This is a genomic window from Amycolatopsis sp. NPDC004378, from assembly GCF_053602455.1.
Window position 1 is genome coordinate 112,409 of the sequence record NZ_JBSGDR010000008.1, and the last position, 55,003, is coordinate 167,411.

57 protein-coding genes, 1 tRNA gene and 1 pseudogene (1 of these 59 only partly in view) are annotated in these 55,003 nt (G+C 71.2%); 32 read left to right on the forward strand and 27 right to left on the reverse strand.

All coding sequences use genetic code 11. The features are described 5' to 3' along the window. Nucleotides 1-25 carry the 5' portion of an ATP-binding protein gene (locus ACWEN0_RS24000; protein WP_451977459.1) on the reverse strand. Its footprint begins 1,259 nt before the window's first position, so the window shows 25 of its 1,284 coding nt (coding positions 1-25); it begins with the start codon at nt 23-25; its stop codon lies beyond the left edge, outside the window. Between the two features lie 3 nt (nt 26-28). Next, nucleotides 29-724 carry a response regulator transcription factor gene (locus ACWEN0_RS24005; protein ID WP_451978149.1) on the reverse strand — a complete coding sequence of 232 codons (696 nt, stop codon included), beginning with the start codon at nt 722-724 and terminating at the stop codon, nt 29-31. A 42-nt stretch (nt 725-766) separates the two neighbouring features. Here ACWEN0_RS24005 and hisN point away from each other — a divergent pair, with 42 nt between their 5' ends. Both hisN and ACWEN0_RS24015 read left to right on the forward strand, forming a co-directional pair. Then, nucleotides 767-1,552: a histidinol-phosphatase gene (gene hisN / locus ACWEN0_RS24010; protein ID WP_451977462.1), complete on the forward strand. Its 786-nt coding sequence runs from the start codon at nt 767-769 to the stop codon at nt 1,550-1,552. A 135-nt stretch (nt 1,553-1,687) separates the two neighbouring features. After that, nucleotides 1,688-4,930 carry a GH92 family glycosyl hydrolase gene (locus ACWEN0_RS24015; RefSeq protein WP_451977465.1) on the forward strand — a complete coding sequence of 1,081 codons (3,243 nt, stop codon included), beginning with the start codon at nt 1,688-1,690 and terminating at the stop codon, nt 4,928-4,930. 23 nt (nt 4,931-4,953) lie between these two features. Here the strand turns inward: ACWEN0_RS24015 and ACWEN0_RS24020 are convergent, their stop codons facing one another. The 5 genes from ACWEN0_RS24020 to ACWEN0_RS24040 all read right to left on the reverse strand — a co-directional run bounded on the left by ACWEN0_RS24020 (nt 4,954) and on the right by ACWEN0_RS24040 (nt 8,640). Beyond that, nucleotides 4,954-5,214, reverse strand: coding sequence for a hypothetical protein (locus ACWEN0_RS24020; RefSeq protein WP_003105220.1), 261 nt, complete (start codon nt 5,212-5,214; stop codon nt 4,954-4,956). Beyond that, nucleotides 5,214-6,137 (reverse strand): TNT domain-containing protein, encoded by a 924-nt coding sequence (locus ACWEN0_RS24025; RefSeq protein WP_451977468.1) that lies wholly within the window; start codon nt 6,135-6,137, stop codon nt 5,214-5,216. Before ACWEN0_RS24025 ends, ACWEN0_RS24020 begins: the two co-directional genes overlap by 1 nt. Before the next feature lie 106 nt (nt 6,138-6,243). Beyond that, complete coding sequence (locus tag ACWEN0_RS24030) at nt 6,244-7,173, reverse strand: hydroxymethylglutaryl-CoA lyase (protein WP_451977471.1); 930 nt, start codon at nt 7,171-7,173, stop codon at nt 6,244-6,246. Beyond that, entirely contained in the window at nt 7,173-7,754 is a 582-nt protein-coding gene (locus tag ACWEN0_RS24035; RefSeq protein ID WP_451977474.1) for a PH domain-containing protein, read from the reverse strand. The genes ACWEN0_RS24030 and ACWEN0_RS24035 overlap by 1 nt, the downstream gene beginning before the upstream one ends. 85 nt (nt 7,755-7,839) lie before the next feature. Continuing rightward, on the reverse strand, nt 7,840-8,640 hold the full coding sequence (locus tag ACWEN0_RS24040) for a biotin--[acetyl-CoA-carboxylase] ligase (RefSeq protein ID WP_451977477.1): 801 nt from the start codon (nt 8,638-8,640) through the stop codon (nt 7,840-7,842). 81 nt (nt 8,641-8,721) lie between these two features. Between ACWEN0_RS24040 and ACWEN0_RS24045 the strand changes: the two genes are divergently transcribed. Beyond that, nucleotides 8,722-9,747 carry a C40 family peptidase gene (locus ACWEN0_RS24045; protein WP_451977480.1) on the forward strand — a complete coding sequence of 342 codons (1,026 nt, stop codon included), beginning with the start codon at nt 8,722-8,724 and terminating at the stop codon, nt 9,745-9,747. A 37-nt stretch (nt 9,748-9,784) separates the two neighbouring features. Further along, nucleotides 9,785-10,120, forward strand: a complete 336-nt coding sequence (locus ACWEN0_RS24050) for a VOC family protein (RefSeq protein ID WP_451977483.1) — start codon at nt 9,785-9,787, stop codon at nt 10,118-10,120. On the opposite strand, the gene ACWEN0_RS24055 is transcribed toward ACWEN0_RS24050, so the two are convergent. Further along, the gene (locus ACWEN0_RS24055; protein ID WP_451977486.1) at nt 10,121-11,149 is read right to left on the reverse strand and encodes an alkene reductase; all 1,029 of its coding nucleotides are present in this window, start codon (nt 11,147-11,149) and stop codon (nt 10,121-10,123) included. Nucleotides 11,150-11,213: 64 nt separating this feature from the next. On the opposite strand from ACWEN0_RS24055, the gene ACWEN0_RS24060 reads away from it, so the two are divergent. The 4 genes from ACWEN0_RS24060 (at nt 11,214) to ACWEN0_RS24075 (ending at nt 14,640) form a co-directional block, all read left to right on the forward strand. After that, the gene (locus ACWEN0_RS24060; RefSeq protein ID WP_451977489.1) at nt 11,214-12,065 is read left to right on the forward strand and encodes a sigma-70 family RNA polymerase sigma factor; all 852 of its coding nucleotides are present in this window, start codon (nt 11,214-11,216) and stop codon (nt 12,063-12,065) included. 96 nt (nt 12,066-12,161) lie between these two features. Next, the gene (locus ACWEN0_RS24065) at nt 12,162-12,980 is read left to right on the forward strand and encodes a class I SAM-dependent methyltransferase (RefSeq protein ID WP_451977492.1); all 819 of its coding nucleotides are present in this window, start codon (nt 12,162-12,164) and stop codon (nt 12,978-12,980) included. Between the two features lie 15 nt (nt 12,981-12,995). Next, nucleotides 12,996-13,616 (forward strand): TetR/AcrR family transcriptional regulator, encoded by a 621-nt coding sequence (locus ACWEN0_RS24070; RefSeq protein ID WP_451977495.1) that lies wholly within the window; start codon nt 12,996-12,998, stop codon nt 13,614-13,616. Nucleotides 13,617-13,740: 124 nt separating this feature from the next. Beyond that, entirely contained in the window at nt 13,741-14,640 is a 900-nt protein-coding gene (locus ACWEN0_RS24075) for a LysR family transcriptional regulator (RefSeq protein WP_451977498.1), read from the forward strand. Here ACWEN0_RS24075 and ACWEN0_RS24080 read toward each other — a convergent pair. Both ACWEN0_RS24080 and ACWEN0_RS24085 read right to left on the reverse strand, forming a co-directional pair. After that, nucleotides 14,597-15,463 (reverse strand): transglutaminase-like domain-containing protein, encoded by an 867-nt coding sequence (locus ACWEN0_RS24080; protein WP_451977501.1) that lies wholly within the window; start codon nt 15,461-15,463, stop codon nt 14,597-14,599. The two genes, ACWEN0_RS24075 and ACWEN0_RS24080, sit on opposite strands and share 44 nt — an antisense overlap. A 19-nt stretch (nt 15,464-15,482) precedes the next feature. Next, a complete protein-coding gene (locus ACWEN0_RS24085; protein WP_451977504.1) occupies nt 15,483-16,481 on the reverse strand; it encodes a GlxA family transcriptional regulator in 999 nt (332 codons plus the stop codon). 71 nt (nt 16,482-16,552) lie between these two features. Here ACWEN0_RS24085 and ACWEN0_RS24090 point away from each other — a divergent pair, with 71 nt between their 5' ends. Next, a complete protein-coding gene (locus ACWEN0_RS24090; protein WP_451977507.1) occupies nt 16,553-17,329 on the forward strand; it encodes an NAD(P)H-dependent oxidoreductase in 777 nt (258 codons plus the stop codon). Nucleotides 17,330-17,344: 15 nt separating this feature from the next. On the opposite strand, the gene ACWEN0_RS24095 is transcribed toward ACWEN0_RS24090, so the two are convergent. Together ACWEN0_RS24095 and ACWEN0_RS24100 are read right to left on the reverse strand one after the other, a co-directional pair. After that, entirely contained in the window at nt 17,345-18,085 is a 741-nt protein-coding gene (locus ACWEN0_RS24095; protein ID WP_451977510.1) for an SDR family oxidoreductase, read from the reverse strand. Then, nucleotides 18,082-18,933, reverse strand: a complete 852-nt coding sequence (locus tag ACWEN0_RS24100; RefSeq protein WP_451977513.1) for an NAD(P)-dependent oxidoreductase — start codon at nt 18,931-18,933, stop codon at nt 18,082-18,084. The genes ACWEN0_RS24095 and ACWEN0_RS24100 overlap by 4 nt, the downstream gene beginning before the upstream one ends. Nucleotides 18,934-19,015: 82 nt before the next feature. Here ACWEN0_RS24100 and ACWEN0_RS24105 point away from each other — a divergent pair, with 82 nt between their 5' ends. Further along, nucleotides 19,016-19,375, forward strand: coding sequence for a winged helix-turn-helix transcriptional regulator (locus ACWEN0_RS24105; RefSeq protein ID WP_451977515.1), 360 nt, complete (start codon nt 19,016-19,018; stop codon nt 19,373-19,375). Here the strand turns inward: ACWEN0_RS24105 and ACWEN0_RS24110 are convergent. Continuing rightward, a complete protein-coding gene (locus tag ACWEN0_RS24110; RefSeq protein ID WP_451977519.1) occupies nt 19,347-20,531 on the reverse strand; it encodes an FAD-dependent monooxygenase in 1,185 nt (394 codons plus the stop codon). The two genes, ACWEN0_RS24105 and ACWEN0_RS24110, sit on opposite strands and share 29 nt — an antisense overlap. Before the next feature lie 86 nt (nt 20,532-20,617). Between ACWEN0_RS24110 and ACWEN0_RS24115 the strand changes: the two genes are divergently transcribed. Continuing rightward, entirely contained in the window at nt 20,618-21,190 is a 573-nt protein-coding gene (locus ACWEN0_RS24115; protein WP_451977522.1) for a TetR/AcrR family transcriptional regulator, read from the forward strand. Here ACWEN0_RS24115 and ACWEN0_RS24120 read toward each other — a convergent pair. Continuing rightward, nucleotides 21,187-21,744 (reverse strand): NAD(P)H-dependent oxidoreductase, encoded by a 558-nt coding sequence (locus ACWEN0_RS24120; protein ID WP_451977525.1) that lies wholly within the window; start codon nt 21,742-21,744, stop codon nt 21,187-21,189. The two genes, ACWEN0_RS24115 and ACWEN0_RS24120, sit on opposite strands and share 4 nt — an antisense overlap. 79 nt (nt 21,745-21,823) lie before the next feature. On the opposite strand from ACWEN0_RS24120, the gene ACWEN0_RS24125 reads away from it, so the two are divergent. The 4 genes and pseudogenes from ACWEN0_RS24125 to ACWEN0_RS24140 all read left to right on the forward strand — a co-directional run. Then, nucleotides 21,824-22,240, forward strand: a complete 417-nt coding sequence (locus ACWEN0_RS24125) for a MarR family winged helix-turn-helix transcriptional regulator (protein WP_451977527.1) — start codon at nt 21,824-21,826, stop codon at nt 22,238-22,240. Between the two features lie 31 nt (nt 22,241-22,271). After that, nucleotides 22,272-23,063: an SRPBCC family protein gene (locus tag ACWEN0_RS24130; protein ID WP_451977530.1), complete on the forward strand. Its 792-nt coding sequence runs from the start codon at nt 22,272-22,274 to the stop codon at nt 23,061-23,063. A 34-nt stretch (nt 23,064-23,097) separates the two neighbouring features. Continuing rightward, complete coding sequence (locus ACWEN0_RS24135) at nt 23,098-24,201, forward strand: sensor histidine kinase (RefSeq protein WP_451977532.1); 1,104 nt, start codon at nt 23,098-23,100, stop codon at nt 24,199-24,201. Beyond that, a pseudogene (locus tag ACWEN0_RS24140) lies at nt 24,198-24,839 on the forward strand (response regulator); the annotation flags it as partial. The gene ACWEN0_RS24135 and the pseudogene ACWEN0_RS24140, both read left to right, overlap by 4 nt. A 784-nt stretch (nt 24,840-25,623) precedes the next feature. Here the strand turns inward: ACWEN0_RS24140 and ACWEN0_RS24145 are convergent. Beyond that, on the reverse strand, nt 25,624-26,409 hold the full coding sequence (locus ACWEN0_RS24145) for a GNAT family N-acetyltransferase (protein ID WP_451977535.1): 786 nt from the start codon (nt 26,407-26,409) through the stop codon (nt 25,624-25,626). Between the two features lie 53 nt (nt 26,410-26,462). Between ACWEN0_RS24145 and ACWEN0_RS24150 the strand changes: the two genes are divergently transcribed. Both ACWEN0_RS24150 and ACWEN0_RS24155 read left to right on the forward strand, forming a co-directional pair. Next, entirely contained in the window at nt 26,463-28,100 is a 1,638-nt protein-coding gene (locus tag ACWEN0_RS24150) for an acyl-CoA carboxylase subunit beta (RefSeq protein ID WP_451977538.1), read from the forward strand. Continuing rightward, nucleotides 28,097-28,315, forward strand: coding sequence for an acyl-CoA carboxylase subunit epsilon (locus tag ACWEN0_RS24155; RefSeq protein ID WP_451977540.1), 219 nt, complete (start codon nt 28,097-28,099; stop codon nt 28,313-28,315). The genes ACWEN0_RS24150 and ACWEN0_RS24155 overlap by 4 nt, the downstream gene beginning before the upstream one ends. Here ACWEN0_RS24155 and ACWEN0_RS24160 read toward each other — a convergent pair. The 3 genes from ACWEN0_RS24160 to ACWEN0_RS24170 form a co-directional block, all read right to left on the reverse strand. Then, entirely contained in the window at nt 28,312-29,700 is a 1,389-nt protein-coding gene (locus tag ACWEN0_RS24160; protein ID WP_451977543.1) for a hypothetical protein, read from the reverse strand. The two genes, ACWEN0_RS24155 and ACWEN0_RS24160, sit on opposite strands and share 4 nt — an antisense overlap. Before the next feature lie 67 nt (nt 29,701-29,767). Further along, nucleotides 29,768-30,220 (reverse strand): MarR family winged helix-turn-helix transcriptional regulator, encoded by a 453-nt coding sequence (locus ACWEN0_RS24165; RefSeq protein ID WP_451977545.1) that lies wholly within the window; start codon nt 30,218-30,220, stop codon nt 29,768-29,770. A gap of 9 nt (nt 30,221-30,229) precedes the next feature. Then, entirely contained in the window at nt 30,230-31,123 is an 894-nt protein-coding gene (locus ACWEN0_RS24170; protein ID WP_451977548.1) for an LLM class flavin-dependent oxidoreductase, read from the reverse strand. Between the two features lie 283 nt (nt 31,124-31,406). On the opposite strand from ACWEN0_RS24170, the gene ACWEN0_RS24175 reads away from it, so the two are divergent. From ACWEN0_RS24175 to ACWEN0_RS24190, 4 genes are all read left to right on the forward strand, one after another. After that, nucleotides 31,407-31,475: transfer RNA gene (locus tag ACWEN0_RS24175), tRNA-OTHER, on the forward strand. A 99-nt stretch (nt 31,476-31,574) separates the two neighbouring features. Beyond that, nucleotides 31,575-33,152: a TROVE domain-containing protein gene (locus ACWEN0_RS24180; protein WP_451977551.1), complete on the forward strand. Its 1,578-nt coding sequence runs from the start codon at nt 31,575-31,577 to the stop codon at nt 33,150-33,152. 151 nt (nt 33,153-33,303) lie between these two features. Continuing rightward, nucleotides 33,304-33,933 carry a PadR family transcriptional regulator gene (locus ACWEN0_RS24185; protein ID WP_451977554.1) on the forward strand — a complete coding sequence of 210 codons (630 nt, stop codon included), beginning with the start codon at nt 33,304-33,306 and terminating at the stop codon, nt 33,931-33,933. Further along, the gene (locus ACWEN0_RS24190) at nt 33,914-35,527 is read left to right on the forward strand and encodes a DHA2 family efflux MFS transporter permease subunit (protein WP_451977557.1); all 1,614 of its coding nucleotides are present in this window, start codon (nt 33,914-33,916) and stop codon (nt 35,525-35,527) included. Before ACWEN0_RS24185 ends, ACWEN0_RS24190 begins: the two co-directional genes overlap by 20 nt. A gap of 62 nt (nt 35,528-35,589) precedes the next feature. Here the strand turns inward: ACWEN0_RS24190 and ACWEN0_RS24195 are convergent, their stop codons facing one another. Further along, nucleotides 35,590-35,718 (reverse strand): hypothetical protein, encoded by a 129-nt coding sequence (locus ACWEN0_RS24195; protein WP_451977560.1) that lies wholly within the window; start codon nt 35,716-35,718, stop codon nt 35,590-35,592. 115 nt (nt 35,719-35,833) lie between these two features. On the opposite strand from ACWEN0_RS24195, the gene ACWEN0_RS24200 reads away from it, so the two are divergent. Continuing rightward, on the forward strand, nt 35,834-36,463 hold the full coding sequence (locus ACWEN0_RS24200; protein WP_451977563.1) for a Maf family protein: 630 nt from the start codon (nt 35,834-35,836) through the stop codon (nt 36,461-36,463). Between the two features lie 100 nt (nt 36,464-36,563). After that, nucleotides 36,564-37,916: a dicarboxylate/amino acid:cation symporter gene (locus ACWEN0_RS24205; protein ID WP_451977566.1), complete on the forward strand. Its 1,353-nt coding sequence runs from the start codon at nt 36,564-36,566 to the stop codon at nt 37,914-37,916. Between the two features lie 28 nt (nt 37,917-37,944). Here ACWEN0_RS24205 and ACWEN0_RS24210 read toward each other — a convergent pair whose 3' ends face one another. Further along, nucleotides 37,945-38,667, reverse strand: coding sequence for a hypothetical protein (locus ACWEN0_RS24210; protein WP_451977568.1), 723 nt, complete (start codon nt 38,665-38,667; stop codon nt 37,945-37,947). 130 nt (nt 38,668-38,797) lie between these two features. Here ACWEN0_RS24210 and ACWEN0_RS24215 point away from each other — a divergent pair, with 130 nt between their 5' ends. The 6 genes from ACWEN0_RS24215 to ACWEN0_RS24240 all read left to right on the forward strand — a co-directional run bounded on the left by ACWEN0_RS24215 (nt 38,798) and on the right by ACWEN0_RS24240 (nt 43,838). Next, a complete protein-coding gene (locus ACWEN0_RS24215) occupies nt 38,798-39,073 on the forward strand; it encodes an SAV_915 family protein (RefSeq protein ID WP_451977571.1) in 276 nt (91 codons plus the stop codon). A 106-nt stretch (nt 39,074-39,179) separates the two neighbouring features. Continuing rightward, the gene (locus tag ACWEN0_RS24220) at nt 39,180-40,973 is read left to right on the forward strand and encodes an acetyl/propionyl/methylcrotonyl-CoA carboxylase subunit alpha (protein ID WP_451977574.1); all 1,794 of its coding nucleotides are present in this window, start codon (nt 39,180-39,182) and stop codon (nt 40,971-40,973) included. Between the two features lie 58 nt (nt 40,974-41,031). Further along, nucleotides 41,032-41,562: a DUF1707 SHOCT-like domain-containing protein gene (locus tag ACWEN0_RS24225; RefSeq protein ID WP_451977577.1), complete on the forward strand. Its 531-nt coding sequence runs from the start codon at nt 41,032-41,034 to the stop codon at nt 41,560-41,562. 7 nt (nt 41,563-41,569) lie between these two features. After that, the gene (locus tag ACWEN0_RS24230) at nt 41,570-41,959 is read left to right on the forward strand and encodes a DUF1707 SHOCT-like domain-containing protein (protein ID WP_451977580.1); all 390 of its coding nucleotides are present in this window, start codon (nt 41,570-41,572) and stop codon (nt 41,957-41,959) included. Nucleotides 41,960-41,981: 22 nt separating this feature from the next. Continuing rightward, a complete protein-coding gene (locus tag ACWEN0_RS24235; protein ID WP_451978152.1) occupies nt 41,982-43,160 on the forward strand; it encodes a histidine kinase in 1,179 nt (392 codons plus the stop codon). A 147-nt stretch (nt 43,161-43,307) separates the two neighbouring features. Then, complete coding sequence (locus tag ACWEN0_RS24240; RefSeq protein WP_451977582.1) at nt 43,308-43,838, forward strand: GNAT family N-acetyltransferase; 531 nt, start codon at nt 43,308-43,310, stop codon at nt 43,836-43,838. A 73-nt stretch (nt 43,839-43,911) separates the two neighbouring features. Here the strand turns inward: ACWEN0_RS24240 and ACWEN0_RS24245 are convergent, their stop codons facing one another. After that, the gene (locus ACWEN0_RS24245; RefSeq protein ID WP_451977584.1) at nt 43,912-45,645 is read right to left on the reverse strand and encodes a glycerol-3-phosphate dehydrogenase/oxidase; all 1,734 of its coding nucleotides are present in this window, start codon (nt 45,643-45,645) and stop codon (nt 43,912-43,914) included. Between the two features lie 336 nt (nt 45,646-45,981). On the opposite strand from ACWEN0_RS24245, the gene ACWEN0_RS24250 reads away from it, so the two are divergent. Together ACWEN0_RS24250 and glpK are read left to right on the forward strand one after the other, a co-directional pair. Then, the gene (locus tag ACWEN0_RS24250) at nt 45,982-46,731 is read left to right on the forward strand and encodes an MIP/aquaporin family protein (RefSeq protein WP_451977587.1); all 750 of its coding nucleotides are present in this window, start codon (nt 45,982-45,984) and stop codon (nt 46,729-46,731) included. A gap of 31 nt (nt 46,732-46,762) precedes the next feature. Next, on the forward strand, nt 46,763-48,277 hold the full coding sequence (glpK, locus tag ACWEN0_RS24255; RefSeq protein ID WP_451977590.1) for a glycerol kinase GlpK: 1,515 nt from the start codon (nt 46,763-46,765) through the stop codon (nt 48,275-48,277). A 44-nt stretch (nt 48,278-48,321) separates the two neighbouring features. On the opposite strand, the gene ACWEN0_RS24260 is transcribed toward glpK, so the two are convergent. The 4 genes from ACWEN0_RS24260 to ACWEN0_RS24275 form a co-directional block, all read right to left on the reverse strand. Next, nucleotides 48,322-49,125, reverse strand: coding sequence for a VOC family protein (locus tag ACWEN0_RS24260; protein WP_451977593.1), 804 nt, complete (start codon nt 49,123-49,125; stop codon nt 48,322-48,324). A gap of 88 nt (nt 49,126-49,213) precedes the next feature. After that, a complete protein-coding gene (locus ACWEN0_RS24265) occupies nt 49,214-49,861 on the reverse strand; it encodes a class F sortase (protein WP_451977596.1) in 648 nt (215 codons plus the stop codon). A gap of 195 nt (nt 49,862-50,056) precedes the next feature. Beyond that, nucleotides 50,057-50,503 carry a hypothetical protein gene (locus ACWEN0_RS24270; RefSeq protein ID WP_451977599.1) on the reverse strand — a complete coding sequence of 149 codons (447 nt, stop codon included), beginning with the start codon at nt 50,501-50,503 and terminating at the stop codon, nt 50,057-50,059. A 72-nt stretch (nt 50,504-50,575) separates the two neighbouring features. Continuing rightward, on the reverse strand, nt 50,576-51,976 hold the full coding sequence (locus ACWEN0_RS24275; RefSeq protein ID WP_451977602.1) for an NAD(P)H-quinone dehydrogenase: 1,401 nt from the start codon (nt 51,974-51,976) through the stop codon (nt 50,576-50,578). 127 nt (nt 51,977-52,103) lie between these two features. Here ACWEN0_RS24275 and ACWEN0_RS24280 point away from each other — a divergent pair, with 127 nt between their 5' ends. After that, nucleotides 52,104-52,556 carry a gamma-glutamylcyclotransferase gene (locus ACWEN0_RS24280; protein ID WP_451977605.1) on the forward strand — a complete coding sequence of 151 codons (453 nt, stop codon included), beginning with the start codon at nt 52,104-52,106 and terminating at the stop codon, nt 52,554-52,556. A gap of 53 nt (nt 52,557-52,609) precedes the next feature. On the opposite strand, the gene ACWEN0_RS24285 is transcribed toward ACWEN0_RS24280, so the two are convergent. Both ACWEN0_RS24285 and ACWEN0_RS24290 read right to left on the reverse strand, forming a co-directional pair. Then, a complete protein-coding gene (locus ACWEN0_RS24285; RefSeq protein ID WP_451978155.1) occupies nt 52,610-53,452 on the reverse strand; it encodes an endonuclease domain-containing protein in 843 nt (280 codons plus the stop codon). Nucleotides 53,453-53,655: 203 nt separating this feature from the next. After that, the gene (locus ACWEN0_RS24290) at nt 53,656-54,957 is read right to left on the reverse strand and encodes an amidohydrolase (protein ID WP_451977608.1); all 1,302 of its coding nucleotides are present in this window, start codon (nt 54,955-54,957) and stop codon (nt 53,656-53,658) included. Nucleotides 54,958-55,003 lie beyond the last annotated feature (46 nt).

The window sequence follows — 55,003 nt, forward strand, 5'->3', positions numbered from 1 at the left end:
TGGCCAGCAGGATGCGGCGGCGCACGGCTTATTCGGCGTTGAACCGGAAGCCGACGCCGCGGACGGTCGCGATCCGCCGTTCGCCGTCGTGGGTCTTGCTGGTTCGCCCGGCGGCTTCGTCGGCGGCGATGGCGAGCTTCCGCCGCAGCCACGACATGTGCATGTCGAGCGTCTTGGACGTCTTCGACTCGAGGTCGTTCCAGACTTCGGCGAGGATCTCGTCCCGGCTCACGACCTGTCCGGCGCGGCTCATCAGCACGCGCAGCAGCTCGAACTCCTTGTTCGCCAGCTGCACCTCGTGCAGGTCGACGGTGACCAGCCGGGCACCGAGGTCCATCCGCACGCCGCCGGCCTCGAGCACCTCGGGCACCCGGCGCCGCAGCAGCGCCCGGATCCGGGCGAGGAGCTCGGCCAGCCGGAACGGCTTGGCGACGTAGTCGTCGGCGCCCGCGTCGAGGCCCACGACGAAGTCGACCTCGTCGGTTCGGGCGGTGAGCATCAGGACGGGCAGCTCGGTGCCCCCGGCTCGGAGGCGCCGGCAGACCTCCAGGCCGTCCATCCCGGGCAGGCCGAGATCCAGCACGAGCAGGTCGACGCGCTGGGCGGCGGTGGCGTCGAGCACCGAAGGGCCGTCGGTGACGACGTGGATCTCGTATCCCTCACGTTCGAGGGCGCGGGAGAGCGGTTCGGCGATGGCCGGATCGTCTTCGGCAAGTAGGACCATGCTCACCTGGTCAACTCTACGGCGAGGAGGCGTGAAACCATCGTGACCGTGCCTGGCTACGGAGATGATCTGGCCCTCGCCACCCGGCTGGCTGACGCCGCCGACGCGATCACGACGGCGCGGTTCCGCGCCCTGGACCTGGCGGTGGAGCGCAAACCCGACCGCACCCCGGTGACCGACGCGGACACCGCGGTCGAGGACGCGATCCGGGCCCTGCTGGCGGCCGAGCGGCCCGAAGACGCGGTGCTCGGCGAGGAGCGCGGCGGGTCCGCGGCGACCGGCCGGGCGTGGGTGCTCGACCCGATCGACGGCACCAAGAACTTCCTCCGCGGTGTACCCGTCTGGGCGACGCTGATCGCGTTGGTCGCGGACGGTGACCCGGTGGTCGGCATGATCAGCGCCCCGCTGCTGGGCCGCCGCTGGTGGGCGGCTTCGGGCTCCGGCGCGTTCTCGTCGGACTCCGCGGGCACGCGGCAGTTGTCGGTTTCCGGTGTTTCTTCCCTTTCGGACGCCTATCTGTCCACTACGGACCTGAACTCGTGGATCGAGTACCACTCGCGCGAGAAGTACCTGGACCTGGTGGACGCCTGCTGGGAGACCCGCGCGTTCGGCGACTTCTGGCACCACGTCCTGGTGGCGGAGGGCGCGCTGGACGTCGCGGCGGAGTGCATCGTGAACCCCTGGGACGTCGCGGCGGCCCAGGTGATCGTCACGGAGGCGGGCGGGCGCTTCAGCGACCTCGACGGCGTCGCGCGGTACGACAACGGGAGCGCGCTGTCGACCAACGGCCGCCTGCACGACGAGGCCCTGGCGATCCTCAAGCGTTGACGGGATAGGCCGCCTGGCGGGCACTTCTTGACCGGTCTGAACCACCGGTGGTTCACTCCCAGTGCTCGCCGGGTCACCCCGTCTTCTGACAACGTTGTCAGCCCGGAGTGCCCCGCTCACCCCGGGAGGAAGAGCATGCGCAGAGTCGTCACCACGGCTTTGGTCATTCCCCTGTTCACGGCCATCACGGCGGCCACTCCGGCCGCCGCTCACGAGACCGATCCCGCCGCCTACGTCAACCCGTTCGTCGGCGCGAAGGCCGGCGACACCCCCGAGACCAACACCTACGCCGGCGACACGTTCCCCGGCGCCGACGTGCCCTTCGGCACGGTGCAGTGGAGCCCCGACACACCGCTGCAGCCCAAGCCGCCCGCCGGGCAGGGCCGCTACTACGCCCGGGACCGCGACGGCGGCTACGCCTGGGAAGAGAACAAGCTCCGCGGCTTCAGCCTCACCCACTTCAACGGCGCGGGCTGCGGCGGCGCGGCCGGCGACGTCCCGTTCCTCCCCTTCGCCGGGACCATCACGACGTCCCCCGCGGTGGACGCGACAAAGTACTTCCCCACCTTCAGCCACCGCAACGAATCCGCGTCGCCCGGCACCTACGAGGTGACCACCGACTCGGGCATCACCACCGAGCTGACCGCGACCCAGCGCTCCGGCATGGGCCGGTTCACGTTCCCGAAGAACTCCCCCGCGACGCTGCTCGTCGACGTCGCGCAGTCGGCGATGGGCAGCGACGACGCGTCCGTGACCGTCGACCCGGCCAAGCGGACCGTCGAAGGCTGGGTGTCCAGCGGGCACTTCTGCCGCGGCCCCAACACGTACAAGGTCTACTTCACCGCGTCCTTCGACCAGCCGTTCACGACGTCCGGGACGTGGCAGAACGCCGCCGTGACGCCCGGCGGCACCAGTGCCCGCGGCGGCGACCTGAGCAAGGACACCTGGGACAAGCAGGTCGTCACGGCCGACGGCGGGTCCGGCGCCTACCTGACGTTCGACCCGGCCAAGCCGGTCCAGGTCCGCGTCGGACTGTCCTATGTAGACGCGAACGGCGCTCGCGCGAACGTGCGCGCCGAGCAGCGGCAGGACTCCTTCGACACGGTCAAGGAGAACGCCCGCCGCGCCTGGAACGACCGGCTGCGCCAGATCACCGTCGAAGGCGGCGCGGACGCGGCCACGAAGACGTTCTACACCGCGCTCTACCACACGTTCATGCAGCCGAACGTCTTCTCCGATGTGGACGGTCGCTACGCCGGGTTCGACAAGGCGATCCACCGCGCGAAGCCGGGACACGCCCAGTACGCCAACTTCTCCGGCTGGGACACCTACCGCGACGAGGTCCAGCTCCTGTCGATGCTCGCCCCGCACGAGGCCGCGGACATGGCGCAGTCGATGCTCAACCAGGCGGACCAGGCCGGCGGCATCTGGGACCGCTGGTCGCAGAACAACGACTTCATGGGCGTGATGGGCGGCGACCCGTACCACTCGATCATCGCCAGCACGTACGCCTTCGGCGCCACCGACTTCGACGCCCGGAGCGCCTTGAAGTCCATGGTCAACGGCGCCACGCGCGTCCAGCAGGCCGGCGAACGCGCCCTCGAACGGCCGGGCCTGTCCGACTACCTGACGCTCGGCTACCACCCCAACAACGTCTCCGACATGCTCGAGGAGACGACGGCCGACTTCGGCATCGCGCAACTCGCCCAGCGCCTCGGCGACCAGAAGAACCACCAGCAGTTCATGAGCCGCGCCCAGTACTGGGAGAACGTCTACAACCCGGCGACGGGCTACCTGCAGACGCGGATGCGCGACGGTCAGTTCCTGTCGCCGTTCGACCCCGCCCAGTACCAGGAAATGCGCTACCAGGAAGGGAACGCGGCGCAGTACACGTGGATGGTGCCCTACGACGTCCGCGGGCTCTTCGACGCGATGGGCGGCGACGACGCCGTGAAGAAGCGGCTCGACTTCTTCTTCACGAAGCTCAACAGCGACGCCAACTCGCCGTACGCGTTCATGTCGAACGAACCGTCGTTCGAGGTGCCCTGGGAGTACGCCTACGCGGGGGCGCCGTCGAAGACGCAGGACATCGTGCGCCGCTCGGCGGAGCTGCTCTTCAAGCCGGCCGAGGACGGCCTGCCCGGCAACGACGACCTCGGCGCGACGTCGGCGTGGTACGTCTTCGCCGCGCTCGGCATGTACCCGGAGGCGCCCGGCCGCGCGGAAATGGTGCTGGCCAGCCCGATGTTCCCGAAGATCACGCTCACCCGGGCGACCGGGCAGCGGATCACGATCACCGCGCCCGGCGCGTCCAGCTCGGTGAAGTACGTCAGCGCGCTGAAGGTCGACGGGCAGGCGAGCACGAAGCCGTGGCTGCCGGAGTCCTTCGCGGTCGAGGGCGGCCGCCTCGACTTCACGCTCGGCGCGCAGCCGACGTCGTGGGGATCCGCCAAGGCCGACGCACCGCCGTCCTTCCGCGACGGGGAAGTACCGGTGCGCGGCCGCGTCGGCCCGGGTCGCGTCGTCGTCGCACCCGGCTCCGCGACCACGGCCAAAGTCGTCGCGGAAGGCATCACCGGCGCCGGCACGGTGACGTGGCAGGCGAAACCGCCGGCCGGGATCACCGTGACGCCGTCGAGCGGCACGCTCACCGTGGGCGCGCACGGAACCGCGTCGCAGCAGGTCCGCGTCACCGCCGCGGCCGGGACTGCGGACGCGTACACCAGCGTGCCGGTCGAGTTCGACGGGCAGCTTCCGGCGTACCTGCCCGTGACCGTCGGAACGCCGGGGACGCTGCCCGCGGCGAACACGAACGTCGGGGTCACGGACGACCGGTTCGTCCAGTACGGCGACTTCGGCGAGACCGACCTCTACCCCGGTCAGTTCGCCTACTCCGCACAGGGCCTCGCCAAGAGCGGCGTCGCGCCGGGCACGAAGGTCGGCGAGTTCACCTGGCCCTCAAGTCCGGCGGGGTCGCCGGACAACGTGATCGCGGCGGGGCAGACGCTTGCGGTGACCGCGGCCAAGGGCGCGACGAAGCTGTCGTTCCTCGGTTCGGCGACCGGCGGTGACGCCCAGGGCGCCGTGACCGTCACCTACACCGACGGCTCGACGCAGCAGGCTTCTCTGGGCCTGTCGGAATGGTTGCTGAAGGGCGGTGACGAGACACCGCAGTTCGGGAACACCGTCGTCGCGAAGGTGCCGTACGTGAACTCGGCGTACCCGCGGTACATGTTCCGGCTGCAGCGGCCGTTCACGTCGTACCTGTTCGCGACGGCCCCGATCGCGCTGGACCCGGCGAAGCAGGTCAAGTCGGTCACGCTGCCGGCGTCGACCGGCTCAGGCGCGGCGCACGTGTTCACCTACGCCGTGAGCTGACGGCCTGCCCGGGTCGTGACCCGTCACGACCCGGGCAGCAGGCCGACGGCGCCGCGGGCGACCTGCGCCCAGGCCAGCCGGCCGAAGAGGTAGTGGCACGCGACCTGTTCGCTCGTGAACCGCGCCCAGTCGTAGCGGTTGCCCTGCTCCCGCCAGAACACCTCCCACGCCTCGTCCTCGCCCTGCATCAGGCACCAGGCGTTGTCGACTTCGGCGCCGAGCGAGACGACCTCCGGGGGCACGCCCAGCACGCCGAGCCAGCGCTGGATCGACTGCGTGTTCATCAGTCCTCTTCCCCCTTGGCCTCGGCGAGGTAGCCGAGGGTCACGAGCTCGTCGGCCGCCAGCAGCGCACGGTACCGGGTACCCCCGCCGACCTGGCCGAACCAGTTCGCGGTCTCCGAGCGCCACATCGGCACCGCGCGCACCACGACGTACCGGCGGTACTCGGCGTCCAGCATCCCCGGCGGCAGCGAGCGTTCCGCGAAGGGCGTCCCGTCGGCGAAGAACACCCGGCCGTACGCCGGGCCGAAGCGGTCGAGCACGGTGTTGGCCGGGACCATCACCGGCTCGGCGTGGTCGACACCGCCCTCCGGGTAGTGCTCGCCGGGCGGCCACGCGTATTCGGGCCCGAGGTCGCTGTGCCCGACGACGAACCGGCGGATCCACACCGCCTGCGTCGCGTGGGCGTACGGCACGTACCCGTCGGTCAGGTGCCGCGGCACCGGCCGCGACGGCGCGGTCGGCGACCGGCGGAAGCCCGCGGTGACGTTGGTGAGCGCCTGGTCGTCGAAGATCAGCCGGGCGTCCGGGTGGTCGTTGGGGCCGAAGCCGTCCGGGTCGTCGGGCAGCGGCAGCTGCACCGCCGGTTTGTCCATCGCCACGGGCAGGTGCCCGATCGGGAACATGTGCACCAGGAACAGCGCGACAACGCTTTCCCGCTCGGTGCGCGGCGAGCCCAGCGGCGGCAGCGGCGCGGGCGAACCCGGGTTCGGTGGCGGGCCCGCCACCGGTGGAGGCGGCCCGGCCGGCGCGGGTGGCGCCGGCGGCAGCGGGAACGGCGGGAGCAGCGGCGACACGGCGTGCGGCCAAGCGGCGGGACCGCCGGAGGGCGGCGTCGGAGCGTCCTCGTAGCCGGGCAGCCGGATCGGCCCGGTGTCGAGGTCCGCCTCGGCCGGTTCGGAGCCCGCGTCGGAAGGCTCGGTCACACACATCCTCCGGCTCGGTCGGTGCCCTCGGGCACTCGGTTCGACGCGGCCGCGGCGCTGCCGGTCCCCCTTGATACCGCACCCGCCCGGTGCGGGCGCGGCGAGGTCAGCTCAGCGCGGCGACCACGCGGGACGGGCTCGGGCGGCCGAGCTGTCCCGCCATCCACGCGCTGGCCGCCACCAGCGTGTCCAGGTCGACGCCGGTTTCGACGCCGAGGCCGTCCAGCATCCAGACCAGGTCCTCGGTCGCCAGGTTGCCCGTCGCCGACTCGGCGTAGGGGCAGCCGCCGAGCCCGCCCGCCGAAGAGTCCACTGTCGACACTCCACATCGGAGCGCCGCCAGGGTGTTGGCCAGAGCCTGACCGTAGGTGTCGTGGAAGTGCACGGCCAAAGTACCGACATCGCCGAAGAGGCCGACCAGGTTCTCCACCTGGCCCGCTGTCGCGACGCCGATGGTGTCGCCCAGCGAAAGCTGCGAGCAGCCCATGTCGAGCAGGCGGCGGCCGGCGTCGGCGACCTGCTTCGCCGGCACCGCGCCTTCCCACGGGTCGCCGAAGCACATCGAGAGGTAGCCGCGCACGTCCAGGCCGGCCTCGCGGGCCCGCGTCACGACCGGTTCGAACATCGCGAACTGGTCGTCCAGCGACGAATTGAGGTTCTTCTGCGCGAACGTCTCCGTCGCGCTCGCGAAGATCGCGATGTGCTCGACACCGGCGTCGAGGGCGCGGTTCAGGCCCTTCTCGTTCGGCACCAGCACCGGGTACCGGACGCCTTCACGGCGGTCCAGCCCGGCGAGCAGCTGCTCGGCGTCGGCCAGCTGCGGCACCCACTTCGGGTGCACGAAGCTGGTCGCCTCCAGCGTCGTCAGCCCGGCGCCCGCGAGCCGGTCGAGGAACTCCAGCTTGACCTCGACCGGGACGATCGTCTTCTCGTTCTGCAGGCCGTCCCGCGGGCCGACCTCCCAGATCGTGACCCGCTCCGGCAGCTCCCCCGTCGAGGGGACCCGGTCCGGCAGGCCCAGTTCGCGCGTGCCCATCAGCGGCGTCGGTCGCCGCGCTGCGGACGCCGGTCCTGCGGCGGCAGCGGCTCGGTCTGCTGGGGCCCGCCCGCCGGCCGGTAGTCGTCGTACGGGTTGTCGTTGACCTCGCGGTAGATCACCGTGTGCACCTTTTCCACGTGCGGGATGTCCTCGAACCGCAGCGGTTCGTCCGACGCCGACTCGATGATCAGCGTGCCGCAGCCGAAGACCCGGTCGAGCAGGCCGTGCTCGAACTGGACGCTGTTGATCCGGCCCATCGGGATGTCGATGCCGGTGCGCTTGAGCACGCCCTCACGGGCGATGAGGCGGTCGGTGGTCACGATGAAGTGGGTGGTCCGCCAGCGCACGAGCGGCGCCAGGAACAGCCACACGATCAGGACGAGCGCCACGACCCCGATGGCGATCAGCCCGACCGAGTTCCACGGCGAGGACGCGTCCTTGGCCAGGATCGCGAGCCAGATGCCGGCGCCCAGGGTGACCAGGAACGCGAGCGTCGGGAAGATCAGCATCTTGAAGTGCGGGTGACTGTGCACCACGACGTGCTCTTGCTCGCTGAGCAAATCGTCCGGATAAGCCACGGCGGACGCTCCCAAGGTCGGTGCGGCGATGTCGCTTCACCGTACCGGCGAGACGCCCGGCCGGTGAGTGCAACGCCCCGAAGAATCAGGCCGGGCGCACGTGGACCACGTCACCCGCGAACACGGTGTGCCGCTGGCCGCCCGCCATGTCGACCTGCAGCTGCCCGGCGGCGTCGATGTCGGCCGCCCGGCCGGTGAGCGACGTGCCGTCCGGCAGCTGCACCTCGACGTCCTGGCCGAGGGTCGCGCAGTGGGCGCGGTAGTCGCCGAGCAGGCCCGCTTCCGTGAGGTCGCCGCCGGCCAGGCGCCAGCGCTTCTCCAGCTCGTCGAACTCGGTGAGCAGCGCGATCGCGACGTCGGTGCGGTCGGTGTTCGTGGCGCCGCGCTCCGCGAGCGACGTCGCGGGCAGGCCTCCCGGGCCCGGCTGGACGTCGCCGAGCGGCAGGACGTTGAGGCCGATGCCGAGCACGATCGACGGGTCGGTCCCGGCGACGGCCTCGGCGAGGATCCCGGCGCACTTGGCGCCGCCGGCGAGGACGTCGTTGGGCCATTTGAGCGCGGCGTCCACCCCGACGCCCGCCGCGGCCGCCCGGACGGCGAGCCCGGCGACGACGGAGAGTGAGCCCAGGGCCGAGAACGCGACGCCCGCCGGTCGCAGCGCCACGCTGAGGTACAGCCCGGCGCCCTTCGGCGAACTCCAGCTCCGAGCCCGGCGACCGACCCCCGCGGTCTGCTCCTCGGCGAGCAGAACGGTCCGGTCCGCGGCCCCGTCTTCGACGGCTTTGCGCAGGTCGGCATTGGTGGAGCCGGTGCGCTCGACGACGTCGATCTTCGCGTACCGATCCTTGAGAGCCGAGGTGAGGCGGGCAGCGTCGATCTCAGTCATGTGTCCACCATATGAGAGTCCCCCTAACGTGCAAGCTACTCAGTCGTTCACTAAGAGGTGCGCTCTTCTAAGTTGGACCCCGTGACGACCAAGCCGGCCTCCTGGGCTCGCGGCGCGGCCCTGCGCGGCCTCGTGGCGCTCCCGCTCGTCGCGGGTCTGGCCACCGCGGGCTGGCTGCTCGCCGACCGGTCGCCCGAGCCCGCCCCGGCGGCCGCGGTGCCGGTGGCGCGCGACGCCGCGTCCGGCCCGTCGGTCCTCGAAGTCAGCGCACCCGTGAAGGCGCAGGAGCCGGGCCAAGGCGCGTCCGGCCAGGGCGGCAAGAACCCGCTGCAGCAGTGGGCCGACCAGCTGGCCGGCCCCCTCGACATCCCGGCGGACGCGCTGATCGGCTACGCGAAGGGCGAGCTGACGCTGCGCAACGAAGACCCGTCGTGCCACCTCTCGTGGGTCACGCTGGCCGGCGTCGGCTCGGCGGCGTCGAACCACGGCCGCGGCGACGGCAGCCTCCTCGGCCTGACGCCGGCCCAGGCCAAGAAGTACGGCGGCGAAGCCCCGGTCGCGGCCGGGCGGGCGCTGTGCGCGGGCGGCACCGACCTCGGCGCCGGCCCGGGCTGGTGGAAGGCGATCGCGGCCTACCACCCCGGCTCCGACAGCGAGCTGTTCCGCCAGCGCGTCCTGGGCATGGCCCAGCTCTACGCGACGCTCTCGCTGGACCCGGCGTCGGCTTCGTCGCCGCGCGTCCGCGCGACCCGGTTCGCGCTCGGCCAGCTCGGCCTCCCGTACGTCTGGGGCGGCAACGGGCCCGACGCGGGTGCGGCGGGCTTCGACTGCTCAGGCCTGACGAAGGCGTCGTACGACAGCGCGGGAGTGAGCCTGCCGCGGACGGCGGACAGCCAGTTCCGGGCCCTCCCGCCGGTGCCGGCTTCGGAGGAACCGAGCCTGGGCGACCTGGTGTTCTACGGCAGCCCGGCGACGCGCATCCACCACGTCGGCCTGTACCTGGGCAACGGCCTGATGATCAACGCGCCGACCGAGGGCCAGGCGATCCAGATCCACACGTACCACTCGAAGGGCGACGACTACGCGGGCGCGGGCCGTCCCGCCTGAGCCGGTTTTGTCGGTGGTCGCCGCTACCGTCCGGGGCATGTTCGAAGTCGACTTCGTCGAGTTCCCGTCCACCTCGGCCGGCGCGTCCGGCGAGTTCTTCGCGCGCGCGTTCGGCTGGGAAGCGACGCCGTACGGCCCGGCGTACGCGGACGTCCGCGCGGCCGGGCTCACGTTCGGCTTCCAGGCCGACCCGGCCGAGCAGGCCCGGGCGCCGCTGGTCACGATCCGCACGGACGACCTCGCGGCGGCCCGCGTCGCCGTCGAGTCGGCGGGCGGGAAGGTGACCGCGGAACCGTTCTCCTTCCCCGGCGGCCGGCGCTTCCACTTCCGCGAACCCGGCGGGAGCGAACTGGCCGTGTGGTGCCCGGCGTAGCTACCGGGCCACGGCCTGCTCGACGTAACCGGCGGCGCCACCGCCGTAGTACGTCGCGGGATCGCCGGGACTGAGCGGCAGGTCGAGCGCGAAGCGCGTCACGAGGTCCGGGTTGGCGACGAAGTGCCTCGCGTAGGACACGGCGTCGGCGATCCCGGCCTCGACCACGGCGTCGCCGGAGTCGCGGTCGAAGCCGTTGTTCACGATCAGCGGGCCGTCGAACAGGCGCCGGTACCGCGCGAAGCCGGTGAAGTCCGGACCCGGGTCCGGACCTCGGAGATGGAGGTAAGCCACCTCGAGCAAGGCGACGAGCTCGTCGTACTCGGCGCGCAGTGCGTCGTCCACAGTGAACAGTCCGCCGGTCCACCACGGCGAAAGCCGGACACCGACGGCGATCCCGGCCGCGCTCACCGCGTCGACGACGTCGAGGAGCAGCTTCCCGCGCGAGCGGCCGTAGGCGTCGGTGCGGCGGTTCAGCCGCGGGTGCAGGAACTGCGCGAGCAGGTAGACGCCGTTGGCGGCCAGCTCGACGCCGTCGAACCCGGCGCGCCGCGCGTTGTCCGCCGCCGTGGCGTAGTCCGCGATGGTCGCGCGGATCTCGGCCGCGGTCAGTGCGCGCGGAGTTCCGGTCCGGCGCCGTCCACCGGCGGTGTACACCGGCTCCTCGGGGTTCACGGCCGACGGGCCGGCCGGCCGCGCGCCCAGGACGTCCGGGTGCGAAACCGCGCCGGTGTGCCACAGCTGCGCCACGATCCGCCCGCCGAGCGCGTGCACGACGTCCGTCACCGGCCGCCACCCGGCGACGTGGGCCTCGGTGTACAGGCCGGGGACGTTCAGGAAGCCCACGGCCCGTTCGCTCACCCAGGTGCCTTCGGTGATGAGCAGGCCGGCGCTCGCGCGCTGCGCGTAGTAGGCGGCCTGCAGTTCGCCGGGCACGCCGCCGGGCACGCGGGCCCGGGTCGTCGGGGCCAGCACCACGCGGTTCGGCAGGCGCCATCCGCCCAGTTCGGCAGGGGTCAGCAAGCTCATCGGTCACCTCTGGTCGCCGGGAAACGTCGGGGGTGCGACGGTGGAGGCGGGCGAAAGGTGACCGATGGACGAGCTGGCCGCGGAGTTCGAGGCCGAGCGCGGGCGCCTGCGCGGGCTGGCCTACCGGATGCTCGGCTCGGCGGCCGAAGCGGACGACGCCGTCCAAGAGGCTTGGCTGCGGCTGAACCGCGTGGATTCGGTCGACAACCTGGCGGCCTGGCTGACGACGGTCGTGTCCCGCGTCTGCCTCGACGTCCTGCGCTCGCGGAAAGCGCGCCGCGAAGACCCCTTCGACGAAGTCCCGGAACCGGCGGGCGACGCCGACCCGGCCGGCGAGGCCGAGCTGGCCGAATCGGTCGGACGCGCGCTGCTCGTGGTGCTGGACGCGCTCGGGCCGGCCGAGCGGATCGCGTTCGTGCTGCACGACCTGTTCGCGGTGCCGTTCGACCGGATCGCGCCGGTGCTGGACCGCACGCCGGTGGCGGCGAAGAAGCTCGCGAGCCGCGCCCGGCAACGGGTCCGCGGCACGTCCCCGCTGCCGCCCGCCGACCTGACGCGGCACCGCCGGGTGGTCGACGCGTTCCTGGCGGCGGCCCGGGGTGGCGACCTCGAAGAGCTCCTGGACGTGCTGGCGCCGGACGTCGTCCGCCGCGCCGACGCGGCCGCGCTGCCGGTGGGCGCGGCCCTCGAAGCACGCGGCGCGCGGGCCGTCGCCGAGGAGACGCAGGTGTTCGGGAAACGGGCCCACTTCGCCGAACCGGCGCTGCTGGACGGCGCGGTCGGCGTCGTCGTGGCCCCGCGCGGGCGGCTGCTGCTCGCCCTCGCGGTCACGGTCGAGGGTGAGCGCGTGGCGGCTTACGACGTGATCGCCGACCCCGGGCGCCTCGCCGCGCTGCACATCACGCTCCTCACCTGACCCGGTGACGGGACAGCCGGTTGCTTGACAGGTGCTCCGGCGCGCGCCACGATGAACGCATGTTCATGAACGTGTGTTCATGAAGAAGGGGCAGGGATGACCGGGATCGTCAACACCGCACAGGCCGAGGCGTGGAACGGGTACGAAGGGGAGCACTGGGCGTCGCACGCGGACCGCTACGACGCGGTGAACAGCGGCTTCAACCGCTACTTGCTCGACCGGGTCGGCGCGGGCGACCGCGTCCTCGACATCGGTTGCGGCAACGGTCAGCTGACGAGACTCGCGGCGGTGCGTGCCAGATCGGCGACCGGCGTCGACCTGTCCGGGCCCATGCTCGCGACCGCCCGGGAGCGCGCGGCGGAGGTGCCGAACGTGACGTTCGAGCAGGGTGACGTGCAGGTGCACCCGTTCGCCGACGGCGGGTTCGACCTGGCGGTCAGCCGGTTCGGGGTGATGTTCTTCGCCGACCCCGTGGCGGCGTTCGCCAACGTCCGGCGGGCCCTGAGCCCCGGCGGGCGCCTGGCGTTCCTGTGCATGACCGCGCTGGCCGGCACGGACCTGGGCCGGGTGTTCGGCGCGATGGCGGCGTACCTGCCCCAGCCGACGGGCCCGGACGGCAGCGGGCCGACGTCGTTCGCGGACCCGGACCGGACGACCGCGGTCCTGACCGAAGCCGGCTTCGCCGACGTGGAGTGCACCCGCGTCGAGGCCGACCAGGTCTGGGGCCGCGACGTCCCCGACGCGGCGCGGTTCATCGGCGACTGGGGCCCGGTCCGCCACCACCTGGGCATGGCCGACGCGGCGACGGCGGCCAAGGCGACCGAAGCGCTGACGGCGGCCCTGCGGCCGTTCGCCGGCCCGGACTCGGTCCGCCTGCGCGGCACGGCATGGCTGGTCACGGGAAGGAGGTCCTAGGGCAGTGGTCCTACGATGGCGGTGATGTCACCGAGGAAAGCCGCGGCCCAGCGGGACGGGCAGTCCCTGCACGACCTGCTCGTCGAGACCGCCCAGAAGATGATCGCCACGCACGGGACGACCGGCATGACCGTGCGGGAGATCGCCCGCATGGCGGGCGTCGCCGACGGCGTGCTCTACAACCACTTCTCCGACAAGGAGGAGCTGGTGGCCAGGGCCCTGCTGGAGCACGTGCGCGCGACGGAGGCGGAGCTGGGCGAGCTGCCGGTGGCGGGCGAAGGCACCCTCGCGGGGAACCTCCGCCGGCACCTGGAGTTCGGCCTCGCGCTGCACCGGGTGATCGTGCCGGCGTTCAGCGGCCTGGTCGGGCAGCCGAAGGTGCTGCAGCGGTTCGCGGAGATCAGCGAGCGCTCCGGCTACTGGCGCGACCGGCTCCAGGCGTACCTCGAGCAGGAGCGCACCCTGGGCCGGCTGCGCCCGGAGTCCGAAGTGGACGCGGCGGCGGCCATGCTGGTCGGCTACTGCCACGCCTCGGTGATGGCGACGGTCTTCCCGCACACCGGCCCGCTGGACCCGCCGCCGGTGGAGTCGATCGTGGCGACCGTCCTCCACGGCATCGCACCCCACGTGGACTGACCGAGCCCCCAGCCGTCCCGCACCCGCGCCACGTCCGTCCATTGTGGAATTCTCGACAACCGGCCCACCATTCGCCAGAGAGAAAGGGAAAGACCGGACGACTCCGGCGCGATACCCTCGCGGTATGGACGACGTCGAGGTCCGCGAACTGCGGTACTTCCGTGCGGTTGCCGAGGAGCTGAACTTCTCGCGCGCCGCCGAACGGCTCGGGATGGCGCAACCACCCCTCTCCCGCGCGATCCGGTTGCTGGAGCGGCGGCTGGGCGTCCAGCTCTTCGAACGCACCAGCCGGCACGTCGAGCTGACACCGGCCGGGAAAGTGCTGCTCACGGAGTCGGCGAAGGCCTTGGACGCGGTCACGTCCGCGGTCCGGCGCACGCGGCGGGCGGCGCAGGAGCCGGTGGCGCTCGTCGTCACCGCGAAACCCGGCGTGGCCACCGAACTGCTGCGGCGGATCGCCGACCGGCACCCGGACCCGGTCGAGATCCGGGTCAGCGGCTTCGGTGAGCAGGCGAAGATGCTGCGCGAAGGCCAGGCCGACGTGGCGGTGCTCGGCTACCCGGGCGACCACGGCGACTTCGACGTCGAGGTGCTGTTCACCGAGCCGCGGGTCGCGGTGCTCCCGGCGCGGCACGAGCTGGCCGACCGGATCGCGCTGACGTGCGCGGACTTCGCCGGCCGGGCGACGCCGTCGTGGCCGGACGCGTCGGCGGTGGACCGCGCGTACTGGTCGGGCCAGGACGTCGCCGGCGGGGCGGTCACGCCGGGGCCGGTGGTGCACGACAGCGCCCAGCTGCTGGAGACGGTCGCGCTCGGCCGGGCGATCGCGCTGCTGCCGGCGTCGGTCGCGGAGTGGCACTCGCGCGCCGACGTCGTCTACCTGCCGGTGCTGGACGCGACACCGTACTCGCTGGCCCTCGCCTGGCCGGCCGGGGCGCGAGACCTGCGGATAGCGCGGTTCGTGGGGACCGCGATCGAGGTCAGCGAAGCACTACCTCGACCGGGAGCTGTCCCGGCGGGGTGACCGACCGGATCACCGGCGGCACGCGGACGTCGTCGGCCTCGAAGGCGATGCGCAGCTGCTCGAGGTCCGCGTCGGCCATCAGCTCGGCCAGCTCGTCCGCGCGGGCGAGCGCGGCCGGGGCGAGCGGCGCGGCGGCGTCGAGGCCGCACCAGAGGTCCCACAGGATCATCTCGTGCTTGTTCAGCGCGGCGAGGTCGAGCACGAGGTTGTGCCGCGCGTACGGCAAACCGCGCAGGAACGGCACGTCCAGGTCCGGCGACACGACCAGCCGGTCCGCGTCGAGTTCGCCCGACCGGGCCGCGGCCCACGCGTCGGCGCCCACCAGGAATTGGTCGCGCGGCACGTCGGAAAGGTCGAAATCCGCGGGGAAATCCGGCGGAAGCTGCGGTTCGACGAGCCGCCAGCCGACGCCGTCGTGGATTTCGGCGACGACGTGGTCGAGGTACCAGCCCGGCATCAAATAGCTCGCGAATCCGACGCGCGCCCGGGCGGGAATGCCGTGGTGGCGCGCCATCGAAACGAACAGGAGCGTGAAGTCGCGGCAGCAGCCGACGATCCGGTTCGGCACCGATCGCGGTGCGCCGGGCGGGGCGGGGTCGAGTTCTCGCAGGCGCGCGAACATGTCGGCCGCGTACCGCAGGTTGATCTCTTCGCGGCGCTCGGCCGGGAAACCGTGCTGCGTGATCTCGCCGTTGGCCCAGTAGTGGAACACCAGCTGGGACGCCGCCAGGCGCAGCGCGGCGAGGTCGCGCGGGGCGTCGTCGAGCCAGGACGCCTGCGCTCCCGGGTCGGAAAACCGGCTGTGGCCGACATACCAGTCCATGGCGACGACCTTACGATTTTCAGCCCGCCTGCGCCGCCAGCTCGCCCCTGAAGGTCGTCCGGTAGGCGCTCGGCGCCACCCCGAGCGCGGCCTGGAAGTGCTGGCGCAGGGACGCGGCCGTCCCGAACCCGGCTTCGGCGGCGACGCGGTCGACCGGCAGGTCCGACTCCTCCAGGAGCTGGCGGGCACGCTCGATCCGTTGCTGCGTCAGCCATTGCAGGGCCGAGACGCCGACCTCCTCGCGGAAGCGGCGGGTGAAGGTCCGGGTGCTCATCGCCTCGCGGGCGGCCAGCTCGCGCAGCGTCAGTGGCCGGTGCAGGTTTTCCAGGGCCCACGCCCGGGCCGCCTTCGTCGACGACGTCCGGGGTTCCGGCACCGGCCGCCGGACGAACTGGGCTTGGCCGCCTTCGCGGTGCGGCGACACGACCGTGCCGCGGGCGACTTCGTTGGCGACGGCCGTGCCGTGGTCGCGGCGGATCATGTGCAGCACCAGGTCGATCCCCGACGCGACGCCCGCGGAGGTCAGGACGTTGCCGTCGTCGGTGTAGAGCACGCACGGGTCGACCTCGACCTCGGGGAACCGGTCCCGGAGCTCGTCGGCGGAACGCCAGTGGGTCGTCGCGCGGCGGCCGTCGAGCAGACCGGCCGCCGCGAGCACGAACGCGCCCGTGCAGATCGACGCGATCCGCGCGTCCCCCGGGATGCGGGCGAGTGCGGCCGCGAGCGGCGGCGTCAGCACGCGCGCCATCGGCTCGTACTCCGCCGAGGACGCCGGGACGATCACAGTGTCGGCCTCCGCGAGCACCTCGGGCCCGCGGTCGACCGGGATGGCGAAGTCGGTGTCGGTGCGCACCGGGCCGGGCTCGAGGGTGCACGTCACGACCTCGTACAGCGGCTCGCCCGACGCCGACCGCGCCTGCCCGAAGAGCCGGTGGACGATGCCCAGCTCCATCACGAGCATGCCGTGCCTGACCAGCACCGCGACGTGGTGGCGGGCGGGGTGCGCGAATTCGGCCATGGCTCGATTCTTGCACATGTTGGCTATCAGGCCACTCGATCGAGCCCGCGGCCGGCGTGATCATCGAGGTCATGAACGTGTTGTGGGTTTTCGCGCATCCCGAGCCGCGGTCGCTGAGCGGGGCCCTCCGCGACGACGGGCTGCGGACGCTCCGCGAGCTCGGGCACGATGTCCGGGAGTCGGATCTGTACGCGATGAAGTGGAACCCGGTGGTCGACGCCGCCGACTTCGGCGCCGCGGCGGGCGACGAGCGGCTGGTCGTCGGGGCGACGTCGGCGCGGGCGCACGCGCGGGGCGAGCTGAGCCCGGACATCGTGGCGGAGCAGGAAAAACTCGACTGGGCGGACGCACTCGTCGTGCAGTTCCCGCTGTGGTGGTACGGCATGCCGGCGATCCTGAAGGGCTGGTTCGACCGCGTCTTCGTGAAGGGCTTCGGCTACGGCGTCCGGGCGGAGGACGGCCGCACCCTGCGCTACGGCGAAGGCCGGCTCGCGGGCAAGCGCGCGATGGTGGTACTCACCGCGGGCGCCCGCGAGCCGTCCATGAGCGCCCGCGGGGTGAACGGCGAGCTGGACGAAGTCCTGTTCGCGCTGCACCACGGAACCCTGTTCTACGCGGGGATATCGGTTCTGCCACCACTGCCGGTCCACGGCGCCGACCGCGTTTCGGACGAGGAGTTCACCGGGGCACGAGCCCGGCTCCGCGAACGCCTCCGCACCCTGGAGACGGCCGAGCCGATCCCGTTCCGCACCCAGAACGGCGGCGACTACGACGAGGACCTGGTGCTGAAGCCGTCCCACGCCCCGGGCGCGACGGGCTTGGGTGTGCACCTGGCCCACCCGAGCTGACACACGAAAGCCCGCTCAGGCCGGCACTGTCAGGCGCTGGCCGAGGCCGCCGTCCACCGGGAGGTCCGCGCCCGTCGTGAACGTCGCTTCGAAGGCCAGGAACAGCACCGCCGCCGCGACCTCGTCGACCGTTGCGTGCCGCTTCAGGGGTGTCACCTCGTCGCCGGTCGCTTTGAAGGCCTCGAGCACCGAGTCCGGCACTCCGGTGACGCCCATCGTCGGCGTGTCCGTGTATCCCGGGCTGACCACGTTCACCCGGATCCCGCGCGGTGCCAGCTCGGCCGCGTACGTCAGCGCGAACGACCGGACCGCCGCCTTCGCCGCCGAGTACGGGCCCATTCCCGCGATGCCCGCGCCGGCCGCCACCGAGGTCGTGAACACGAACGAGCCGCCCGGCCGGACCAGGCCTGCCAGGCGCTGGGCCGTGAAGTAGGCGCCCTTCGCGTTGACGTCGAACGTCCGGTCGTAGACCTCGGGCGTCGTCTCCTGGTACGGCGTCAACGTCGCGAACCCGACGTTGACGAACACCAGGTCCAGCTCGCCCAGCTTCGAGGCCGCGACGCCGAGGGCCTCGATGTCCGGCAGCCGGGAAGCGTCGGACGACAGCAGGTGCGCCTTCCCCGGCAGACTCATCCCCGAAACGTCCCGGCCGGTGACCAGCACCTCCGCGCCGCCGTCCAGCAGGGCCCGCACCACCGCCAGTCCCATGCCGTGCGTGCCGCCCGTGACGACCGCCTTCTTGCCCTCGTACTTCACCGGATCTCCTCGATGACGCTCGCGATCGCGTGCGAGCCGTGGCCCGCCGCCACCGCCCGGTCGAACAACTCCCGCACGGCGGAGGGGACCGACGCGTCGATCCCCTGCGCGCGGCTGGTCTCGACGAGCAGCGCCAGGCCCGCCGCGTTGATGTCCAAAGCGGACACTTCCGTTTCGTAGTCCCCGCTCGCCACCTGCGCACCGATCCCCGGAAGGAACCCGCCGACCGACGACAGCCACGACCGGGCCATCGGCGTGAACGTCGCGGGCGCGACGCCCTCCGTGCCCACCAGGGCCAGCGCCTGCAGGTAGCCGGCCATCGTCGACCACATGATGCCCAGCAGCGCCAGGTCGTAGAGCGCCGCCAGCCCGGCGTCCTCGCCGAGGAACACGGGCTCGCCCAGCACCGACAGCACGTCACGCTGCGCATCGAACGCGGAAGCCGAGCCGCTGTACAGAATCCGTGACTGCGCGGTCCCGATGCCCTGCGGCACCGCCATGATGACGCCGTCCAGGTAGCCGACACCGGCCGAAGACGCCCACTCGGCGACCTCACGGGCCTGCGCGGGCGTCCCGGACGTCAGGTTGACCAGCACCTTCGGCGAAGCCGCTTCGAGCACCGGCCGCTGAGCGTCGTAGGTGGACAGACAACTGAGCACGACGTCCGCCGAAGCCACTTCCCCGGGCGTGGCCGCGAGCCGCGCGCCGCGGTCGAGCAGCGGGCCCGCCTTGAGCGGCGACCGGTTCCACACCACGACGTCGTGACCCGCCCCCAGCAGCGCGCCGGCGAGGGCGGCGCCCATCCGCCCCAGGCCGAGCACGCCCACCTGTTTTTTGCTTTCTCCCATGGCGATCATGCTGCGGGGCCGCTTTACGATGGACAAGTACCGACTAATAAGTCAGGTACCCACCAAAACGTAAGGATCCGGCATGCTGGCGCGAACCTACCGCTGCGGACTGGACGCGGCCGTCGACGTGATCGGCGGCCGCTGGAAGGCCCTGATCCTCTGGGCCCTGCACGCCGAGCCGCTGCGGTTCGGCGAACTGAAGCGGAAGGTGGCCGGGATCAGCGAGAAGATGCTGATCCAGGCGCTGCGGGAGCTGGAGGCGGACGAGATCGTGCACCGGAAGGTGTTCCACGAGGTCCCGCCGAAGGTCGAATACTCGCTGACCGAGCTCGGTCAGCGGCTGAACACCGCGTTGCTGCCGCTGGGCGACTGGGGCGAGGAGAACATGACCGGCATCGCGAAGCGCCGGGGCGTCACGCCCGCGCCGCCGCATACTCCTTGAGCGTGATCGCGTTGCCCGCCTTGAGCGGCATCTCCTCGATCACCTTGCGCCACGGCAGGTACGGCAGCAGCTTGTAGTTCAGGTTGCGCATCCGGATCCAGCTGCGCGTGGGCGGGACGAACCACTTGCCGTTGCCCTGCGCCAGTTTCTGGCACGCGTCGACGAAACCGCGCATCCCGGTTTCGTACGCGCGGAACGCGGAGCGGTGGTCGGCGGCGGCCAGCTCCCCGGCCAGCACGTACGCGCCGACGATCGCGAGGCTCGTCCCCATGCCCGAAAGCGGCGCGGCGCAGTACGCGGCGTCGCCGACCAGCGCGACGCGGCCGCGTGAATACGTGTCGAGCACGATCTGACTGGCGGAGTCGAAGTAGAAGTCCGGCGCCTCGCGCATCGCCTCGAGCAGCGCCGGCGTCTCCCAGCCCACGTCGCCGAACTTCTCCTCGACGATCCGCCGCTGCTGCTCGACGTCGCGGTGGTCGTAGTCGAGCGCATCGGCGCCGAACCAGAACAGCGCCTTCGCCTCGGTGTTGTCCCGCGCGCTGTAGACACCGACGGTGCGGTTCGGCTCGTTGTAGAACCGGCCGGCGTGGTCGAGGCCGAGGTGGTTCGGCACCGTGCAGATCGAGACGTAGTAGCCGAGGTCGCGGCGATACCAGGACTCGTCGCCGAAGACCAGTGAGCGCACGTTCGAGTGCAGCCCGTCGGCGCCGATGACCAGGTCGAACTCCCGCGGCTCGCCGTGTTCGAAGGTCACCGTGACCCCGGCGCCGCGGTCGAGCACGCCGGTGACCGAGTCGCCGAAGACGTACTCGACGTCGTTCTTCGTGGCGTCGTGGAGGATCCGCGACAGGTCGCCCCGCAGGATCTCCAGCTCGCCGCTCTGGACCGTCGAAGGCGTGACGACCAGCGGCCGGTCGTCACCGTCCACATAGGTCACGTCGCCCATGTGGGTCGCGGCCGCTTCGACCTGGCCGAGCAGGCCCATCCGGTCGAGGACGCGCAGGGACGCGCCGCGGAAGTCGACCGCGTAACCGCCGTCGCGCAGTTCGGGTGCGCGTTCGACGACCGTCGGCGTGAAGCCGTGGCGGCGGAGCCAGAAGGCGAGGGCGGGGCCGGCGACGCTCGCGCCGGAGATGAGGACTCGTCGGTTCTTCATGGCGAGAACCGTAACCCCGGTTTGGGCGATCGCGCAAGGCGTTCGCCTAAATCGCCCGCCTAAGGCATTCGTGCTACTCTCCGGGCATGGGCAACAAGGAAGCACTGCTGGCCGGCGCGAAGCGCTGCTTGAACGAGAAGGGCTACGCCCGCACGACCGTGCGGGACCTGGCCTCGGCGGCGAACGTGAGCATGGCGGCCATCGGCTACCACTTCGGCTCACGGGAGGCACTGCTCAACACCGCGCTGATCGAGGCGAACGAGGAGTGGGGCGAGACGCTGGCGAAGGTGCTGCAGGTCGAGACGCCGGCGAGCGCGTCACCGGCCGAGCGGTTCGAGCTGATCTGGCAGCGCGTGACCGGCTCGTTCGAGGAGCACCGCCGGATGTGGGCGGTGAGCATCGAGGCCTACGCCCAGCCGGACCTCGACCCCGAGGTCCGCACCCAGCTCGCGAACGCCCTCGAGCTCGCCCGCTTCGGCCTGGCGAACCTCTTCCAGGGCCTCGACGACGGCAGCGACACGGCCCGGGCGATCGGCACCGTCCACCAGGCCCTGCTGTCGGGCGTGATGCTCCAGTGGCTGATCGACCCGGACCGCGCACCGTCGGGCGCCGACCTGGTCCGCGGCCTGCGCCTGATCGCGACGGACGTCCTGGACTAGGCGGCCACGAGCGCCCGCGGGAAGAACGTCTCCGCCGCGGCCATCGCGTCGGCGTCCAGGAGCACGTCACCCGGGCGGCTGCCGTTCCCCAGCAGCACGCCACCCCAGTTCATGCTCAGGTATTCGGCGCACAGCTCGAGCGTGCCGATCAGCGGCTGGGCCTCGCGCGCGGTCTCGCTCAGGACGCTCACGCCCCACAGCGTCTTGCCGCGCATCTTCGCCTTGAACTCGACCGGCAGGCGCATCCAGCCGGACCAGTAGTCCAGGTACTGCTTCACGCTCGCCGAAACCGAGTACCAGTACACCGGCGACACGACGACGATGTCGGTCGCGGCGAAGGTCGCGTCCATCAGCAGTTGCTCGTTCTCCCCCGGCGCCGGGTGATCGCCGGAGCCGTGGCGGCGGTCTTCGAACGGCGGCAGCGGCAGCTCGGGCAGCCGGAGCCACTGCTGCCCGGCGTCGCGGGGCAGTTCCTTCGCCGCCCGCCGGGCCAGCATTTCCGTGTTCCCGCCGGCCCGCGCCGCGCCGACCAGGAAGAGGAAGTTCCGCGTCATCTCCGAGTCCCCTCAGGTAGTTGCATGTACATATAAATACTGTCCCTGGACTATCCTGGCGTCAAGAGGAGGCGCGGAGATGACCGTCGACGAACTGTCCTGGGGACGCATGCTCGTGCTGCACGCCCGCATCGAGCAGGAGCTGGGCAAGGCGCTGCAACGGCGGCACGGGCTCGGCCTGTCCGAATACCGCGCGCTCGGCAAGCTGGTCGCGGGCCCGCGCGGCGGCCTGCGGATGCAGGAGCTCGCCGAGGCGATCGGGCTCAACCAGAGCTCGGTCAGCCGGATGTGCGCGCGCCTCGAAGACGCCGGCCTCACCGTCCGCGACCTGTGCGAAGACGACCGCCGCGGCGTCTACTCGGTGATCACCGACACGGGCCGCAAGCGCTACGCCGAAACCGAGCCGACGTACTGCGCGGTGCTGCGGACCGCGCTCGACAAGGCCGCGGGCGACCCGGAGCTGGCCGCCGCGGTCGCCGCCGTCCGCGGTGCTTGACCCGTATATGCCTCAGTGGTTATATACAGGCATGCCCGCACAGCTGCTGACCGTCGATGACCGCCCCGTCCTGCGGCTGGAACGTCGCCTGAAGCACGCGCCCGAGAAGGTCTGGCAGGCCATCACGGACCCGGCCGAGCTCGAGCACTGGTTCCCCGCGCGGGTGGCCGTCGAGCTGCGCGAGGGCGGCGCGATCCGGTTCACGTTCCCCGGCGAGGACACCTCGACGACCGGCCGGGTCGTCACGGCCGACCCCCCGCGCGAATTCACCTTCGTCTGGAACGACGACACCCTGCGCTGGCTGATCTCGCCCGACGGCGACGGCAGCCTCCTCGAGTTCACGCACACCTTCGGCCGCGGCGAACCGGCGATCGCGAAGCTCGCCGCGGGCCGCACGGCCGCGGGCTGGGACGTCTGCCTCGACGCCCTCGGCGCACGCCTGGCCGGCCGGGACTTCGAGCCCCCGAAGGACTGGCACGGGCCGATGGCGTCCTATGTGGACGAGTTCGGCCTCGGCGACGGCGAGGTGCTGCCCGACGGCACCCTCCGCTTCCGCCGCGACCTGGTGTGGAAGCCCGTCGACGAGGTCCGCGCGCTGCTGCCGGACGAACCCGGCTGGCACGTCCGGCAGGATCCCCTGGACGGGACGCGAGTCGAGTTCACCGAGCCCGCGCCCGCCGACGTCGAAGCCGAGCTGGCCAAGCGCCACGAGCAGCTCGACAAGCTGTTCGCCGCCACCCACGGTGTCGACCTGCCGGACTGGACACCGGAGCAGGTCGAGGCCGCGAAGAAGCACTACGCGGAGCGTCCGACCCAGGGTTGACGCGCGGCGCGGACGTCCGCATTACGTTCGGTTCATGCGCATTCGCGTCGTGCTGGACCTGCTGGCCGTGGTCGTGCTGGCCATCGGGGCCGGCGGCAACCTCGCCGCCGGCGCCTGGACGCTGCCGTCGTGGCTGCCCGCGTGGCTCGGCTGGACCATCCTGATCGCGAGCGTCGCGCCGATCGTGCTGCGGCGGTGGTGGCCGCGGCCCGCCTACGTCCTGGCCCTCGTGCTGACCGCGACGGCCGTGCCGATCGGCGGGCCGGTGCTCGCGATCGCCGTCGTCTCGGCCGGGTGCGCGCTCTACACGTTCGTCGTGCAGCGGGGCAGCCGCGCGTCGCGGGCCGGGTTCGCGCTCGGGCTGCTCGGGATCGGCCTGCTCGGGGTCGGGGTGCCGAACCCGAGCACGGCCACCACGGTGAACCTCGGCGCGTCGGCGCTGATCGTCGGGTTCGCGCTCGGCATCGCCGTCCACGGCCGCCGCGAATACGCCGCGATCGAACGGGAAAACCACGCGCGGGAAGCGGTTTCGGCGGAACGGCTGCGGATCGCGCGCGAGATGCACGACGTCGTCGCGCACAGCATGAGCCTGATCGCGGTCAAGGCGGCGGTCGGCAACCACGTCGCCCTCGACCAGCCGGCGGAAGCGCGGGAAGCGTTGCGCGTCATCGAAGACACCAGCCGCGAGACGCTGGCCGAGCTGCGGCGGGTGCTGGGCGTGCTGCGCGACGGCACCGGCGTCCCGGCCCTGGCCCCCGCCCCGACGCTCGACGACCTGCGCGCGCTGGCCGAACGCGCGGAGCTGGCGGGCCCTTCGGTCGTTCTCGCCATCGAGGGCCTCGACGAGTTGCCGGGCGGCATCGGCCAGTCGGTGTACCGGATCGTGCAGGAGGCACTGACCAATGTGGTCAACCACGCGAGCGCGACGTCGTGCCGGGTCAGCGTCACGGGCGGCGACGGCGAGGTGAGCATCGAAGTGCGCGACGACGGCCGCGGCGGCGTCGCGACCCCGGGCCACGGCCTGATCGGCATGCGCGAACGCGTCGCGGTCTACGGCGGCGAGTTCTCCGCGGAGCCCGCCGGCAACGGCTTCCGCGTCTTCGCCCGGCTCCCCTACGAAACGGCGGTGGCCCGGTGACGCGCGTGCTGATCGCCGACGACCAGGCGTTGCTGCGCGGCAGCTTCCGCGTGCTGGTCGACAGCGCGCCGGGCTTGGAGGTCGTCGGCGAGGCGTCGGACGGCGTCGAGGCGGTGGCGTTGACGCGGCACGAGAATCCGGACGTCGTGCTGATGGACGTCCGGATGCCGTCGATGGACGGCATCGAGGCGACGCGCCGGATCTGCGCGTCCTCGGACGTCCGGGTGCTGATGCTGACGACGTTCGACCTGGACGAATACGTGTACGCGGCCTTGCGCGCGGGCGCGAGCGGGTTCCTGCTGAAGGACACCCGCCCGGCGGACCTGCTGTCGGCGATCGAAATCGTGGCTGCGGGCGACGCGTTGTTGGCCCCGTCGGTGACGCGCCGCCTGGTGGCGGAATTCACCCGGCTCCCGACGGGCCCGGTGAAGCGCCTGGACGGCGTGACGGCACGCGAGCAGGAGGTCCTGGCTTTGATCGCGCGAGGGCTGTCGAACGACGAGATCGCCGCCCGGCTGCACGTCGGAATCGCCACGGTGAAGACCCACATCGGCAGACTGCTGCACAAACTCGCGGCCCGCGACCGAGCCCAGCTGGTGATCGCGGCGTACGAGTCGGGGCTGGTCCGGCCCGCTCCGCACGAAATCGGCCATCCGAGTGACAGGCGTAACCGCGCTCAGATCGAGTGCGACTTTCCGGCACACGAGATGCTTTCGAGGTGCTGGACCATGAACAACAATCTTCCGAACAGCAAGACCCTGCAGGCTTACATCGCCAAGACGTACTTCGCATTGCGGTGGGCAATGGCCTTGATCGCCCTCCTCTTGCCCCTTTTCCTGCTCCTTGTCGGCAACCTGACGATCTCCGGGCCGCAACCGGACTCGATCAGCGGCTACTACCACTCGCCCCTGCGCGACGTGCTCGTCGGCGCGCTCATCACGACCGGGACCTTTCTGTTCCTGTACAAGATTTTCAAACGGGCCGAGAACCTGTTGCTGAACGTCGCCGGCGTGGCCGCGATCGGCGTCGCCTTGCTGCCGTGCGCCGTCGCCAAGGGGACGACCGGGTATGCGTCCGATTTCACCTTCCCGCTGGGCCACGGGATCTGCGCCTTCGTCACCTTTGCCTGCATGGGCGTGGTCGCCTTCCATTACGCGGGCAACACCGTCGGAATGGTCACCGATGCGAACAAGCAAAAAATCCTGCGCGTCGCCTACCGCGTGATCGGTCTCGCGATGATCGCTCTCCCCCTGCTGGTGGCCATCCTCGACTGGCTGAACTTCGTTTCCCTGTTCTGGGTCGAGACCGCCGCGTTGTGGGTGTTCGGCATCTACTGGCTCGTGAAGACCTGCGAGTTCAGTTTGACGGAACTGGAGACGAAGGCCGTCCAGGGAACGATCTCGCGGCCGCCGAGCGAACCGGTCAGCCCACCGCCCGCGTGAACGGGGCGAACCGCATCGAGGCGTCGCCCGGCAATGCGCGCCCCTCCAGGACCAGCCGTGGTGCCGGGGGACCCGGGACGAGGCCCCGCTCGCGAACCCACCCGGCGAGCGACGGGAACCGGAAGTCCGGGTCCACCCGCACCTCGCCGGTCGCCGAGCGCGCGACCCCGCGGATCACGGCCTTCGCCGCGGCCTCCGACACCGCGACCACCGGGCCGATCACCGTCACGTGGCCGATGTCCGCTCCGAACGCGAAGCCGCCGGCCACCGCGAACGGCGTGCCGAGCCGTTCCAGCAGCGGCCGCCGGTCCACGCCCTGGGCCCGGCGGTCCAGCTCGAGCGCCGAGGACAACGACCCCGGCGCGGCACCCGGCCCGCCGTCGTCGGCGAACTTTCCCGTGTGGCCCTGGCACCCGCCGTCGGCCGCGAAGCCCATCGACTCGTAGAGCGGGCGGCCGAACTTCGACGCGTGGAGAAAGACCACCCGGTCGCCCGCCGCCGCCACGGCGTGCTCCGTGATCGCGCGGCCCAGGCCCCGGCGCTCGAACCGCGGCGCGACCAGCACCATCGAGATCGACGCCAGCGTCCCGAACGACACCAGCGCCGCGCAGGCCGCCAGCCCCGCGCCGTCCGGGGCGTCCACTCCGAACACCTGCCCGACCTCGTGCAGCAGCCGCCACTTCGGCGGCTCGCGCGGCCATGACCGGGATTCGGCTAGGTCGGCGCAGGCGGGCAGGTCGGCGGCGGCCAGCGTCCGGATCTTCATGGACGTTGCCTACGCCACACGCGAAGTGACCGACAAGTAGTTAAGCTCCGGGAATGAGCAGTGCGACGGAGCCGCTCGGGACGCCGCCCGAGGACGAACCGGACATTCACACCACGGCCGGCAAGCTCGCCGACCTCTATCGCCGCTACGACGAGGCGGTGCACGCGGGCTCGGCCCGCGCCGTGGAGAAACAGCACGCCAAGGGCAAGAAGACCGCGCGTGAGCGGATCGAGCTGCTGCTCGACGAGAACTCGTTCGTGGAGCTCGACGAGCTGGCGCGGCACCGCTCGACCAACTTCGGCCAGGAGAAGAACCGCCCCTACGGCGACGGCGTCGTGACCGGTTACGGCACCGTCGACGGCCGCCCGGTGTGCGTGTTCAGCCAGGACGTGACCGTCTTCGGCGGCAGCCTCGGCGAGGTCTACGGCGAGAAGATCGTCAAGGTCATGGACCTGGCGATCAAGACCGGCCGCCCGATCATCGGCATCAACGAAGGCGGCGGCGCGCGCATCCAGGAGGGCGTCGTCTCGCTCGGCCTGTACGGCGAGATCTTCAACCGCAACGTCAAGGCGTCCGGCGTGATCCCGCAGATCTCGCTGATCATGGGCGCGAACGCGGGCGGCCACGTCTACTCCCCCGCCCTCACCGACTTCGTCGTGATGGTCGACGAGACCTCGCAGATGTTCATCACCGGCCCGGACGTCGTCAAGACGGTCACCGGCGAGGACGTCACCTTCGAGGAGCTCGGCGGCGGTCGCACGCACAACACGAAGTCCGGCGTCGCGCACTACCTCGGTTCCGACGACGAAGACGCGATCGCCTACGTCAAGGAACTGCTCTCCTACCTGCCGCAGAACAACCTGTCGGACGCGCCGGTGTTCGAGCCGTCGGACGCCCCGGCCGGGTTCTTCGACGATGTCACCGACTCCGACCGCGAGCTCGACACGCTCATCCCGGACTCGCCGAACACGCCGTACGACATGCACGAGGTCATCAACCGCGTGGTCGACGACGGCGAGTTCCTCGAGGTCCACGAGCTGTTCGCGCCGAACATCATCGTCGGTTTCGGCCGCGTCGACGGCCAGAGCGTCGGCGTCGTCGCGAACCAGCCGACGCAGTTCGCCGGCTGCCTCGACATCGACGCCTCCGAGAAGGCCGCCCGGTTCGTCCGCACCTGCGACGCGTTCAACATCCCGGTGCTCACCTTCGTCGACGTCCCGGGCTTCCTCCCGGGCACCGACCAGGAGTGGAACGGGATCATCCGCCGCGGCGCGAAGCTGATCTACGCCTACGCGGAGGCGACCGTCCCGCTGGTCACGATCATCACGCGCAAGGCCTACGGCGGCGCGTACGACGTCATGGGCTCCAAGCACCTCGGCGCCGACATCAACCTCGCCTGGCCGACCGCGCAGGTCGCGGTGATGGGTGCCCAGGGCGCGGCGAACATCGTCCACCGCAAGACGCTGGCCAACGCGGCCAACGAGGGCCGCGACGTGGACGCGCTGCGCGCCGAGCTGATCCAGGAGTACGAGGACACGCTGCTCAACCCGTACGCGGCGGCCGAACGCGGTTACGTCGACTCGGTCATCGTGCCGGCGCACACCCGCGGCCACGTCGCGCGCGCGTTGTCGCTGCTGCGCAACAAGCGCGAGTCGCTGCCGCCCAAGAAGCACGGGAACATCCCGCTGTGAGCAGCGACGAGAAGCCCCTGCTGCGGGTGGTCCGCGGAAACCCGAGCGACGCCGAGCTGGCGGCGCTGACGGCGGTCGTCGCCGCGGCGTCGGCAGCGAAGGCGCCGGAGAAGCCGAAGCCGCGTACGTCGTGGTGGGGCGATCACGCTGCTTCGCTGCGTAGACCGCTCCACCCCGGCGAAGGTGCTTGGCGCGCTTCAGGCTTCCCCAGCTAGCTCACGGTGACGGCCGTGTCGTCGACGACGAAGGACGTCTGCAGCTGTGAGCCCTCTACGCCGCTGAAGCTGAGCGTCACGGACTGGCCCGCGTACGCGGACAACGAGAAGCTTCGCTGCTGATACCCGCTGGCCGCGTTGAGGTTGCTGTACGTCGCCAACGTCGTGCTGCCCGCCTTGACCGTCAGCTTGTCGTAGGCGGTCGTGCCCGTCTCGGCCGTGTCGACGTGCAGCCAGAACGAGAACGTGTACGCCGAACACCCGCTCGGCAGCGTCACCGTCTGGCTGACGGTGTCCGTGTGCGCCGAGCCGTAGCCGTCCAGCCACGCGCTCCACGTCCCGGTGCGGGCGGGTTCGCTGGTGCCGTGCTGGCCGATCACGCTCGCCGAAGCCGTCCAAGCCGTCGCGCCCGACTCGAAGCCCGGATTGGCGAGCAGTTGCCCGGCGGTGCAGGTGCCCGGGGGCGGCGGCGGGGTGGTCGTGCCGCCGCCGGCGAGCCATGCCGTCGCGTTGAGGCCGAGGGCCGCGTTGTCGGCCGTCGGGTCCGTCCAGCCGTTGTAGAGCGTGTTGCCGGACTGGCCGGTGCCGTCGTCGATGGTCGAGCTGTCCCCCCAGATCGCGACGCGGCCGGAGCCGAACGTGCTGGTCACGAAGAAGGCGTTGGAATTCCCCGGCGACGACGTGCTGAGGTACGCGAGCCCCTTGACGTTCGCGTTGTCCGCCGGCTTGAGGGTGAACGTCGTGCCGTTGGCGATCAGGCTGTGCTTGACCGTGCCGAAAGGACCGTTGAGCACGGGGTTCGTGCTGTCGCTGATGGCCACCGGGTGGTCGCTGGAGATGTTCTTGAGATCGACCGAGAAGCCGAATGGGTCGGTGTTGTCGACGCCGTTGTTCGTCATCAGGTCGTTGATGATCGCAGGGGAGTCCCAGCCGTCGTTGTTGCGGTCGCTGCCGGTGTGGTCGGAGATGAGGAACAGCCCGCCGCCGTTCTGGACGAACCGCATGACGGCGGACTTTTCGGCCGCGCTCAGCACGACGTTCGGTTCGGGCAGCACGAATTCGTCGAAGTTCTGGAGGTCGAGCGCGCCACCGGTGCCGTAGGTGATGGTGTTGCCGGCGGGCAGCGTCTTGAGGCTGTACTGCCCGGTCTTCTGCAGCGCGACACCCCACGCCGAGAGCGCGCCGGTCCAGTCGGTTTCCTTCTGCGGCGCGGAGTTCTGCGCCGTCGGGTCGGGCTGCGAGGTGCCGACGATCCAGTCGGCGTTGCCCGCGGTCTCGGCCTTGGTGTTGTCGAACAGGACGCGGTGCACGGCGGCGGCGTGTGCGGGAGCGGCGGCCAATCCGGCGAAAAGGACAGCGGCGGCGAACGGGATGAGGCGCTTCATGGTGCTCCTCGGGCAGGGAACCTGGTGCTCCCACTGTCACCCGGCGATGGCCCGACGAAAGTCGGGATCAGATGACGTCGAGGAAAACAGTCGGCACCTCGTTGTCCCGCACCACCCGGCCCAGCAGCGCCGCGAGCCGGTCGCGGTCCGGGGTGGACAGGCCCGCCGCGAGTTCGTCCACGCGCCGGCACGTTGCCGCGTAAAACTCCTCAGCCAGTTCCCGGCCCTCGTCCGTCAGAACCACCTGGACCGCGCGGCGGTCGTCCGGGTCGGGCTCGCGGCGGACGAGCCCGCGCCGGACCGCGCGGTCGACCAGGCCGGTGAGGCTGGACTTCTCGAGGCCGAGCGTCGCGCCGAGGTCGCCCATGCCGTACGGCCGGCCCATCAGCACGCACAGCAGCTGCCCCTGCGGCACGGTCAGGCCGTACTCGCGAGCCGATTCGGCGTAGACGGCGTTCACCAGGAACGACGCCCGCACGAGCCCGGCCACGACACCGAGGTCCTCCCCGCGTTTCCCCATCGCGCCAGCCTACTTCGCGACGGCTTCGCGCACGGCGGGCACGATCTCCCCGGCCCAGCGCGCGGCGGTGGTCTCGTCGGGCGTGCTGCCGCCGGGCCCGAAGAGGACGAACCCGGCGGCGCCGTGCTCCAGCACCGCGCCGGTCAATTCTTCGACCCACTGGTCCGGCGAGCCGCCGATCCAGCGCCCGTCGTCGGCGCGGGTCTTCGGCAGCGGCTCCGCGGTGATGCGTCCGGGGAAGTTGTAGACGGTGACGACCTCGCCGGGATCGCGCCCGGCGTCGACGGCGGCCTTGTCGATGACCGGCCGGGAGGTGCGGTAGCGCTCGCTGAGCCAGTCGGCGGCGTGCCCGGGCATCCACCCGTCGGCGACCCGCCCGGTGACGGCCAGGGACTTCGGCCCGACGGACCCGGTCCACACGGGCGGGATCTTCGCCGCGGCGGGCTCGAGATTCGTGACCTGGTGGAATTCGCCGTCGAAGGTGACCGGCCCGCCACCCCCGCCGAGCATCTTGACGAGCCGGATCCCCTCTTCGAAGGCCCGGACGGCCTGGCCGGGGGTCAGCTTGGTGAACCCGAGCCGCGCGATGTCGTCCCAGAGGCCACCGACCCCCATGCCCAGCACGATCCGGCCGCCGGTCAGAGCGCTCAGGCTCGTGATGGTGCGCGCGAGCATCGGCGCCGGGCGCGTCGGCAGGTTGGTGACGCTGACCAGGCCGGAGATCCGCGTCGTCCGCCCCAGCAGTACCCCGAGTTCGGCGTAGGCGTCGAGCCGGTCGGCGTGGTAGGGGTGATCGGACACGGTGAGCAGGTCGAGCCCGGCCCGATCGACCTGGACGGCGAGCTTCAGGCTGTCCGGAACGGCGGCGACCGCCGTGGACACGCCGATACCGAAGTGGACCATGGTTCCTCCCAGTTTAGTTCGTGCTACGAACTGACTATACATAGTTCTTGGCACGAACTACCTGAGCACTTCCAGGCCGTCGGTGCGCGGGTGGATATTCGGTTCCGTCCGGACCGCACGACGGCTACCGTGGTCTTCGCCCGGTGCGGCGGTGAGGGTTACTTCTCCGGTATCCCTTGGGTTCGACTCCCGAAAGCCTTCACCACTTCGATCTCGGGCACACCAGCTTCAAGACGCACTCCCGGTGCGAGCACGAACTCGGGAGCCGCGGCTTCACCGATGCCCGGTGCGCAGGCGAAGGTTACTTCCACTCTTAATGGGCGGGTCGGGGGTTCGAATCCCTCCCGGACCACGTGGTCCGGTAGCTCAGTGGCCAGAGCAGCAACGTACCTTCACCGACTTCGATCTCGGGCATCGCTGTGGCCGCGGCTCCCCGCGAGAGGGGGAGAAAATGAGCAAGTTTAACACCGCCCGCGCGCCCGCAGCGACGTCGCCGGTCCGTAGTGAGGCCACTCCGTCCGGCGTCACCCACCAGGGTGGTGCCGGTTACGCGCGCGACGCGCGGTCCGAGCTCTTCCTGCTCGCCGTCACCACCATGGTCGGCGAGCACACCTACTACGAGTCCGCCGGCGCGCGCGACACGCGCTACGCCGAGCTCGTCCACGTCGCGACCCTCGAGGATCCACAGTGGACGGCCCGGTTCCTGCGCTGGCTGCGGACCGAGGCGAACCTGCGCAGCGCGTCGCTCGTCGGCGCGGCCGAGTTCGCCAAGGCGCGCCTCGATGCCGGGCTCGACGGGCTCGGCCGTCAGGTCGTCGCCGACGTCCTGCAGCGGGCCGACGAGCCCGGGGAGCTGCTCGCCTACTGGACTTCCGTGCACGGCAAGAACATTCCGAAGCCGGTCAAGCGCGGCGTCGCCGATGCGGCGCGGAGGCTCTACGACGAGCGCGCGTACGTCAAGTGGGACTCGGCCGCGCGGGCGTTCCGGTTCGCCGACGTCCTCGAGCTGACCCACCCGGCCAACGGCGACACAGCGTTGTTCAAGCACATCCTCGACGAGCGCCACGACCGCGGGAACCCGCTGCCGGCCGAACTGAGCGTGCTGCGCGCCCGCGCCGAGCTGATGGCGTGGGACGTGCCGCGCCGCCGCGAGCTGTTCGCGCGGGCGGACGCCGCGGACGTCCTCCGCGCGGCGGGCATGACGTGGGAGTCGGTCGCCGGCTGGCTGCAGGGCCCGCTGGACGCGCGCGTCTGGGAGGCGCTGATCCCGTCGATGGGCTACATGGCAACCCTGCGCAACCTGCGCAACTTCGACGAGGCCGGTGTCTCGGACGAGGTCGCGCAGGGCGTCGCCGCGCGGCTCGCCGATCCCGCCCAGGTCGCGAAGTCGCGGCAGCTGCCGATGCGGTTCCTGTCGGCCTACCGGGCGGCGCCGTCGCTGCGGTGGGCGTGGGCGCTGGAGCAGGCGATCGCGCACTCGCTGGCGAACGTGCCCGCCCTGCCGGGCCGGACGCTCGTGCTCGTCGACACCTCGGCGTCGATGAACATGGGCTTCAGCCGCGACGGCACGCTCATGCGCTGGGACGCGGCCGCGGTCTTCGGCCTGGCGCTGGGCCGCCGGTGCGCGGACGCCGACGTCGTGTCGTTCTCGGACGGGTTCCTGCTGGGCGGCGCGCACACGAAGGTGTTCAAGCTGCGCCCGGGCGGCTCGCTGCTGAGCGACGTCGAGCGCTGGAAGTCCCGCGGGTACTTCCTCGGCGGCGGCACGAACACGGTGGCCGCGGTGAAGCGGCACTTCGCGCAGCACGACCGCGTCGTCATCCTGACCGACGAGCAAGCGTCGTACGGCGACGTCGGGCAGGCACTGCCCGCGCACGTCCCGCTGTACACGTGGAACCTGGCCGGCTACCGGTACGGTCACGCGCCGTCCGGCACCGCGCACCGGCACGCGTTCGGTGGCCTGACCGACCAGGCGTTCCGGATGATTCCCCTGCTCGAGGCGGGGAGGAACGCCGACTGGCCGTTCTGAGAGAAGCCGCGGAGGCCCCCATGAGGAGATCATGGGGGCCTCCGTGCCGTGTACGGACGGTCACGGAAATGGCCGTGGACCACGCCTTGGTCTGCGCCGTATAGTCCACGTGGAATAACCGACATGGAGTCATCCGAAGGGACTAACGATCATGGCCTCGGCCAAGCTGACCCCGCTCGGCCTCGCCGTGCTGGAGCTGCTCCACGAGAAGCCCATGCACCCGTACGAGATGGCCCAGCTCATGCGCGAGCGGTACGTGAACACCCGCGTCAACGTGAAGGCCGGGTCGCTCTACCACACCGTGGAACGCCTGCAGCGCAGCGGTTTCATCCAGGTCGTCGACACGCAGCGCGACGGCAGGCGGCCCGAACGGACCGTCTACGGCATGACCCCGGCCGGGCTGGACGAGTTCAACCAGCGCGGCCGCGAACTGCTGGGGGACCTCACCGAAGAGTTCCCGGCCTACCTGTCCGGGCTCGCCGTGATCGACGAGCTGGGGCGCGAGACCTCCCTGATCGAGCTCGAACACCGCATCACCCGGCTGCGCGCCGCGGTGGCCGCCGACCAGGCCGTGCTGCAGCGGCTGGCCGAGGACGAGACCCCGCCGATCTACTGGATCGACTGGCGCTACAAGACCGACCAGCGGAAGTTCGAGCTCGAGTGGACCGAGCGCCTCCACGAAGACCTCAAGTCCGGGCGGATCCCGTTCCAGGACAACCACCACGAACCCATCCTCAAGCTCATCACCGGGGAAGACGACGATGAACGCAAGACAAGCTAACCCGTGGGCGGCGCTGGGCGCGCTGTGCCTCGGCTTCTTCATGATCCTGCTCGACACGACGATCGTGTCGATCGCGATCCCGACCATGCTGACCAAGCTGAACGCCGGGCTGAACTCGGTGGTCTGGGTGATCAGCGTCTACCTGCTCACCTACGCCGTGCCGATGCTGTTCACCAGCCGCCTCGGCGACCGCTTCGGCCCGAAGCGCGTCTTCCTCGCCGGCCTGGTCGTGTTCACCGGCGCGTCGCTGTGGTGCGGCCTGTCCGGCAACGTCGAGATGCTGATCGCCGCGCGCGCCGTGCAGGGGCTCGGCGCCGCGCTGATGACGCCGCAGACGCTGGCGTTCATCACGCACCTGTTCCCGCCGGCCAAGCGCGGCCCGGCGATGGGCATGTGGGGTGGCGTCGCCGGGCTGGCGACGATCACCGGCCCGCTGCTCGGCGGCGTGCTCGTCGACCACTTCGGCTGGGAGTGGATCTTCTACGTCAACGTCCCGATCGGCGTGATCGCCATCGGCCTGACGCTGGCGCTGGTCCCGGACTGGCAGCCGAAGCACTCCCACTCGTTCGACCTTGTCGGCATCGTGCTCTCGAGCCTGGCGCTGCTGTTCATCGTGTTCGGCGTGCAGAACGGCCAGCAGTACGACTGGGGCACCGTCTGGGGCGGCATCACGGTGTTCGAGATCATCGGCGCCGGCGTGCTGCTGCTGGTCGCGTTCCTGGTGTGGCAGAAGTACAACAGGCGCGAGCCGCTGCTGCCGCTGCAGGTGTTCGCCAACCGCAACTTCTCGGCGGGCACGCTCACCGCGACGACGGTCGGCTTCGCGATGACCGGCATGTTCCTGCCGCTGGTGATCTACATCCAGTCGGTGCTCGGCCTGACCCCGACGATGGCGGGCCTGCTGACCGCGCCGATGTCGCTGCTGTCGGGCATCGTCGCGCCGTTCGTCGGGAACCTGTCCGACAAGGTGAACGGCAAGTACCTGGTGATGTTCGGGCTGACCGCGCTCGCGGCGGGCCTGGGCGTCATCGCGCTGCAGGCGTCGCCGACGACCAACCCGTGGAGCCTCGTCCCGGCACTGCTGGTGTGCGGGCTCGGCATCGGCTGCATCTTCTCGCCGATGAGCAACATGACGATGGGTTCGGTGGAGCCTCGCCTGGCCGGGACGGCTTCGGGCATCTTCAACACGTCTCGCCAGGTCGGCGGCGTGCTCGGGTCCGCGGCGATCGGTGTTCTGCTGCAGGCCCAGGTGAGCTCGTCCATCGCGGACGAAGCGGCGAAGGCGGCTTCACAGCTCCCGGCGCAGTACCGGGCGCCGTTCGCCGAGGGGATCGCGCACGCGGCGGCGAACACCGGGGAGTTCGGCTCTTCGGGCGGCGCGCCGTCCATGCCGGGCCTGCCGGCCGAGATCGCCGCCCAGGCGGGTCGCCTCGCCTCCGAGGCGGTCCACAGTGGACTGACCGACGCCGCCCGCGTGACGATGCTGCTGCCCATGGCGGTACTGCTGCTGGGCGTGTTCTCGGCGGCCGTGATGCGGCGGGTCAAGCCGCGCTGGGAAACCCCGGCGCCGGCCCCCGAGACCGCCGCGGCCTGAAAACCGGGCGAGCCTCCGGTGTCGGGTGCCGGAGGCTCGCCCGGACCGCGGGAGCGGTGGCTTCAGCGCGCGGTCTTCGACTCCCGCGCCGAGTCCGCGCGGACGGTCTCCCGGTCCTTCGGTGTCCGGAGCCTGGCCCACCACAGCGGCTGCGACCTGGCGGCTGACGTGGCCGTCACGCGCACGGTCATCGGTCACCTCCGAGCATCCCGGTGCCATATGTTGCGAGCCACAACAAACTAACTCCGCAACCGGGTGGTGCCGGTCACAATTCGGTCACGACAGGCGTCCGGGTACGTTCCGGGTGTGCAGTTCGTCCTCGCCTCCCAGTCCCCCGCCCGCCTCGCCCTCCTGCGCTCCGCGGGCCTCGACCCGGCCGTGTTCGTCTCGGGCGTCGACGAGGACGCCGTCGCCGCCTCGCTGACCGGCCCTTCGCCGTCCGAGCTCGTCGCGGCGCTCGCCGCGGCCAAAGCCGAAGCCGTCCTCGACCAGGTCGCGGCGGTCCACCCGGACGCCGTGGTCGTCGCCTGCGACTCGATGCTGAACATCGGCGGGCAGATGGTGGGCAAACCGGCGAACCCGGACATCGCGAGGGAGCGCTGGGCCGCGATGGCGGGGTCATCCGGTGAACTCCTCACCGGGCACGCCGTCGTCCGGCTCGACGGCGGGACGCGCGCGAAGGAGACCAGCGGCTGGGAGTCGACCACCGTCCGGTTCGGCACGCCGAGCACCGCGGAGATCGACGCCTACGTCGCCACCGGCGAGCCGCTGCACGTGGCCGGCGGGTTCACGATCGACGGCCTGGGCAGCTGGTTCGTCGACGGGCTCGACGGCGGCCACACGAGCGTCATCGGCATCAGCCTGCCGCTGACGCGCCGCCTGCTCGCCGAGGTCGGGGTGAGCGTCGTCGATCTCTGGCGGCGTCCCGCATCCTGAGAAGAGCGCCACACGAACGGGTGATCCGGAAGAGTGCTCGCTTGCCTGACGTTCTCTTCACGAGGCAAAACGAGAAACTTTCGAGCACCGGAGTCGCCCCGTGTCTTTTGTCCGGACCTACACCAAACCGCGGGTGTTCGCGGCCGCGGTTCTCGGCTCGCTCGTCGTCGGCGCCGCACTCGGCGTCGTCGCACGGCAGACCGAGGCCGGCTGGCTGACCGATCTCCTCGACCAGATCGGCACCATCTTCACCACGCTGCTGCAGATCGCGGTGATCCCGCTGGTCTTCACGGCGATCGTGGTCGGCATCAACAGCCTCCGAAAGCTCGGCGGCGGCCGCACCGCCGCGCGCCTCGGCGGCAAGACCGTCCTGTGGTTCGCCATCACCTCGTTCGTCGCGTCGCTGATCGGCATCGCGGTCGGCCGGATCTTCAACCCCGGATCGGGCGGGCTCGGCGGCGTCACGGCGACGGCCAAGAACGCCGACAAGGCGGCGAAGAGCGTCGACCACTGGGGCTCGTGGGACGCCTTCGTCAACGGGCTGCTGCCGGAGAACTTCGTGAAAGCGTTCTCCGACGGCGAGACACTGCAGGTGCTGTTCCTCGCGCTGGTGATCGGTGCCGCCGCCTACAGCCTGGGTGACAAGGCCAAGCCGTTCGTGGACTTCACGACGAGCGTGTTCGAGATCATCCAGCGCTACCTCGGCTGGATCGTCCGGCTGGCCCCGATCGGCATCATCGGCCTGATCGGCGCGGCCGTCTCCAACTACGGCGACGCGCTGTTCCGCCCGCTGTTCTCCACCACGCTGGCGGTGTACGTCGGCTGCCTGCTCGTGCTCTTCGTCGTCTACCCGATCCTGCTGCAGTTCGTGGCGAAGGTCAGCCCGCTGAAGTTCTTCGCGAAGGCCGGCACGGCGATCCAGTTCGCGTTCGCCTCGCAGTCCTCGGCCGCGACGCTGCCGCTGACCCGCCAGTCCGCGGTGAACCTCGGCGTCCAGCCGGCGTACGCGGCCTTCGCGACCCCGCTCGGCAGCGCCACGAAGATGGACGGCTGCGCGGCGGTGTTCCCGGCGATCGCGGCGATCTTCGTCGCCAACCTGGCCGGGGTGTCGCTGAACTTCTGGCAGTACGTGGGCATCGTGGTGGTCGCGGTGGTCGGCGCCCTGGCGACGGCCGGCACCACCGGCTGGCTGACGGCGTTCACGCTGACGACGTCGTTCATCGGCCTCGACGCCAAGCAGGTCGCGCTCGGCCTGGCGCTGATCTACTCGGTCAACCCGATCATGGACATGATGCGCACGGCGACGAACGTGGCCGGCCAGATCGTGGTCCCGACGATCGTGGCGCGCAGTGAGGGTCTCCTCGACGACGAGGTCCTCGACACCCCCACCGACCGCCCTCAGACGACCGACGACGGCTCGGCGGCCCGCCACACGGAACCCGCCCCCGCCTGACGCGCTTTCCCTGAAGTGACGGCTCCGGTCAGGAGGGGCAGGCGCGGAGGTCGGCGCGGGTCAGGCGGACGTCCGGCCAGCCGCGCAGGTCCGACGGGGACGTCACCCGGCGCGTGCAGCCGACGGACTTGCCCGTCAGGTCGTACACCTGGCCCAGCACCGGCGCCGCGGCACACTTGGCCGTGCCCGAGTCCGTGCCGGGGCAGTCGTGGCGGACCACGATCACGTCCGGGCGCCCGTCGGCCGTGACGTCGTAGAGCGACAGCGAGCCGGCGTCCGAGAAGTACGGCTTGCCCTGGTCGCGCCACACTCCCCCGCTCGCGACCAGCAACTCGCCGTACGCCGCGTCGCCGTGCTCGCCGACGGCGCCGCGGACCAGGCACGTCGGTGCCGCGCCGTCGATGCAGCGCAGCGAGTTCTGGTCCAGCCGCACGCCCAGCTGGGCGATCGACAGCTCGAACACCGTGCCCGGCTCGGGTCCGACGCGCACCCGCGCCGAACCACCCGACGCGTCGGCCAGCAGCACGACCGGCGTCCCGCCGACCGTCACCGCCGCGAGCTGGCGGCACGGCCCGCTGCCGCAGGTCACCGCCGGGGGCACCGGCGCCGCCGCGGGTTCGGCCGCGCCCGACGGCACCTCGGGCCGCGGCCGCAGCAGGAACACCGCGCCGATCGCGCCGAGGGTCACCACCCCGGCCAGCACCGCGGTGAGCAGCGCCGACCGGGGCGTGCGCGCCGCCGAAGTCCGCATGAGACAGAGCGTAAGCCGCTTCGCGACTGTGTGTGGGCAGCGCCCCGGGCCGGTGTGGCTGAAATCCCCCGGCCGGGCACCCGCCCGAGGCACCCCGGGGTGGCGGAGCGTGTCCGTCTATGTTGTCCGGGTGACGAACCCCAACCTTCCCCCCGCCCTCTACCTGCCCACCGGCCCGGCCAGCGCCGAGACCGAAGGCGCGTCGATCGAGCTGCGCCGCACCCCGGACGGCCGCACCGCGCTGGTCGCGTTCACCGCGCTGGACCGGCTGATCGACTGCTGCGGCGAGCACCAGCCGTGGGTGCTGGTCAACACCGAGCACCTGCCGACGGTGCACGCGGCCAACCCGTACGACGTGATCGTGCTCGACTCGCCGCTGCCCGCGGAGCTGCGGCACCACTCCTGAGCGTGGTTCAGCTCTCACTCAAGGGACTCGCGACGTCATATCCGTAGACTTCCCCGTACCGCGAAAGCGGTCAGCAATGCAGCTGTCGGGACGCAGGAGGTGCGGGGTGGCCGAGCAGGTCGGCGAATCCACCGGTGGTCCGGTGACCAAGATCCTGGTCGCCAACCGGGGCGAGATCGCGGTACGCGTGATCAGAGCCGCGAAGGACGCCGGTCTGACCAGTGTCGCGGTGTACGCGGATCCCGATCGCGACGCACCGCACGTCCGCCTGGCCGACGAAGCCTTCGCGCTCGGCGGCACCACGGCCGCCGAGAGCTACCTCAACTTCGACAAGCTGCTCGACGCCGCGAAGCGCGCGGGCGCCGACTCGGTGCACCCGGGCTACGGCTTCCTCTCGGAGAACGCGGACTTCGCCCAGGCCGTCCTGGACGCCGGGTTGACCTGGATCGGGCCGAGCCCGCAGGCGATCCGCGACCTCGGCGACAAGGTCACCGCGCGCCACATCGCGATGCGCGCGGGCGCGCCGCTGGTGCCGGGCACCAAGGAGCCGGTCAAGGACGCCGAAGAGATCGTCGCGTTCGCCGACGAGCACGGCCTGCCGGTGGCCATCAAGGCCGCGTTCGGCGGCGGTGGCCGCGGCCTCAAGGTCGCGCGCACCCGCGAAGAGATCCCCGAGCTGTTCGAGTCGGCCACCCGCGAGGCGGTCGCGGCGTTCGGCCGCGGCGAGTGCTTCGTCGAGCGGTACCTGGACAAGCCGCGCCACGTCGAGGCCCAGGTCCTGGCCGACATGCACGGCACCGCGATCGTCGTCGGCACCCGCGACTGCTCGCTGCAGCGGCGGCACCAGAAGCTCGTCGAGGAGGCGCCGGCGCCGTTCCTGAGCGACGACCAGCGCAAGCGCATCCACGAGTCGGCGAAGGCGATCTGCAAGGAAGCCGGCTACTACGGCGCCGGCACGGTCGAGTACCTCGTCGCGACCGACGGCACGATCTCGTTCCTCGAGGTCAACACGCGGCTGCAGGTCGAGCACCCGGTGTCGGAGGAAACCACCGGCCTCGACCTGGTGCGCGAGATGTTCCGCATCGCGCGCGGCGAGAAGCTGCGGATCACCGAAGACCCCGAGCCGCGCGGCCACTCGATCGAGTTCCGCATCAACGGCGAGGACGCCGGCCGCGGCTTCCTGCCCGCCCCGGGCACCGTGACGAAGTTCGTCGCGCCGAGCGGGCCGGGCGTGCGCGTCGACTCCGGCGTCGAGTCCGGCAGCGTGATCGGCGGCCAGTTCGACTCGATGCTGGCGAAGCTGATCGTCACCGGCTCGGACCGCAACAACGCCCTGGAGCGCAGCCGTCGCGCGCTGGCCGAGATGGTCGTCGAGGGCATGGCGACGGTGCTGCCGTTCGACCGCGTGATCGTCGACGACCCCGCGTTCATCGGCGACGAGAACGGCTTCAGCGTGCACACGCGCTGGATCGAGACGGAGTTCGACAACCGGATCGAGCCGTTCGTGGCGCCGGAAGCCGAGACCGCCGAAGAAGCGCCTCGCCAGAACGTCGTCGTCGAGGTCGGCGGGCGCCGCCTCGAGGTGTCGCTGCCGGGCGGGTTCGCGCTCGAAGGCGGCGGCGGGGGCGGCACCGCCGTCAAGGCGAAGCCGCGTAAGCGCGCGGGCGGCGGCAAGGCCGCGGTGAGCGGCGACGCCGTCACCGCGCCGATGCAGGGCACCATCGTGAAGGTCGCCGTCGAAGAGGGCCAGAGCGTCGAAGCCGGTGAGCTGATCGTCGTCCTCGAGGCGATGAAGATGGAAAACCCGGTCACCGCACACAAAGCGGGCACGATCACCGGCCTTTCGGTCGAGGTCGGCGCCGCCGTGACGCAGGGCACGCAGCTTCTCGAGATCAAGTAGGGCAGTTCGTTACAGATGTCGTGGTGGGCCGCCCCCGAGGCGGCCTACCATCGACTACGTGACCGAAGTCCCGTCTCCGCAGCTGCGGATCAGCGACCAGAACCGCGAATCCGCGCTGACCGCGCTCGGTGAGCACATGAGCGCGGGGCGGATCGACATCGACGAGTACGGCGAGCGCTCGGCGCGGATCACCGCCGCGAAGACGCGCGGCGACCTCGTCGAGATCTTCGCGGACCTGCCCGCGCCGCACCCCCAGTACGAAGACGCGCCGAAGACCGTCGCGGCTCCGGAACCCGCCGCCGCGCCCGCGCCGCAGCAGCCCGCGCGTCCGGTGGGGTGGTCCCCGGCGCAGCGGTTCATCACCGCTTTCGTGCCGTTCGCCTTCCTCGTGACGATCGCCCTGATCGCCACCGGCGTCGTGCACGGCGCGTTCATCCTCGTGCCGATCGGGCTCGGCATCTTCGGCCGGGCGATGTGGGGGCACGACCACGACCACCGCGACCGCCGGGAGCGGCACCTGCGCGACCGGGACCGCCGGCGCGAGCTGCGCGACTCCTACCGCGACCACCGGCGCGGACTGGACCACTGATCCGGCCGTGGGCGACATGCGGCTGAGCGACGCCGAACGCCAGGACGCCCTGGACGTCCTCGAAGAACACGTCCGCAGCGGCCGGCTCGACATCGACGAGTACGGCACGCGCTCGGCGAAGGTGACCGCGGCGAAGCGGGTCAGTGAACTCGTCCCGCTGTTCGACGACCTGCCGTCGCCGCGCCCCAGCGCGCTGCTCAACGGGGCCACCGCGCCCCAGGTGCCGGTCATGCCCGGCGAAAGCGCCCTGTCGACGTTCCTGACCCGCAGCGCGGTCCCGATCGCGATCGTCCTCGCGATCGTGGTGCTCATCCTGTCCCGCGGCCGGCTGCTGATCATCTCGGTCGCGCTGCCGCTGGTGGTCGCGGCGCTCGCGGGAGTCCGCCGGCGGCGCTGAGCCTGTGAGAATCAACGGCGTGATGGGCGTGGTTCCGGGCGGTGCGCTGAACGCCCGAGGCGAACGGCTGGCGGGGCCGGTCTTCACCGGCGTCGGCCTGGCCGCGCTCGCCGCGTGCGTGATCTGGGGCGGCCGCGACGCGCACGGGGGCACCACGCTGGTCTTCGTGGTGGTCGCGGCGCTGTGGGTGCCGCTGCTGATCCCGCTGTTCCCCCACCGCGCGACGCACCCGTGGCCGGCCGCCGCCTACTACGCCGGCGTGCTCGCGCTCGCGACCGTGCTGGCCGCGCGCAACGACACGTTCATGGGCTTCGCGTCCTTCGGCTACCCGCTCGCCTTCGTGCTCTTCCCGGCGCGTTGGGGCTTCTTCGCGGTCGCCGCGACGGCGATGCTGCCGCTGCTGGCCGCCAACTCCGGGTCGCCGAGCCCGACTTGGGTGCTCGTCCTGTCGCTGGCCGGGCCGTTGCTGTACGCCGCCTGGTTCGTCGGCGCCGAAAGCGAGACGCGGCGGAAGCTGAACGTGCGGCTCGAAGCCGCGTTGGACGAGAACGCGGCCCTGCACGCGCAGCTCGTCGCCCGCGCACGCGACGCGGGCGTGCACGACGAGCGGCAGCGGATGGCCCGCGAAATCCACGACACGCTGGCCCAGGGCCTGACCGGGATCGTCACGCAGCTGCAGGCCGCCGACAGCGCGGACGGCCCCGAGCGCGCCCGGCGGCTGGAGCTGGTGCGCGCGCTCGCGCGCGACAGCCTCGGCGAGGCGCGTCGCGCGGTGCAGGCGTTGCGGCCGGAGCCCCTCGACGCGGCCCACCTGCCGGAAGCGCTTTCCGAGCTGGCCCGGCGCGTCGCGGCCACCTCGGGGATCGACGTCCGCGCGGAGACGACCGGCGATCCCCGGCCGCTGCTGCCGGACCTGGAGGTCGCGCTCTACCGCGTCGCGCAGGAAGCCCTGGCCAACGCGGAGAAGCACGCGAAGGCGTCGCGAGTCGGGCTGACACTGTCCTATTCGGACGACGTCGTGCTGCTCGCCGTCGTCGACGACGGCGTCGGCTTCCGGCCCGGCGACCGCGGCGAGGGCACCGGCTTCGGCCTCGACGGGATGCGCCAGCGGGTCCGGCGGGTCGCGGGCACGCTGTCGATCGAGAGCACGCCCGGCGGCGGCACGGCCGTGAACGCCCAGGTCCCGGCGATTCAGGCGTGATCCGCGTCCTCTGGCCGACGACCACCCGATCGTGCGCGGGCGCGGCGGACCACGTCGTCGGCGAGGCGGCCCGGCTGTTCCTCAGCGAGGCTGCTCTGACCCCACGTGATCACCCGGCGGTCTCGCGGCCTGGCTAGGCTGGGTGGAGTGGAACCGGTGGAGATCAACGCGGGCACGTACTACCTGCGCCAACTGCGCGCCGACCGGCACCTCGACGACCGGCAGGTGCTGATGGAGGCGTTCGCGGACCCGACGCACCGCAAGTACGTGCTGAACTACCGCTTGCGAACCCTCGACGAGGCAACGGAGTACGTAGCGCTGCGAGCAGCCCAATGGGCAGGCGACGAGCGCTGCTCATGGGCGATCGCCGAGCCGACATCGGGCAGATTGCTGGGCGAAGTGGGCCTCCGCGAGCTGAACCTCCCCGCGGCGTACGCGGAGGCGACGGTCTGGGTCCACCCGGCAGAGCGCGGCAAGGGCATCGCGACGACGGCGCTGAACGCGGCGTTGCGCTTCGGCTTCGGTGGTCTGGAGCTGTCGGAAGTCACGTATCGCTACGAGGAGAGCAACACGGCGTCGGCGATCGTGGCGGAGCGGTGCGGGTTCACCCTGGTCGGCCCGGAGGCCGACCGGGCCCCGACGGGCGAACGCCTGATCCGCTGGCACCGCACATCCTGACGGCGAGCCTCGCGCGACGCCGTTGGTCCCGGCCGCTCGCCTTCGGCGGCAACTCGGCCAGGCTGTGGACAGTTCAGCTCACCGGCTCCACGATGCCCGCCCGGGCCTCCGGGGCCGCCGAGCGCAGGGCGTCCGCCGCCTCGTCGCTCGGCTGGGACTGGGACTCGCGCTCCGCCTCCACACGGGCGTTGTAGACCTCGATCTCGCGTTTCACCGTTTCGGGTGACCAGCCGAGGACCTCGCCCACCAGGCCGGCCACCTGCTCGGCGCAGTCCACGCCGCGGTGCGCGTACTCGATCGAGATGCGCGTGCGGCGGGCCAGGACGTCCTCCAGGTGCAGCGCGCCCTCGTGCGAAGCCGCGTACACCACCTCGACGCCCAGGTAGTCCGGGGCGTGTTCGATCGGCTTCAGCAGCTCCGGGCGGCCCTCCGCCGAGGCCAGGACCTCGTTGACCAGGGAGCCGTAGCGGTCCAGCAGGTGCCTCACCCGGTAGGGGTGCAGGCCGTGCTCGGCGGCGAGGTGGTCGGCCTGGTTGACCAGCGCGTGGTAGCCGTCCGCGCCCAGCAGCGGGACCTTGTCCGTGATCGACGGCTGCGAGCGGCCCGGCAGGTCGACCGCCGCCGCGTCGACGGCGTCCGCCGCCATCACCCGGTACGTCGTGTACTTGCCACCGGCGATCGCGACCAGGCCCGGCGCCACCCGCGCCACCGCGTGCTCGCGCGAGAGCTTCGACGTCTCTTCGCTCTCCCCCGCCAGCAACGGGCGAAGGCCCGCGTACACGCCTTCGATGTCGTCGTGCGTCAGCGGCGTCGCCAGGACGCTGTTGACGTGCTCGAGCAGGTAGTCGATGTCGTGCTTCGTCGCCGCCGGGTGCGCCAGGTCCAGGTTCCAGTCCGTGTCCGTCGTCCCGACGATCCAGTGGTTGCGCCACGGGATCACGAACAGCACCGACTTCTCGGTGCGCAGGATCATCCCCGACTCCGACACGATCCGGTCACGCGGCACGACGATGTGCACGCCCTTGCTGGCGCGCACGCGGAACCGCCCGCGGCCGCCCGAGAGCCGTTGCAGCTCGTCGGTCCAGACGCCGGTGCAGTTGATCACCGCGGCGGCCGAAATCTCCGTCTCGCGGCCGTCCTCGACGTCGCGCACGCGCACGCCCGACACCCGGTCGGCTTCGCGCAGGAACCCGACGACCTGCGTCGACGTCCGCACGACCGCGCCGTAGTGCGCCGCCGTGCGCGCCACGGTCATCGTGTGGCGGGCGTCGTCGGACTGCGCGTCGTAGTAGCGGATCCCGCCGATCAGCGCGGACCGCTTGAGCGCCGGCACCATCCGCAGCGCGCCCGCGCGCGTCAGGTGCTTCTGGCCGGGGACGCTGCGGGCGCCGCCCATCGTGTCGTACATCAGCAGGCCGGCTGCGGTGTACGGCCGTTCCCACACGCGGTGCGTCAGCGGGTACAGGAAGCTGACCGGCTTCACCAGGTGCGGCGCGATCGTCGTGAGCATCAGCTCCCGCTCGCGCAGCGCCTCGCGGACCAGCCCGAACTCGAGCTGCTCCAGGTAGCGCAGGCCGCCGTGGAAGAGCTTGCTCGACCGGCTCGACGTCCCCGATGCGAGGTCACGGGCCTCGACGAGCGCGACCCGCAGCCCGCGCGTCGCGGCGTCCAGCGCCGTGCCCGCGCCGACCACGCCGCCACCGATGACGACGAGGTCGAAGGTCTCCTTGCCGAGCCGTTGCCAGGTCTCTTCCCGCCGGACCGGGCCGAGTCGAGCCGGGTTCGTCTCCGCTGCGTGCTGCGCCACGTGACATTCCTCCTCGTGCTGGCGAGGCTTCCAGCATCGCACGACCTGGTGATCATCCGCCCGTCCACGGACGACACGTGTGGCGTAACCCTCCGCGATCTTGCCGTGCCTCCGGTTCACCGATCCGCTGCAACCACGGCGGAAACCGGCACCTCGTGCGTGTCGGCCGCGGCGCGTATCCGCCGGCTTTCGATCGGACGGGTAAAAAGATTCGGCTACCCGGTGCTTGGAATCCGCTTCTACGCCCCGGTAACGTCGCGCGGACGTGGGTCGGCAACGGTGCCGTGGCACGCCGTGATCGACCCTGCGCAGAGTGTCCAGTGTGGAGGTGCAGCGGTGAGTGCTGGGGCAATAATCGTCTGGGAACTACTGGGAACGGCCGCGCTGATCCTGCTCGGCAACGGTGTCGTCGCCAACCACGTGCTTCGCAAGAACAACGGTCACAACGCAGGGTTCCTGTTCATCAACTTCGGCTGGGCGTTCGGTGTGTTCACCGGCGCCAGCATCGCCGCGCCCAGCGGCGCGCACCTGAACCCCGCGGTCACCCTGGGCCTGGCCATCGCGAACAAGACCAAGTGGGCCGACGTGCCCTTCTACCTCATCGGCCAGTTCGCCGGCGCGATCATCGGCGCCGTGCTCTGCTGGGCGGCCTACAAGCTGCAGTTCGACGACCACCCCGAACCCGAGAACACGCTCGGGATCTTCTCCACCGCACCGCAGATCCCGAACACCGTGTGGAACCTCGTCACCGAGGTCATCGGCACGTTCGTCCTGGTCGCCTGGATCCTGCTCAGCCCGGTGTTCGCCACGGGCGACGGCGGCACCCCGAACTTCGGCAACTCCGCGCTCGGCTACGCGGGCGTTTCGTTCGTCGTCCTCGTGATCGGTACCTCGCTCGGCGGGCCGACGGGCTACGCCATCAACCCGGCCCGCGACCTCGGCCCGCGCATCGCGTACGCGTTCCTGCTGCCGATCAGGAACAAGGCGAACGCCAACTGGGGCTACTCGTGGATCCCGGTCGTCGGCCCGCTGGCCGGTGGCGCGCTCGCCGCGCTGCTCTACCTCGGCGTGCACAACCTGACCTGATCGCCTCACCCAACGGATTCCTGGAGCACACATGACTTCGTACGTAGCCGCGATCGACCAGGGCACCACGTCGACCCGGTGCATGATCTTCAACCACGAAGGCCGCGTGGTCGCCGTCGACCAGCGCGAGCACGAGCAGATCTTCCCGCGCGCCGGCTGGGTCGAGCACAACGCCGAAGAGATCTGGGAGAACACGCGCCAGGTCGCCGCGGGCGCGCTGGCCAAGGCCGACATCCACGCCAGCGACATCGCCGCCGTCGGCATCACCAACCAGCGCGAAACGTCGCTGGTCTGGGACAAGACGACCGGCAAGCCGGTGTACAACGCGATCGTCTGGCAGGACACCCGCACCGACAAGATCGTCACCGAGCTCGGCAACCTCGGCGGCGGCCAGGAGCGCTACCGCGCGAAGGTCGGCCTCCCGCTCGCGACGTACTTCTCCGGCCCGAAGATCAAGTGGATCCTCGACAACGTCGAAGGCGCGCGCGAGAAGGCCGGAGCCGGTGACCTGATCTTCGGCAACATGGACACCTGGGTGCTGTGGAACATGACCGGCGGCGCCAACGGCGGGGTGCACGTCACCGACCCGACCAACGCCTCCCGCACCATGCTGATGGACCTCGACACCCTGCAGTGGGACGCCGAGATCGCCGGTGAGATGGGCATCCCCCTTTCGATGCTGCCGGAGATCCGCTCCTCGTCCGAGGAGTACGGCAAGGTCCGTGAGAAGGGCGCGCTCGCCGGCGTGCCGATCGCGGGCATCCTGGGCGACCAGCAGGCCGCGACGTTCGGCCAGGCCTGCCTCTCGCCCGGCGAAGCCAAGAACACCTACGGCACCGGCAACTTCATGCTGCTCAACACCGGCACCGAAAAGGTGATGTCGGAGAACGGGCTGCTCACCACGGTCTGCTACAAGATCGGCTCGAACGACACGGTCTACGCGCTGGAAGGCTCCATCGCGGTGACCGGCTCGCTGGTGCAGTGGCTGCGCGACAACCTCGGCATGATCACGACCGCGGCCGAGATCGAGGAGCACGCGCGCAGCGTCGAGGACAACGGCGGCGCGTACTTCGTCCCGGCGTTCTCGGGTCTGTTCGCTCCTTACTGGCGATCCGACGCTCGCGGCGCGATCGTCGGGCTCACCCGGTTCGTGAACAAGGGCCACCTCGCCCGCGCCGTCCTGGAGGCCACGGCCTTCCAGACGCGCGAGGTGCTCGAAGCCATGAACGCGGACTCCGGTGTTGCGCTGACCTCCCTCAAGGTGGACGGCGGAATGGTCGTCAACGAGCTGCTCATGCAGTTCCAGGCCGACATCCTGGGCGTGCCGGTGATCCGCCCGGTGGTCAACGAGACCACCGCGCTGGGCGCCGCCTACGCCGCCGGGCTGGCGGTCGGGTTCTGGAAGTCCGAAGACGACATCCGCACCAACTGGGCCCAGGACAAGCAGTGGGAGCCGGCCATGGACGACTCCCGCCGCGAGCGCGAGTTCCGCAACTGGAAGAAGGCCGTCACGAAGACCTTCGACTGGGTCTCCGAAGAGGACTGACCGGCTCGGGCCGGGGGCGTCGCAGGCGCCTCCGGCCCGCTCGGTCAGTCGTCCCAGCCCTCCGGCTTCCCGGACCGCTCGTTCGGCGCGATGACCAGGAACGGCACGCCCTGGTCGTCGACGACCCGCACCTGGCGGCCGTACGGCGAGTCGAACGGCTGGTCCAGCGCCTGGCCGCCGAGTTCGACCACCTTCGCGGCGCTGGCGTCCGCGTCCGCCACCGAGAAGTACGTCGACCAGTTCGACGGGACCTCGGCCGGCACCGAGGCGGGCAGCGCGCCGAGACCGCCGACCGGGCGGCCGTCGACCAGCAGCACCGCGTACGTGAAGTCGTCGTTGGACAGGTCCTGGAAGCCGTACCCGAAGACCTGCTCGTAGAACGCCTTCGCCGCCGGGTAGTCGCGGCTCATGCACTCGTTCCACGCCAGCGTGCCGGGTGCCGCCGTGACCTGGGTGCCCAGGTGGTGGCCGGGTTCCCACAGGCCGAAGACCGCGCCCGCCGGGTCGGCCGCGACGGCCATCCGGCCTTCCTTCATCACTTCCATCACCGGCATGACGATCTGGCCGCCGGCCTCGGTGATCGCCGTGGCCGTCTTGTCCACGTCGGACACCGACAGGTAAGTCGTCCACACCGCGGGCATTTCCTGTCCCGGTGGGGTTTGGCCGATCCCGGCGACGGGACGGCCGCTCAGCTCCGCCATGCCGTAGAAGCCGGTTTCCTCACCGCCCGTCTGCACGTCCCAGCCGAACAGACCGCTGTAGAACGCCACCGCTTTCGCCTGGTCCGGCACCATCAGGTCCACCCAGCTGGGCGTGCCGTCAGGCCAGCGCTCGTCCCGGAACAACATCTCGTCTCCCAACCCTCGTCCGTGCCGCCTCGGGTGACGGCCGACACAGTCTGGCACCCACCACCGACAAAACCAGGGCCGAAGGACCTCAGGAGGCGACGAGCTTGGCGTAGACGACGATGTTGTCGACGTAGTTGTGCGCGCTCCGGTCGAAGACGCCGCCGCAGGTGATCAGCCGCAGTTCAGGGCCCGCTGTGTCGTCGTAGACGCCTTCGTTCTCGAAGTCCTGTTTCGGCACCTGGTGCACTTTTGTCACCTCGAACAGCGCCGTGCTCCCGTCCTTGCGCGCGATCGAGACGCGGTCGCCGGCGGCCAGTTCCTTGAGCCGGTAGAAGATGCCTTTCTGGTGGTTGCCGTCGACGTGCCCCAGCACGATGGCGGGGCCGACCTCGCCGGGCGTCGGCGCGTAGGTGTACCAGCCGGCCTGCAGCGGTGTGGTCACCGGGGGCACCTGGATCGTGTTGTCCGCGTTGACCCCCAGCGGGACCAGCGACGAGTGCGCGCCGATCTTCGGGATGTCGATCGAGACCGGATCGGACTTCGGCAGCGCCGCGACGGCGTCCCGGCCGCCGGCCGCGGGTGCCGGGTTCACCGCGACGGACCGGGCGGGCGGCGGCTGCGCGGTCGGCGCTCCAGGCCCGCCGCCGAGCGTCAGGGCCAGGACCGCCAGCGCCACCAGCAGCGCCACGACGACGGCGATCAGCAGGCCCCGCCGGTTCGTGATCCTCGTGGTCATGCTCTCCCCTCGTGCTTCTCAGGGTGGCCTGACGTTACCCCCGCTCGCCGCGCCGGTTCAGGGGCGCCGCCGGATCCGTCGCGCCGGCAGGAGACCGCTGCGGCGCGCCCTCGGGCACCTTCGCAACCTGCGCCGGGTGCTCGTGAAAAACCGCCCCGGAGCGTGCTCCGAGGCGGTTTTTCGGTGCTGCTTCGATCAGCCGGCCATGCTCCCGTCGCCCGCTTTCGCGGCACCGGACGGCACCCTCGAAACCTGCGGCGCGGGAACCGTGAACTGGGTGCGGTAGGTGTTTCCGCCGCACGTCACGGTCAGCGGGTACGTCCCCGCCCCGGTGCCCGGCTTGAGCGCGGCGTCCGCGCTGATGTTCGCGTCGACGCCCATGAACGGGCCCGGGGTGTAGTTGGAGAAGGTCAGCGCCGGCGAGGAGAACGCCGGCGAAGCGCCTTCGCACTTCGCCAGCGCGACGTTCGGCGCGTCGCGGACGTACTTGTCCACGAGCGTCTTGTTGATCGCGGTGTTGACGTTGAGCTGGACGCTGCCGGCGGGCGCGCTGGGACTGGTGCTCTGCTGCGCTGTCGCGGGCGCCGCCAGCGCCGTCGCCCCGATCACCGCTGCCGCAACGAAAACCACCGTCTTGCGCACCTTCGCACCCTTCACGTTCTTCAGCCTTACAACCGACAAGACGCGACGAGACGCGCAGGGTTGCGTGCTTCGTCAGTCGAGATCGTCGTGGCGCATGAGCTGGCGCCCGGCCTCGGTGATCGAGCCCGACAGCGACGGGTACACCGAAAATGTCAGTGCCAGGTGGTCCACTGTGAGCTGGTTCTGGACGGCGAGCGCGATGGGAAGGATGAGCTCGCTCGCCTGCGGCGCCACGACGACTCCACCGACGACCACGCCGGTGGCGGGGCGGCAGAACAGCTTCACAAAGCCTCGGCGGAGGCCCTCCATCTTCGCGCGCGCGTTGGTGGCCAGGGGCAGCATGATGGTGCGCGCGGGCACCTCGCCGGAGTCGATCGCCTGCTGGCTGATGCCGACGGTGGCGATCTCCGGGTGGGTGAACACGTTGGCGGCGACGGTCTTGAGCTTGATCGGCGCGACGCCTTCGCCCAGCGCGTGCCACATCGCGATGCGGCCCTGCATGCTCGCCACCGAGGCCAGCATGAGCACGCCGGTGCAGTCGCCGGCGGCGTAGATCCCGGGAACGGAGGTGCGCGAAACGCGGTCGACGGTGATGAACCCGCCGGGGCCGGGCGAGATGCCGACCTTGTCGAGGCCGATGTCCTTGGTGTTGGGCACCGACCCGACGGTCATCAGCGCGTGGCTGGCTTCGATCACGCGGCCGTCGGCGAGGAAGATCTCGACGCCCTTTTCGGTGCGCTCGACGCGGTCGGCGCGCGCCTGCTTCGCGACGGTCGTGCCGCGCTGCGAGAAGACCTCTTCGAGCACCGCGGCAGCGTCCGCGTCCTCGTGCGGGAGGACACGGTCACGGCTGGAGACGACGGTGACCTTGACGCCCATCTCGGTGTAGGCGGACGCGAACTCGGCGCCGGTGACGCCCGAGCCGATCACGGCGAGGTGCTCGGGCAGTTCGTCGAGCTCGTAGAGCTGGCGCCAGTCGAGGATGCGCTCGCCGTCGGGCACCGCGCCGGGCAGCACGCGCGGGGTCGCGCCGGTGGCGATCAGGACGACGTCGGCGGGCAGCTTCTCGGTGCCCTCGGCCGTCGTCACGGCGACCTTGTGCGTCGCGAGGCCGGGCTCCTCGTCGCAGAAGCGCGCCTCGCCGATGAGGACGCGGACGCCCTCGCGCTGGACGCGGGCGCGGATGTCGGCGGACTGGGCGAGCGCGAGCCCCTTCACCCGGCCGTGGACGGTCGGGAGGTCGATGCTGGTGTCCGCCAGGTCGGTGTTGATGCCGAGCTCGCCGAGGTCGTGCATCTTCGCCAGGGCGCCGGAGCTCGCGATGAACGTCTTCGACGGAACGCAGTCGTAGAGCACGCAGGCGCCGCCCAGGCCGTCCTTCTCGACGATCGTGACGTCGGCGCCGTGCTGGGCTGCGACCAGCGCGGCTTCGTAGCCGGCCGGGCCCCCGCCCATGATCACGATCCTGGTCACCTGGGTCCTCCTCTGGGCTGAGCTTGCGGTGCTCACACCGTACGCGGCGAAGGTGACCGGACACTGAAGTGGGCGAACACGGCGAGTGCGTCCGCTCGGGCGAGGAAGGTGTCGCTACGCTGTCGGCGTGCCGTTGTATGCCGCGTACGGATCGAACATGGAGCCCGCCCAGATGCTGGAGCGCGCGCCGCACTCGCCGATGGCCGGCACCGGCTGGCTGGAGGGGTGGCGCCTGACCTTCGGCGGCGAGGACCTCGGCTGGGAAGGTGCCCTGGCCACGATCGTCGAGGACCCGGCCTCCCGGGTCTTCGTCGTTCTCTACGACGTGACGTCGCTGGACGAGGCCGGGCTGGACCGCTGGGAAGGCGGCGAGCTGGGGATCCACTCGAAGATCCGCTTGCGCGTCCAGACGATGGACGGCTCGGCGCTGGCGTGGCTCTACGTCCTGGACGCCTACGAGGGCGGCCTGCCTTCCGCGCGTTACCTGGGCGTGCTGGCCGATGCCGCGGAGGCCGCCGGTGCGCCCGCCGACTACGTCGACGACCTCCGCACCCGCCCCTGCTCCGGCATCACCGGCTGATGCCCCTCCAATCACGCGTGATGCCCTCCTGATCACGCGTGATGCCCCTCCGATCACGCGTGATGCCCCGATCGGAGCTTGAACGCGTCTCGTAACTCGGCGAGGACACGGCCCGGCTCCCGCAGATCGACCGCCGTCGCGCGGATGGTGAGCCACCCCCGGCCGGCCATCCGCTCGTCCCGTTCGGCGTCGCGCTCGTGCCGTTCCTCGTGCGCCGCGAAGCCGTCGTACTCGAGGGCGATCCGGAGCTCGGGCCAGGCGATGTCGAGGACGTAGAGCCGACGGCCGTCGATCGCGGTGATCTCGAACTGCGCTTCCGGAACCGGGAACCCTGCCTCGACCACGATCAGCCGGAGGATGCTCTCCGGCGGTGATTCGGCCCTGCCCGTCGCCAGCGCCAGCAGCATCTGCCCCCTGTGGATACCTCGCCGGTCCCGGCGGTCGACGAGGCGGTCGCGGACGTTGTCCCGGAGGGTCCGGCAATGGTCCGGCGAGAGCCCGGCCATGGCCTGGTCGAGCGTCGCGAAGGCGGTGTGCGGGTCGCCGTCGCAGAGGTGGTCGGCGAGGGCCAGGTCGAGCGAGAACGCCGGAAGACCGTCGAGTTCGATCACGTCCGAAGGCTCGAATTCGGCCCGGTGCACGACCAGTCCAGGCTTCGAACGCGCCCGTTTCGCCGGCGGTACGGACAGGTGGATCACCGTGTTCCCGGCAGTCGAAAACCCATGCAGCGCAAGGGAAGTCGCTCCGGACAGGGCAGCGGGCTGCCCGACGTGGATCAACGCGGCCTGAGCCAGCGTCCGCAGGTTCAGCGAATCGGCCGCGTGGATGAGCACGCCGCGCCAGGGCTGCGCGAGCACCCCCGTCGCCAGCCCTTCGAGCACCGCCCGCCGCCCCAGAACCCGATCAGCCTCGGCCCGTGAAACCGCCCCATGTCGTCCTCCCCAATCGATCATGAACTCGAGAATCGGCCCTTCCCGCGTCGAAGGGAAGGGCCGATTCCGTGACCTGTGGACAACTCGCTATGGCTGTGGATAACCCTGTGCGGAAAGAGGCATCACTCGTGTCTGGGGAGGCATCACGCGTGATTGGAGGGGCATCACTAGGCGAGGGTGGCTAGGGCTGTGTGGACCAGGGTTCGGACTCCGCAGAGCAGCGCTCGTTCGTCCAGGATGAACGTCGGGCGGTGGATGTCGGACTGGGGTTCCGGGTCGCCTGGCCAGACGCCCAGCCGGGCGAAGGCGCCCTGGACGTGCTCCAGGTACCAGCCGAAGTCTTCGCCGCCCGAGGACTGCTCGGTCGAAGCCACGGCGGCCTCGCCCAGGGCGGCTTCGGTGCCCGCGCGCATCAAGGTCGTCGACTCGGCGTCCGAGACCACCGGGGGGACGCCGCGGCGGTAGTCCAGGGAGAAGCCGACACCGGTCGGCGCCAGCAGGGACTCCACCGAAGAGGCGACCAGGGGCTCCAGCGCCGTCCAGACCTCGTGGTCCGCCGTGCGCAGCGTGCCGCGCAGGACGCCGTCCTGCGGGACCGCGTTGGCCGCCTGGCCCGCGTGGACCGCGCCCCAGACCAGGACCGTTCCCGACCGCGGGTCGACGCGGCGCGACAGCAGCGCCGGCAGGCCCGTGATCACCGTGCCCAGCGCGTGGACCAGGTCGGCGGTCAGGTGCGGCCGGGACGTGTGGCCGCCCGGGGACGTCAGGCGCAGCTCGATCAGGTCCGCCGCCGACGTCAGGGCGCCGACGCGCATGCCGACCTTGCCGACCTCGAGCCGCGGGTCGCAGTGCAGGCCGTAGATCCGCTCGACGCCCTCCAGCGCGCCCGCGGCGATCATGTCCAGCGCGCCGCCGGGCATGACCTCCTCGGCGGGCTGGAAGATCAGCCGGACGCGGCCGGGCAGCTCCGGCGCGCCGGCCAGGGCACGGGCCGCGCCCAGCAGGATCGCCGTGTGGGCGTCGTGGCCGCACATGTGCGCCGCGCCCTCGACGGTCGACGCGTAGGGCAGCCCGGTCGCCTCGGTGAGCGGCAGCGCGTCCATGTCCGCGCGCAGCGCCACGCACCGCTCGCCGCTGCCGATGTCGCAGACGACGCCGGTGCCGCCGGGCAGCACCCACGGCTTGAGCCCGACGGTGCGCAGCAGCGTGACGACCAGTTCCGTGGTCGCGAACTCGTGCCGCGACAGCTCCGGGTGCGCGTGGATGTGCCGGCGCCAGGCGAGCACGTCGGTCGCGTTGGCGCGCAGCCAGTCGTCGAGCCAGAACGGGCCGCGGCCCGCACCAAGGTCCTCCACGGGAGCCATGCTTACGCCGGCTTCGGAAATGAGCGCCTCAGGCCCCTCCATAGGGGTCATCATGCGCCCATGGGGGTCGCCTGGAACGTCCGGCCGTGAGTCCAACACCGTCACGCCGCACCTCCTCCCGCAACACGGGTAACCCGCGCAGCGGCTGGGG

Coding starts and splice junctions, on each gene's coding strand:
- ACWEN0_RS24265 (WP_451977596.1), bottom strand. CDS start 49,861: ATGACCACGAGGATCACGAACCGGCGGGGCCTGCTGATCGCCGTCGTC.
- ACWEN0_RS24070 (WP_451977495.1), top strand. CDS start 12,996: ATGGCGGTGATGTCACCGAGGAAAGCCGCGGCCCAGCGGGACGGGCAG.
- ACWEN0_RS24055 (WP_451977486.1), bottom strand. CDS start 11,149: ATGAGCTTGCTGACCCCTGCCGAACTGGGCGGATGGCGCCTGCCGAAC.
- ACWEN0_RS24100 (WP_451977513.1), bottom strand. CDS start 18,933: ATGGGAGAAAGCAAAAAACAGGTGGGCGTGCTCGGCCTGGGGCGGATG.
- ACWEN0_RS24015 (WP_451977465.1), top strand. CDS start 1,688: ATGCGCAGAGTCGTCACCACGGCTTTGGTCATTCCCCTGTTCACGGCC.
- ACWEN0_RS24150 (WP_451977538.1), top strand. CDS start 26,463: ATGAGCAGTGCGACGGAGCCGCTCGGGACGCCGCCCGAGGACGAACCG.
- ACWEN0_RS24085 (WP_451977504.1), bottom strand. CDS start 16,481: ATGGCCGAATTCGCGCACCCCGCCCGCCACCACGTCGCGGTGCTGGTC.
- ACWEN0_RS24060 (WP_451977489.1), top strand. CDS start 11,214: ATGGACGAGCTGGCCGCGGAGTTCGAGGCCGAGCGCGGGCGCCTGCGC.
- glpK (WP_451977590.1), top strand. CDS start 46,763: ATGACTTCGTACGTAGCCGCGATCGACCAGGGCACCACGTCGACCCGG.
- ACWEN0_RS24005 (WP_451978149.1), bottom strand. CDS start 724: ATGGTCCTACTTGCCGAAGACGATCCGGCCATCGCCGAACCGCTCTCC.
- ACWEN0_RS24090 (WP_451977507.1), top strand. CDS start 16,553: ATGAACGTGTTGTGGGTTTTCGCGCATCCCGAGCCGCGGTCGCTGAGC.
- ACWEN0_RS24120 (WP_451977525.1), bottom strand. CDS start 21,744: ATGACGCGGAACTTCCTCTTCCTGGTCGGCGCGGCGCGGGCCGGCGGG.
- ACWEN0_RS24260 (WP_451977593.1), bottom strand. CDS start 49,125: ATGTTGTTCCGGGACGAGCGCTGGCCTGACGGCACGCCCAGCTGGGTG.
- ACWEN0_RS24135 (WP_451977532.1), top strand. CDS start 23,098: ATGCGCATTCGCGTCGTGCTGGACCTGCTGGCCGTGGTCGTGCTGGCC.
- ACWEN0_RS24165 (WP_451977545.1), bottom strand. CDS start 30,220: ATGGGGAAACGCGGGGAGGACCTCGGTGTCGTGGCCGGGCTCGTGCGG.
- ACWEN0_RS24030 (WP_451977471.1), bottom strand. CDS start 7,173: ATGGGCACGCGCGAACTGGGCCTGCCGGACCGGGTCCCCTCGACGGGG.
- ACWEN0_RS24105 (WP_451977515.1), top strand. CDS start 19,016: ATGCTGGCGCGAACCTACCGCTGCGGACTGGACGCGGCCGTCGACGTG.
- ACWEN0_RS24110 (WP_451977519.1), bottom strand. CDS start 20,531: ATGAAGAACCGACGAGTCCTCATCTCCGGCGCGAGCGTCGCCGGCCCC.
- ACWEN0_RS24180 (WP_451977551.1), top strand. CDS start 31,575: ATGAGCAAGTTTAACACCGCCCGCGCGCCCGCAGCGACGTCGCCGGTC.
- ACWEN0_RS24020 (WP_003105220.1), bottom strand. CDS start 5,214: ATGAACACGCAGTCGATCCAGCGCTGGCTCGGCGTGCTGGGCGTGCCC.
- ACWEN0_RS24160 (WP_451977543.1), bottom strand. CDS start 29,700: ATGAAGCGCCTCATCCCGTTCGCCGCCGCTGTCCTTTTCGCCGGATTG.
- ACWEN0_RS24050 (WP_451977483.1), top strand. CDS start 9,785: ATGTTCGAAGTCGACTTCGTCGAGTTCCCGTCCACCTCGGCCGGCGCG.
- ACWEN0_RS24170 (WP_451977548.1), bottom strand. CDS start 31,123: ATGGTCCACTTCGGTATCGGCGTGTCCACGGCGGTCGCCGCCGTTCCG.
- ACWEN0_RS24130 (WP_451977530.1), top strand. CDS start 22,272: ATGCCCGCACAGCTGCTGACCGTCGATGACCGCCCCGTCCTGCGGCTG.
- ACWEN0_RS24040 (WP_451977477.1), bottom strand. CDS start 8,640: ATGACTGAGATCGACGCTGCCCGCCTCACCTCGGCTCTCAAGGATCGG.
- ACWEN0_RS24190 (WP_451977557.1), top strand. CDS start 33,914: ATGAACGCAAGACAAGCTAACCCGTGGGCGGCGCTGGGCGCGCTGTGC.
- ACWEN0_RS24145 (WP_451977535.1), bottom strand. CDS start 26,409: ATGAAGATCCGGACGCTGGCCGCCGCCGACCTGCCCGCCTGCGCCGAC.
- ACWEN0_RS24195 (WP_451977560.1), bottom strand. CDS start 35,718: ATGACCGTGCGCGTGACGGCCACGTCAGCCGCCAGGTCGCAGCCGCTG.
- ACWEN0_RS24125 (WP_451977527.1), top strand. CDS start 21,824: ATGACCGTCGACGAACTGTCCTGGGGACGCATGCTCGTGCTGCACGCC.
- ACWEN0_RS24080 (WP_451977501.1), bottom strand. CDS start 15,463: ATGGACTGGTATGTCGGCCACAGCCGGTTTTCCGACCCGGGAGCGCAG.
- ACWEN0_RS24185 (WP_451977554.1), top strand. CDS start 33,304: ATGGCCTCGGCCAAGCTGACCCCGCTCGGCCTCGCCGTGCTGGAGCTG.
- ACWEN0_RS24075 (WP_451977498.1), top strand. CDS start 13,741: ATGGACGACGTCGAGGTCCGCGAACTGCGGTACTTCCGTGCGGTTGCC.
- ACWEN0_RS24115 (WP_451977522.1), top strand. CDS start 20,618: ATGGGCAACAAGGAAGCACTGCTGGCCGGCGCGAAGCGCTGCTTGAAC.
- ACWEN0_RS24065 (WP_451977492.1), top strand. CDS start 12,162: ATGACCGGGATCGTCAACACCGCACAGGCCGAGGCGTGGAACGGGTAC.
- ACWEN0_RS24235 (WP_451978152.1), top strand. CDS start 41,982: ATGGGCGTGGTTCCGGGCGGTGCGCTGAACGCCCGAGGCGAACGGCTG.
- ACWEN0_RS24210 (WP_451977568.1), bottom strand. CDS start 38,667: ATGCGGACTTCGGCGGCGCGCACGCCCCGGTCGGCGCTGCTCACCGCG.